We start from the raw sequence: 57,307 nt of genomic DNA, 5'->3' as shown, positions 1-57,307 counted from the left end.
GTGACGCCTTGCGTGCTGACCGTTTGCTGGAGATGTCGCAACTGCCGGTTTCTCCTGCGCCTGAAGCGGCGACGCTGTTCTCCATTGCCAGCGCCAGATTAAAAAGCGGCGATCGGGTTGCAATTGTCGGGCGCAATGGCTGCGGTAAATCCTCGCTGTTAAAACTGATCTGGCAACAATTTCAGTCCCGGCTGGCGTCGGACAAACTGGTTCTGCATCCTCGCGTGACGCTGGGTTACTACGATCAGACGTTGCATCAGCTACGGGATAACGACACCTTGTTTGACGCGCTGGAGCCGTTTGCGCCCCAGCCTGACGTCCGCAAAATGGCGTTGATTAGCGCAGGTTTCCCGTGGATACGCCGTCAGCAGCGGGTCTGTACCTTAAGCGGTGGTGAACGTTCGCGTCTGTTGTTTGTGGGTTTAACCCTTGCCCGTTACAGTCTGCTGATGCTGGACGAGCCAACCAACCATCTGGATATGGAAGGCAAAGAGGCGCTGGCGCAGACGCTGCAAACGTTCAGCGGCGGCCTGCTTTTGGTTAGTCACGATCGTCAGCTTATCAGCCAGAGCTGCAATCGCTTCTGGTTTATCGAGGCGGGTGAACTGAGCGAATGGCATGATCTGGAGGCAGTGAATACCCGTATTCGGGAAACCACGGTGGAAATAGCTTCAGGCAAGCCCCTCGTCCCGGACGCGGTTAATGCAATGCCGGATGAGGATGTCGGGGTGCTGGAAAAACTGCTTGAGCTGGAACAGCGACTCGCCGATGACCTGGCGCGCAAACCGAAGCATCAGAAGCCCCATTTGCAGGCGCAATGGCGTAAGGAGATTGATACGTTAAACGCACTTCTGTCGTCAGATTCGGCATCTTCATGACGCTTTTATAGCAAAAAAAGGCGCTACCTGAGTAGCGCCTTTACTGACAGAAGAGGAAATTAGCTTAACCCTTCTTCACTCTCTTTTTTCGCCTCGACCTTCTCTACTTCACGGTACCAGCGCGGGTGGTGTTTCTTCGCCCAGCGGCGACTCACCTTCCCTTCGATCATCCCTTTAATCGACCCTTTCACCCAGAATGCCATATACATATGGATGAGGATGGCGTGCATCAGAATGATCCCCGCGGCCGCATGAATCAGCAGGCTGTAACGTACCACCTGCATCGGGAAGAAGTGCGCAAAGTACGGGCGCCAGATGATAACGCCGGTCACCAGCAGCACAAAAATCATGCTCATGATTGACCAGAACATCATCTTCTGACCGGCGTTGTATTTCCCCACATCCGCCACTTTATGCTCGTTGCCCTTCAGGACTTCCACGATATTTTTCAGCCACGGAATATCTTTCTTATCCGGGATGTTGTGGTGGACAAAGCGCACAAACATAAACATCAGCGCAATAAAGATCGCCACGCCAAAGAACGGGTGCAGAATACGCCCCATCTGTGGTGTGCCGAACGTCTGCGTCAGCCATTGCAGCGTCGGGAAGAAGAAGGAAATCCCCGACAGGGCGACCAGGAAGAAGCAAATCACCACCGTCCAGTGACAGGCGCGATCGATAAACTTCGTGCGCACAATCATTTTCGACTTACTCATGATGGTCCTCCTCGTCATCGTCCACTTCTTTGTTCGGACCAATACCGATGTAGTGGTAAATCAGCCCGGCGAAGGTCGCGATAAATCCCGCAGCGGCTAGCGGTTTCAGCGCGCCTTTCCACAGATTAATTGACGTGTCGACTTTCGGCTCATTCGGTAAACCGTGATACAGCTCCGGCTGGTTGGCATGATGCAGTACGTACATGACGTGCGTCCCGCCTACCCCCTGCGGATTGTAGACACCCGCATGTTCGTAACCGCGCGCTTTCAGTTTCTCCACGCGCTGCTCGCCCATCTCCAGCATCTCTTTCCTGGTGCCGAAATGAATCGCCCCGGTCGGACAGGTTTTCACACAGGCCGGTTCCTGACCGACGCTGACGCGATCGACGCAAAGTGTACATTTATAAACCCGGTTATCCTCTTTATTGAGGCGCGGAATATTAAAAGGACACCCGGCGATGCAGTAACCGCAGCCGATGCAGTGCTCAGACTGAAAATCGACGATCCCGTTGGCGTACTGAATAATCGCACCGGCGGACGGGCACGCCTTCAGGCAGCCCGGATCCTCACAGTGCATACAGCCATCTTTACGAATCAGCCACTCCAGTTTGCCGTTCTGTTCGGTCTCGCTAAACCGCATCACCGTCCAGGATTTGGCACTGAGATCGGCGGGGTTATCGTACACCCCGACGCAATGGCCCACGTCATCACGAATATCGTTCCACTCAGAGCACGCCACCTGGCAGGCTTTACAGCCTACACAGGAGGACACGTCGATAAGTTTCGAGACTTCCGCTTTGTAATCACGCACCTGTGGAGGCGGCGTGATGGAGTTGGTTGCGGACTGTTTAATGATGTCCTGCGTTTCCAAAGACATATGTTCGCCCCCTTACGCCTTCTCGATGTTAACTAAAAACGCTTTGTATTCCGGCGTTTGCGAGTTGGAGTCACCGACGTTTGGCGTCAGGGTGTTAGCGATATAACCTTTACGCGCAACCCCTTCAAAGCCCCAGTGCAGCGGGATCCCTACGGTTTCAACCTGTTGACCGTTGACGTGGAGCGTACGCAGACGACGAGTCACAACAGCAACAGCACGAATAAAACCTCGCTTGCTGCTCACCGTGACGCGATCGCCATTGGCGATGCCTTTGGCCGCGGCTAACGTTTCGCTAATTTCCACAAACTGCTCCGGCTGTGCGATAGCGTTCAGCAACGCATGCTTGGTCCAGGTGTGGAAGTGCTCGGTCAGACGATAGGTCGTGCCCACATACGGGAACTGATCTTTGTTACCCATCCGCAGGGCATCTTCTTCGTACAGACGGACTACCGGACTGGAGATCACATTCGGATGCAGCGGGTTGGTACCCAGCGGCGTTTCCATTGGCTCGTAGTGTTCCGGGAACGGTCCTTCCGCCAGTTTATCAAGGGCGAACAGACGCCCCAGACCTTCCGGCTGCATAATGAACGGCCCGGTCGCACTACCCGGAGGCGCAGTATTGAAGTCCGGGATATCGTTACCCGTCCATTTCGTCCCGCTCCACTGGATCAGCATTCGTTTCGGATCCCACGGCTTACCATTGATATCCGCAGAGGCGCGGTTATACAGCACGCGTCGGTTCAGCGGCCACGCCCATGCCCAGCCCAGCGTATTCCCGAGGCCCGACGGGTCAGCATTATCGCGGTTAGCCATCTGGTTGCCTTGCTCTGTCCAGCTACCGGTATAGATCCAGCAAGAAGAGGATGTCGTACCGTCATCACGCAGTTGGGCAAAGCTGCTCAGCAGCTGGCCTTTCTTCGCAATCAGGACGCCGCTGGCGTCATAAAGATCTTCCAGCGCAAAGCCGTTATTCTCTTTGGCGACTTCTTCAGATTCAGGATGATCCGGCTGCTTGTAGCTCCAGCGCATTTTGAGCAGTGGTTCTGCGCCTTTCCCGCCTTCCGTGCGATACATCTCACGCAGACGATGGTAGATTCCCGCAAGAATTTCGCCATCGTTACGCGCTTCACCTGGCGCATCCTGGCCTTTCCAGTGCCACTGCAACCAGCGGCCGGAGTTGGCAATCGAGCCATCTTCTTCCGCAAAGCAGGTCGATGGCAGACGGAACACTTCGGTTTGAATGGATGCCGGGTCGACATCATTAGACTCGCCGTGGTTCTGCCAGAAGGTGGACGTTTCGGTAACCAGCGGATCGATAACCACCATATACTTCAGCTTGCTCAGGCTTTGCACCACTTTGTTTTTGTCCGGGAAGGACGCCACCGGGTTAAAGCCCTGACACAGATAGCCGGTAACTTTCCCGCTATCCATCATATTGAAGTATTTAATGACGTCATAAGCCTGGTCCCATTTTGGCAACCAGTCGAAGCCCCAGTCATTCTCTTTCTGCGCATCATCACCATAGAACGACTTCATCAGGCTGACGGCAAACTTCGGATAATTGCTCCAGTAGTTCACCTGATCGGGCAGCAGCGCTTTTGGCGTATTGGTGGTCAGCCACGTCTGCCAGTCGATCTGTTTTTCTGACGGCAGGGTCAGATAACCGGGCAGGCTGGTTGAAAGAAGGCCTAAATCGGTCAAGCCCTGAATGTTGGAGTGTCCGCGCAGGGCGTTAACCCCCCCGCCCGCCATTCCCATGTTGCCGAGCAGCAGCTGGATCATCGCCATCGTGCGGATGTTCTGCGCGCCGACGGTATGCTGCGTCCAGCCCAGCGCATACAGGAAGGTGGTGGTACGATCCGCGGCGCTGGTGGAAGCCAGCACCTCACATACCTTCAGGAAGTCCGCTTTTGGCGTGCCGCAGATATTTTCCACCACATCCGGCGTATAGCGGGAAACGTGCTGTTTCAGCAGGTTCCATACACAGCGCGGATGCGTCAGCGTTTCATCGCGTTTGGCATAACCGTTTTCATCGAACTGATAGTTCCATGAAGATTTATCGTATTGCCGCTTTTTCGCGTCGTAGCCGCTGAACAAGCCGTCATCAAAGGCAAAATCTTCCTGTATCAGCAGGCTTGCGTTGGTATAGTGCTTAACGTATTCAGCGTTGATTTTGTTATTTTCAATCAGATACAGCAGCACGCCGGAAAGGAACGTAATGTCCGTACCGGAACGAATGGGCGCGTAGATATCGGCGACAGACGCTGTACGTGTAAAACGGGGATCAACAACAATCAGCGTGGCGTCATTGTTGTTTTTCGCCTCCATCGCCCAGCGGAATCCCACCGGATGTGCTTCAGCGGCGTTACCGCCCATCACCATCACGACGTTAGCGTTTTTAATATCAACCCAGTGGTTGGTCATCGCACCGCGACCAAATGTTGGAGCAAGACTTGCTACCGTTGGTCCGTGTCAGACGCGCGCCTGGTTGTCTACTGCCAGCATGCCGAGAGAACGCACAAATTTTTGCGTCAGCAGGCCGGTTTCATTACTGGCCGCGGAAGCACAGAGCATCCCCGTGGTAAGCCAGCGGTTTACCGTCACGCCCTGTTCATTCTTTTCAATAAAGTTAGCGTCACGGTCAGCTTTCATCAGTCTGGCAATACGGGTGAAGGCGTCATCCCAGCTAATGCGTTGCCATTTATCGGAACCGGGTGCTCGATATTCCGGATAACGCAGGCGGTTTTCACTGTGAACGTAGTCCAGCAAACCGGCGCCTTTCGGACATAACGCCCCACGACTAACCGGATGATCCGAATCCCCTTCGATATGATAAATCGCCTCTTTGGCGTTTTTCGCTCCATCACCCAGGCTATACATTAATAGCCCACAACCCACGGAACAGTATGTGCAGGTGTTGCGGATCTCTTTCGCGCGTAACAGCTTATAGTTTCGCGATTGAGCCAGGGCCATTTTGGGTGAAAAACCCAGCGCAGCCACTGTTGTTCCAGCCATACCGCCCGCGCAGATTTTAAAGAATTGTCTGCGATTGACGTCCATTGCTTCCCTCTTTTTTCCCAGAGTTATAACTTCGCGACGAAGCTAACAGCAATGTCCATAACTTTTTTGCGTCAAATCAATAATGAAACGCTTACGCTACTAAATAGTCCTTTTTGTCGGCTTTATGTACCACCTTGTGGGTAACTGGCAAAAGTGGCGGCCTGGTATTCCTGGATGAAAAAGTGCTATACATTTCAGCTTGTTTTTTTATAAGGCATGGGAAACGGCAAAAAGAATGACAAAACAGAAAGCAACGCTGGTTGGCCTGATCGCGATTGTGCTGTGGAGCACGATGGTTGGCCTGATTCGCGGCGTCAGCGAAGGACTCGGCCCCGTAGGTGGCGCGGCGGCGATCTATTCATTAAGCGGTCTTCTTCTTATTTTTACTGTCGGATTCCCCAATATCCGGCGTTTACCCCTGGGGTATTCGATTGCCGGGAGTGTGCTATTTGTCAGCTACGAAATTTGCCTTGCGCTGTCGCTGGGCTATGCCGCCACGCGGCATCAGGCCATCGAAGTGGGGATGGTCAACTATTTGTGGCCCAGCCTGACGATCCTTTTTGCCATTCTCTTTAATGGGCAAAAAACCAACTGGATGATTGTCCCTGGGTTGATTCTCGCGCTTACTGGTGTCTGCTGGGTATTGGGAGGTGAGAATGGTCTGAACCCCACTGAGATTATCAACAATGTCACCACAAGTCCGCTGAGCTATTTTTTGGCTTTCCTCGGTGCCTTTATCTGGGCAATCTATTGCACGGTCACCAATAAATATGCCCGCGGATTCAACGGGATTACGGTGTTCGTTTTGCTTACGGCGGCAAGCCTCTGGGTTCACTATTTTCTGACACCGCAACCCGCCATGATTTTCAGTACCCCCGTCACGATTAAGCTCATCTCAGCCGCATTGACATTAGGATTTGCTTATGCGGCCTGGAATGTGGGTATCCTGCATGGCAATGTTACGATCATGGCCGTAGGCTCTTATTTTACACCCGTCCTCTCTTCTGCTCTTGCCGCCGTACTGCTCAGTGCGCCTTTATCCTTTTCGTTCTGGCAAGGCGCTATTATGGTGTGTGCAGGCTCTCTACTTTGCTGGCTGGCAACGCGTCGCACCTGAAGCTATTTTCCGGGCCGTATGCGGCCCGTTTTCCCTCTTTTTTCTTCTGCCTGTTTTGTCATGGACATACTTTAGAAACATCTTACAACGTGAGAATTTTTATTTTATTTATTGCTAACCTTTTGCCATATAGTAATTGCATTGTTTAATTATCGATCGATTTAGTCGTGCTGAGAGAATTTCAATATATTACCAAGGTGTTAAATTTTATGGTCAAATGATAAAAATATGAAAATAAATAGCACGTTACGTTCAGTTGGGAATGTATTTTTGCATATAGTTGCAGTGGAAAACTAAAGAAAAAAGAACCATACATCCGTATATAGTCCCCTGTGTAAATATTTTATTTAAGGATATACCTGGTTGTTATTAATATCACGAGAGCTATTATGTAGATCTGGATCACACATATATAAATATTTTGTAATTTTATGAAACTTATTATTGAATTCGAACTACCGCTTAATCTAAAAATAGCTTGCCATTGATGAGCAGCCTCGTTTAGCAATGGTTTAGGATACACATTAAGAAAATTATAAGGATTATCTAAAATGAAACTTAAATTAGTTGCAGTGGCAGTCACCAGCCTGTTGGCAGCAGGCGTAGCAAACGCGGCAGAAGTATATAACAAAGACGGTAACAAACTGGATCTGTACGGTAAGGTTACCGCTCTGCATTACTTCACTAACGATGAAGGTAATGATGGTGACAAAACTTACGCTCGTCTGGGCTTCAAAGGTGAAACTCAGATCAATGACCAGCTGACCGGTTTCGGCCAGTGGGAATATGAATTCAAAGGTAACCGTACTGAGTCTGACAGTTCTTCCAAGAACAAAACCCGTCTGGCTTTCGCAGGTCTGAAATTTGCTGAGTACGGTTCTCTCGACTATGGCCGTAACTACGGCGTAGCCTACGACGTTGGCGCATGGACCGACGTTCTGCCTGAGTTCGGTGGCGATACCTGGACCCAGACTGACGTGTTCATGACCGCTCGTACCACCGGCGTTGCAACCTACCGTAACACCGACTTCTTCGGTCTGGTTGAAGGCTGGAACTTTGCCGTTCAGTACCAGGGCAAAAATGACAGCGCTAGCCCTACTTTCCCGAAAGGACGTGATGCAGTCGAATCCAACGGTGACGGTTTCGGTCTGTCCACCAGCTACGAGTACGAAGGTTTCGCAGCTAGCGCCGCTTACGCGAAATCTGACCGTACTGATGGTCAGGTCGAGTATGGTAACAATCAGCTGAATGCTTCCGGTAAGAATGCAGAAGTTTGGGCTGCTGGTCTGAAATATGATGCGAACAACATCTACCTGGCAACCACCTACGCTGAAACCCGCAACATGACCGTGTTCGGTAACGATCACATTGCGAATAAAGCGCAGAACTTCGAAGTTGTGGCTCAGTACCAGTTCGACTTCGGTCTGCGTCCGTCCATCGCTTACCTGAAATCCAAAGGTAAAGACATGGGTGCATGGGGCGACCAGGATCTGGTTGAATACGTTGATGTTGGCGCGACCTACTACTTCAACAAAAACATGTCCACCTACGTTGATTACAAAATCAACCTGCTGGACGACAACAAATTTGCTACAGCTGCTGGCCTGACTACCGACAACATCGTTGCGGTTGGCCTGACCTATCAGTTCTAAGTTGTCTTAAGTGTCACAAGAAGCCAGCCCTTTGGGCTGGCTTTTTTTCCAGAGAGGGAACCGGTCATAAGGAGTATGCCGTGCAAACGTTCACAGGACGCTGTCTTTGCGGCCAGAGCCATTTTACCGTTGACATAGAAACCCTCGATGTTTACGCCTGCCACTGCACAATGTGCCAGAAATGGTCAGGTGGCATTGCCATGTATCTGGAATCCAGCGGTCATCCCATGATGGATCCCGACGCTCCCGACCCGGCATTCTTCTCTTCTTCCCCGCGCGGCGAGCGTTATTTTTGCTCCGGTTGCGGTTGTCCGCTGTGGTTTAAACTTACCGATACGCTACGCTATTTCATTCCCTGGACCCTGCTGGAACTGAACGAAGTTGACCGCAGACGTCTTATTCTTGCCGCTGAAATTTACACAGAAACCCAGCCAGCATTCTGGAGACTGACAGGGCAATACGCTCGCCTGAGTGGTAAAGAGGTCGAAGCGATGGATTCCTCTGCCAGTTAACCTTCCGGATTATCCGCGATTTACCTTTGCCAGACTGAACCACATTCCCAGCGCCAGCAGAATAAGCATGCTTCCGGCACTCCCGAGGGCGACGCTGTGCGACCAGGTAAATGCCTGTTTTGCCGCCTCGAGTACGGCTTCCCCAACGGAAGGTGAAAGCGTATTTGCCAGCTGGACGGCCTCCCCCATTGAGGATGAAGCACGCTCAATTTGCTGGCTGTTAAGGCCGTGCGGCAGCGTAATTGAGGCAGAGAAGCTACGGCTCAGCAGCAAACCGAAGACAGCAATACCCAGTCCGGCCCCCAGTTCATAAGCCATCGTTTCAATCGCCCCGGCGGCGGCGGCTTTCTCCGCTGGCGCAGCAGCCATAATGGCGGCGGTGGATGCCAACAGCGCGTTGGCGGCGCTGAATCCCAGCAATGCCATCAATATCCACGCCTGAATCTGCTGGGTGCTGAAGTCGGTCATTGCCAGACCATAAAAACTGAGCGCGCTTAATGCCATGCCGCCCGTAGCCACCAGCCGTAGCCCCAGTCGTGATACCAGCATCCCGGCGATCGGACCGCTGAATCCGCTGGCAAGCATCAACGGCAGCATGAACAGGCCTGCCTGATACGGCGTCAGGCCATGTACAAACTGCAACTCCTGCGCCATCAGCAATTCAAAACCAACCAGCGTGATCATTGCCGTCATAGCCATCACCACACCACTTAAGATGATGCGATGCGTAAACAGGCGCATGTCGATCATGGGTCGCGAGGCGGCAAGCTGAATACGCACAAACTGCGTCAGCAAAAGCACCCCGATCAGCAATGTCAGCACAATAACGCCGGTGGCACTATGCCCTTTCAGTGCGCTTTTGGCACCGTAGATCAGCAGCAGAATGGCGACAATCAGCATAATGGCGTGCCCAAAATTTAACGACTGATCGCGACGGCCGATCTGCCGCGGGACATAGCGTGCGGTCAGAGCCATCACCAGCAGGACAATAGGAACGTTAATTAAGAACACAGATCCCCAGTAAAAATGCTCCAGCAGCATACCGCCAACCAGGGGGCCAAATGCCGCACCGCCTGACCCTACAGCGGCCCAGACGCCAAGCGCCATATTACGGTGATATGTTTCTGAGAACGTCGCCCGGATCCCGGCAAGCGTCGCAGGAACAATCATCGCCGCGCCGATCGCCAGAATCACCCGGGTGGCAATTAACAAACTGGCGCTGTGCGCGAATGCAGCCGCCAGTGAGGCAAGACCAAACAGGCCACCGCCCAGTAATAAAAGCCGTTTAAAGCCAATCCGGTCACCCAGAGCCCCCATTGGCAGCACCATCCCTGCCATTACCAGCGAGTAGATATCAATGATCCACAGCAGCTCATTACCACTGGCGCCCAGCGTCATGCTCAGCGTGGGCGCCGCAACGTGCAGCACCGTAGCATCGATTGCTACAGGGATATAAACCAGAACAATAATCACTAACGTTAACCACTGACGAAACATAAAACACCCTTCAGATACGAAATTGGACACACGTCCAGATTGAGGGATCCTACGGAAATTTGAACGTATGTCCAACTTTTTGTTAAACTCTCCGCACAAACAATGCACGGGGGTCTTATGAGCTATCTGAACAAGGATGAGCGGCGTGAAGTGATTTTGCAGGCCGCAATGCGCGTCGCGCTGGAAGACGGATTTGCCGGTATGACGGTCAGACGAATTGCCTCAGAAGCACAAGTCGCCACCGGGCAGGTTCATCACCATTTTGCCTCCGCCGGAGAGCTAAAGGCGCAGGCTTTCATCGGTCTGATTCGTGCCCTGCTGGATGCTGAGCAGGTTGCCGGGTCTGCCAGCTGGCGCGAGCGTCTTCTCGCGATGTTGGGGAGTGTTGACGGTGGTTTCGAACCCTATATTAAACTCTGGCGCGAAGCGCAGATTCAGGCAGATAAAGATCCGGAAATGAAAAGCGCGTATCTGCTGACTATGCAGATGTGGCACGAAGAAACTACCGCAATTATTGAACAAGGGCGTGCCGCCGGTGAATTTTTGCAAACAGATGACGCCGCCGAAATTGCCTGGCGGCTGATTGCAATGGTCTGCGGTCTGGATGGTATGTATGTGCTCGGTATCCCGGAGATGGCCGACCCCGCTTTTGAACGACACCTGGATCGGATGATTGGTTTTGAGCTTTTTACACCAATTTAAGGATTATCTGCGGGCATCAGGATCAGTTCTCTGTAGCCCCGGGCCTCCTGGGTATCACCGTCCGGACGGGGGATTATTAGCCATCATTCATTACATTTGCACTTACATTTAGTAACATTTGAGCAACCCGTTATTATCCTTTCCCTGCACGCCGCTAGCCCTGATGCCGGATAAGGCGGTAAACACCGCCATCCGGCACGTTGCCCCGCTATTTCCCCGCATCCGGGTGCGTATCAAACGCCGCCATCACCGCCGCCAGCTCCGACACAGTAAAGCCATGCTTAGGATCGTCCACTCCCAGACCAAACCGCTCCTGAAGCAACGCATAGAGTGACGCCACGTCCGGCAAATGGATCTGCGCCACCGCACGCCCCTGTTCGTAGTGGGTAAAATGGAAGTTGGTCAGCGTCAGTTTGCCGCCCTCGGGGAGATGACGACACATCAGCAAATGATGGCGGAAATGCGATTGCGGCCAGTGCGCCGACCAGAAATTCCCCATCACGTAATCGCTCTGATGCTGTACGACCAGATCAAAACGGTACATTGATTGCCAGTGTTCGTGATGGAGAAATTGCAGGATCCAGTCATCCCCCTCCTGCAATAAACGGTATTCGCCATGAGGTGTGGTTTGCGGAATATCAGCCTGTAACCGGATGGGCGCCGTCAGCGTTTGACCGCCAAATCCCACATCGGCAATCCACGGCTCACCTTCCAGTTCCACCAGCAGCAGTCGATGCGTTCGCGGCGGCAGGCTCGGCGGATTCGCCAGCACCACACGTCCTAACAAGCCGCGGACGTTAAAGCCCAGCTGCTGTAAAACACGCTCGAATACGCCATTTTGTTCAAAACAATATCCGCCACGGCGGGCGGTTATCAATTTTTCTTCCAGCGACTGCTCGTCAAGCTGCATTTCCCTCGGCAGCAGAACATCCAGATTCTCGAATGGGATTGTACAGTTATGTTGTAAATGCAGCGCGCGGAGCGTTTCAATATTCACGGCGGCGGCACCCGACCAGTTTATGCGGGCAAAATAAGCGTTCAGACCAGGCATCTAAGACATTCCAGTAGAGAGTATATTGGGTACTTATAACCGATTTTTACGTTTTTACCGTCGATTTTGTGCGGTCGCGGACAGCGACTGGTGACATAATCGCTAATGTGAGTATCACCGTGTCGGATATTGTTATTTACACGATCCTGGCGGTTGTTGCGCTACTATCACCGGGTTATCCCATTTTCTGAATGAGGCACTTTGATGAGTCGATTCCGTCCTGTTGAGTTACGTTACGCCAGCCGTCTGCTGAATCATGGCCCGACGATTCTGATCACCAGTCGTGATGATCACACTGAACGTCGTAATATTATGGCGGCAGCCTGGTCAATGCCGGTGGAGTTTGAGCCGCCACGTATTGCGGTTGTTGTGGATAAAAGCGCCTGGTCGCGGGAACTGATTGAACGCAGCGGCATGTTTGGCATCGTTATTCCAGGCGTCGCTGCCACCAACTGGACGTATGCCGTCGGCAGCGTCTCTGGTCGCGATGAAGATAAGTTCAACTGTTACGGAATTCCCGTGGTAAAGGGACCGGCTCTCGGCTTACCGATGGTCGAAGAAAAATGCCTCGCCTGGATGGAGTGCCGTCTGCTGCCGCCAACCCCGGCGCAAGAAAAATATGACACGCTGTTTGGTGAAGTGGTCTCTGCCGCAGCCGATGAACGCGCATTTATTGACGGGCGCTGGCATTTTGATGACGACCAGCTCAATACCCTGCACCATCTCGGCGCAGGAACGTTTGTCACCAGCGGCAAGCGAGTGGTCGCGGGTTAACCACGCCAGATTTGCAGCGTCAGCCCCCGTCCTCGTGTTCAGATAATCGCATTGTTCTTCAGCACGGTGCGCAACTGCGGAATTTGGCATACCGCATCGGCGATTGCGCTGATATTCGGCGTATTCTCCTGAAACCAGTCGTGACGAGGTCCCCACGTTCGCATGACGCACAGATAACAATCCAGCAGCGTCAACTGCTCGCCAAATGCATACGGTTCTGCACTAAGTTGATCGTTAAGCCAGATATAGAGTGATTTGCGGTATTCAAGACAGTTTTTTTGTAACTGTTCCGGCGCGCCCGGCACCCAGCGTTCGGGATAGTCGGCAAAAGTAAACGTGGGATAGACATTGGCTACCAGCCATATCAGCAGGCGTTGAAAAGTATGCCGTTCAGGACGACCAACGGGCGGCGCGAGATCGGGGCGACGATCGAGGATCATCAGCGCAATCGCCGCCGTTTCCGTCATCACTTCGCCATTTTCCAGCGTCAGCGTTGGCACCTGAGCCAGAGGATTGATTTTCTGGAGCAGATCCCGCTGCGGACCCTCCGTATCAAAACCGTTCACATCCACAAAGCGGTATGGGATCTCTGCCAGCGTAAGCATCACCTCACTGATTGCCGATCCCCAACCTGGAACACCATAGACCTTAATCATGCGGTTTCCCTCAGAGTTGAAACTCTAAGTGTAGAGCAGCATGGGGAAGTATAGCGGAAGACTCATTACCGTTAATTGCCAGTCATCCGTTTCTTCCGCTTGCTTAAGTGGCCTTAGCTGCTCTGCAAGTGTGAATGTGTCGTGTTCCGGCATGTTGATATACGCGTATCCCGGTGGCGAAACTCTGGCCTCATCCTCTTCAATAATCGTTTCGCCTTTATTACGCAAATGATCCTGTGGGGCCTGAATGTAGATGATATTCCAGAGTATGACAGCATTGGGCACCAGCCCCGGCACCCCAGTTAATCTTTATTTCTGAGCCAGGGAAATGATTTAAAACCCTGCTTTTGAAAGCGCTTTAGTATTTATCTTCCGCATGGGGCTATCTTTTCCGAGAATATAATCTAATTTTTCAATACATGAATGATATTCTTTCTTGATTTCGCCTGGAATATATCTGAAGCCACCTTTAATATAGTCGGAGACTATGTTTTTTTTCACTTCAACATCGATGCTTTCTAATTCATTGCGCTTAAATACAAGTCCGAAATCTACGGGTTGCACGCTACCATCCGGAGTTTTCAAAAAGTTGGATGGTTTTGCATCACCCATCAAAAAGCCATTTTTAAACAGGTTGTTAACGCCGATGAGCGTGTCCTGGGTGTCAGGAACCTCGCCGTTGATAAATGGCATTTTAATGCAGTTATCTACTATAGTTGCTGTGTTTTGAAAACCCCCTTCTTTTATATTATATTCATTGCACATATTTGCTTCATGAAAAACTTCATTTAGTGTTGAATTTTTTGTTTTCTTTAAAATAAATTCACCATCTTTGTATACAGTTCCTCTTGAACCTTTACCCAACAATTGTTTCTCTATCTTAGGTTCACAATTGTTTTTTAACAATTCTTTCGCATTGGCTTCCCACGAGGAAATTTTAGACTGAATAAAAGAGTCATTTTTTACAGGTTTAATATTTTTAATGTCTTTGATTAACCTGGATACCTTTTCGTAATTCGCGCCAGTAATGCAAGGGGTATCCCTGAGTATAAAATCAGCCTCTCCATTTTTAAATTTATACTGAGTATTGGCTACGCTCACCAATTTTTCCAAAGATTTACCCGATAATGATTTGTTGTTTGTTTTTTTAACGATGGCACTTTGTAAGTTATCAGAGTGAATATTTATTTTATCTTTAAAAAAGCTAATCATATTAAAATCACCTCATTGCAGGGGTAGTAAATAAGAAGGATGTTATCTCCTGTCCATGCTAATGCTTTTTTCGTAGGTTTCTTTCAAAAAATGGTTATATAAAGTGCGGGCACAACTGCTATCCAAATTGCGAGCTGTATTTTTTATTAAAGCGCAACGGAGTTAACTGAAGTCAGCGTGCTGAAACGGCGAGACATTGACGGGTTTACCGGGTCCGCCCGCAGGAATGCGGGCGGAGGGGCTGGTCTGCATGGACCCAGACCAGCCCCGAAGTACGACGACATAAGGCGAATACACCACGAAGTGCCGGGAGCCTCCCCTGCCCGTTCTACAGTGCGATGCGAATCACATCATCTGGTTGAGTGGCTTCCTGTTCACGCGTGGACTTCTGCTTCACGCTGACGTACAGGGTTTTACCATCGGCAGAAAGCGCCAGACTGTTCGGGAAGGTTGGCGTATCAAACGTTTTGACAACTTTATAGCTTTTCGCGTCAATCACGCTCACTTTGCCCGCCTGACGATGGGTGACATAGACTTCATTGCGCGTCGGGTTAAACAGAACGGCCAGTGACTCTGGCGCGGCGACTTTTGCCAGTACGTTGCCGTTGCGGGTATCCACTACCAGTACCTCTGCCGCTTTAGAATCGGTAATAAAGGCACGGTTGCCGGCCGTGTCCAGACTCAGGTTGAGAAAGAAATGCTCTTTACCATCATCCAGCAGTTTTTTACGGCTCAGGATTTTGTTATCTGCGGTGTCGATGGTAATAAATTCCCCATCAGCGTTGGTAATGTACAGGCGCTTCGCTTTGCTATCGAGAGCCAGGCCGGTGCTCATTTTACCGGTATTCTGGATCGCGGTTTTCAGCGTAATGGTTTCGCCATCCACGACCCAAATCACGCTCTCTTTCCCAATACCGCTGATATAGACGGTGTTCGTTGCGTCATCGGCAACCAGTTCTCGCGGTTGCAGCGGGCGTACCTCGGCAGAACGTTTACGTTCATCCAGCACCAGACGGCCTTTCACCTCACCGCTTTTGGCATCAATAGCCGTGACCGCGCTGTTGACCGTATTGCCAAACCACAGCGTTTGCGTAGCGTTATTGATGGTTGCGCCAAACGGCTTCAGATCGTTGTGGATCGCCTGGGTGACTTCCAGCGTAACCGGATCCAGACGATAAATCACCCCGCCCTTATCCAGCTTGCGACTCTGGGAGGTGGCAAGCCACAACGCGTTCTCCTGCTGGCTGTAAGCCATTTCGTAGGCGCCTTTCCCGACGGCTTTACGCAGCATTTCTTCCGCTGCCTGCGTGCTGAATGAGGAAGCAACAAGCAGTGAACCTAACAGTAAAGAACCACGCAGGCGAGGTGAAAACAGATGACGTAAATGCATGACGACTCCCTTTGGTAAACACATATGTAGCGGATATACATTGCTTTGATGAGTGAATGTCGACTCACTTCATTATTGAGAATGGGAATAGTAATCATTATTTATCGCAATGTGGAGTACTTCCTGCTGTTTTGGCTGCAATCTTCTTAATTTCTCCATTAACACTTAACGCATTGTGCCATTAAAATTTTCATACATTTACAAATCAATTAACATACAGGTTACACACATACCGATACGCCTCTCGCTAACTGGCCTTATTAATGAAGATAATTTCCATTCGATATACCGCTTTTCCCGCTCTGTTACTCCCTCTTGCCGTCTCGCCGCTGGCGCTTGCCGACACCGCGATGGAAGAACAAACGATGATCGTCAGCGCCGCGCCGAAAACGGCCTCTGAGCTGGATACCCCTGCGGCCATCAGCGTGGTCGACGGAGAAGAGATGCGGCTGGCGACGCCACGCATTAACCTTTCAGAATCCCTGACCAGCGTACCAGGACTACAGGTGCAGAACCGGCAAAATTACGCTCAGGATCTGCAACTCTCCATCCGCGGATTTGGTTCCCGCTCGACCTACGGCATTCGTGGTATCCGCCTGTATGTGGACGGCATCCCGGCAACGATGCCGGACGGTCAGGGTCAGACGTCGAATATCGATCTCAACAGCGTTCAGAGTGTGGAAGTCCTGCGCGGGCCGTTCTCTGCGCTGTATGGCAACGCGTCCGGTGGGGTGATGAACGTGACGACCGAAACGGGTCGCCAGCCGCCAACGATTGAAGCGAGCAGCTATTACGGCAGTTTTGGTAGCTGGCGTTACGGCGTGAAGGCCACCGGGGCGCTGGGCGACGGTACCCAGGCTGGCGATGTGGATTACACGGTATCTACCACCCGCTTTACCACTCACGGCTATCGCGAACGCAGTGGTGCACAGAAAAATCTGGCGAATGCAAAGCTCGGCGTGCGCATTGACGATGCCAGTAAACTGACTCTCCTGTTCAACAGTGTGGACATCAAAGCCGACGATCCCGGCGGTCTAAGCGAAGCGGAGTGGAAGGCCAACCCCCAGCAGTCCCCGCGCGCAGAGCAATACAACACACGTAAAACCATCAAACAGACTCAGGCAGGATTACGCTACGAGCGGCAGCTTAGCGCTCAGGATGATCTGAGCGTCATGATGTATGCCGGTGAGCGCGAAACCACACAGTACCAGTCAATCCCAATGGCACCACAGGTTAAACCATCCCACGCCGGAGGCGTAATCACGTTGCAGCGCCATTATCAGGGGGTCGACAGCCGCTGGACACACCGTGGAGAGTTTGTCGTTCCCGTGACCTTCACCACCGGCCTGAATTACGAAAACATGAGCGAAAATCGCAAGGGATACAATAACTATCGTCTCAATGGCGGCGTGCCGGAGTATGGTCAAAAAGGCGCTCTGCGGCGCGACGAGCGCAACCTGATGTGGAATGTCGATCCCTATCTGCAAACCCAGTGGCAGCTCACCGATAAACTCTCGCTGGATGCCGGGGTGCGCTACAGTTCGGTCTGGTTTGATTCCAGCGATCGTTATGTGACGCAAGGCAATGGCGATGACAGCGGTGACGCCAGCTACCACAAATGGCTACCTGCCGGGTCGGTCAAATATGCGTTAACGCAGGCCTGGAACATTTATCTGGCGGCAGGCCGCGGATTTGAAACGCCGACTATCAATGAACTTTCCTACCGTGCCGACGGCAAAAGCGGGATGAACTTCGGCCTGCAGCCCGCCACTAACGACACCGTTGAAATCGGCAGCAAAACACGCATCGGTAACGGCCTGTTGACCGCCGCGCTTTTCCAGACCGATACCGATAATGAAATTGTGGTCGACTCCAGCAGCGGCGGGCGTACGACATACAAAAACGCGGGAAAAACACGGCGTCAGGGAGCGGAGCTGGCGCTGGATCAGCGTTTTGCAGAACACTGGCGGGCTAAAGCCTCGTGGACATGGCTGGATGCAACGTATCGCAGTAACGTGTGTAATGAGCAGAACTGTAACGGTAACCGGATGCCGGGTATTGCGCGGAATATGGGGTTTGCATCGCTGGGCTATGTCCCGGACGAAGGCTGGTATGCCGGGACGGATGTGCGCTATATGGGGGATATCATGGCCGATGATGAAAACAGCGCAAAGGCCCCTTCTTACACCGTGGTGGGACTGAATACCGGCTATAAATTTAACTACAGCAACCTGACGGTTGACCTGTTCGGTCGGGTGGATAACCTGTTCGATAAGGCGTATGTCGGCTCGGTGATTGTTAATGAATCCAATGGCCGGTATTACGAACCCGCGCCGGGGCGCAATTATGGCGTTGGCCTCAATCTGGCCTGGCGTTTTGAATAGCCGCGACAGGAAACAGAATTATGGCGAGATTAATTTCTCGCCATTACTTAAGCATTGCTTAATTTAAATATTGCTGTTTAATTATTGCTAAATGTTTATTCATGATTTTCACTAAACAATCGCGGCTTTCTTCCTTGTTCTTTCTCTCCAGCGCACACAGCAGTGACTCGTAATATTCCAGACTATGTTGATAAACGTTAGGCTGTGATTGTCCATATAAGAAATGTAATCCTGGCCCCATCCGTACGCAGAGTTGTTCGATCATGTCATATAACGTCGGCATGTTGGCATAGTGATAAATTTTAAAACGGAACGTCCGGTTTGCCTGGAGATATTCTTCAATGGTGCCGTTTTCGTGTACCTGTCGATACTCGGTCAGCAACCCGGAGAGTATTTTTACGCGTTCCGCAGTCATCTGCTCTGCTGCTGCCATCACCGCCATCCCTTCCAGTTCGCTACGGATCTGGATGATTTCCGTCAGCGTCTTTTGGGTGATTTCCGGCACCATAAAGGCCTGTGCGGGCGCGATGGTCAACGCGCTGGCAGAAACCAGGCGCAGCAGAGCTTCACGTACCGGGGTAATGCTGATCCCCAACTCCTCGGCGATGTTTTTGGTAATCAGCCTTGCACCAGGCTGCAACATGCCAATACTTAACTTGTGTTTTAAACCATTTTCAACCTTGGAGGTCAGGCTTATATGTTGTGTTTTTTCAGTACCGGGCATTTTATTTACTTCACCTCTTTGCATTGCAATATCACAGTTAAATCGGACGATTAAACTGCTTAAAATTACGCCTGGTGTGAAAAAATAATTAAATAATTTATCCGCGTGATATTTACTTTCATGACAACCCGTGGGCTGCTTCCGCGGTGATATATACTCGTCATACTTCAGGTTGCTGGGCGTTGCCGCATTACTCGGCCTTTGGCCTCGCCCCTTCGGGGCCAGCGCAAGCGCTGTTCAAAACGACGACGCGTTTTGTCCCGCACCCTGAATTATTTAGAGTATAATTAAAGCCGGAATTAGAAATTTTGCACTTTTTTTTATGGCGGCTTTCACCGCCATTTTTTCTTTACGACTCTTCTGTGACACGAATCACAACTTTACCAAAGTTTTTACCCGACAACAGGCCGATGAATGCCTCCGGCGCGTTTTCCAGGCCGTCAGTCACCTGCTCGCGGTAATGGATTTTGCCTTCTTTCACCCAGTCTCCCATCTCCTGCTGAAACTCGTGAATACGGTGTCCGTAGTCCTGACCGATGATAAATCCCTGCAGACGGATACGTTTTTTCAGCAACGTCGCCATCAGCAGCGGGAGCCTGTCCGGTCCGGCCGGTAAAGATGTCGCATTGTAGCCGCTCACCAGACCGCAAAGTGGAATACGGGCCGAGGTATTCAGCAGCGGCAGGACGGCGTCAAACACTTTGCCGCCCACGTTTTCGTAGTAGATATCAATCCCTTGTGGGCAGGCATTTGCCAGCTGTTGCGCGAAGTCTTGTGCATTATGATCGAGGCAGACATCAAAACCCAGCACCTCTGTGGCATGACGGCATTTCTCTGCCCCACCCGCAACGCCAACCACCCTGCACCCTTTTAACTTACCTGTTTGCCCCACCGTTGCGCCAACCGGACCGGTAGCCGCCGCAACGACCAGCGTCTCACCGGCTTTTGGCTGGCCAATATCCAGCAACCCCATATAGGCGGTAAATCCCGGCATTCCCAGCACACCGAGCGCCCAGGAGGGATGTTCGGGATTAGCCCCCAGCTTCACCAGCCCGCTACCGTCAGAGATGTCATAATCCTGCCAGCCGCTGTAGCTCAACACCCATTCTCCTGGTTGATAGTCAGGGTGCCTGGATGTCACCACGCGGCTCACGGTGCCCCCCACCATCACGCCGCCAATCTCTACCGGCGGTGAATAAGATGGCTCATCACTCATTCGCCCACGCATATAGGGATCGAGAGAAAGATAAACGGTACGCAGCAAGACCTGACCTTCTTCCGGGATTGCCACCTCATCGTCTTCAAGACGGAAGTTCTCCGGGACCGGTGCGCCATGCGGGCGGGAAGCCAGCACCCAGCGGCGGTTACGATGTGTCTGTTGACCCATGATGTGCTCCTGTACTTTTGGCATGATCCCCTCAATAGTAGCAGCCTGTGACTGGCTTTTAGCTGGTGACATGATTTAACCGCACAACCAGGTAAACACATGACTGTTCTGTGTCATTAATAAAGCGGCAATCGTTGGGCGGTCCCAGTTCCAGGCAATCGCCCGCTTTCATTTCGTGGCGTGTTTCACCTTCAACAAAAACCAGTTCACCCTGCTGAAGCCAGATAAGCTGGCTGGCCTGCACATACGAGGAGGCAGGCATCGGAATATCACTTCCTGCGGGCAGTTCGATCTGAACCAGATCGATTGGCAGATCGCTACGCGGGGAAACATGGCGACGCAGATAGTGGCTTTGCGGATCGTGCCAGACGGGCTGATCGGCAAACCGCAGCAGTTTGCCCTCCTGCATTTCTGCACGGGCAATCAATGTTGACATGCTGATAGCAAAAGCACCGGAGAGCCTGCCAAGCAGCGTTGCCGTAGGACTGCTTTCTCCACGCTCAATTTTATGGATCATGGCGCGTGACACTCCTGCCCGCCCGGCAAGCTCTGTCAGCGACCAGCCGCGAGATTCTCGTTCAATGCGAATTCTCGCACCGATCCGTTGATTTATGCTGTCTTCAATAGTATTCATATCGTAATACTATAGTGAACAACTCCAGAGGTTCAACATGTCTATTCGCTTTGCCAGTAAAGAAGATTGTGCCGCTATTGCAGAAATCTACAATCATGCTGTTTTGCACACGGCAGCTATCTGGAACGATCAAACCGTCGACACGGATAACCGCATTGCCTGGTACGAGGCGCGTCAGGCGTCAGGGTATCCGGTTCTGGTGAGTGAAGAGAATGGTGTGGTCACCGGCTATGCGTCATTTGGCGACTGGCGTAATTTTGACGGTTTTCGTCATACCGTAGAACATTCGGTCTATGTGCACCCACAGCACCAGGGCAAAGGACTGGGACGCGCCCTGCTCGGCAGGCTGATAAATGAGGCGCGAACCTGCGGTAAACACGTGATGGTGGCCGGGATTGAGTCGCAGAATCTGGCTTCATTACATCTGCATACCACGCTGGGGTTTACCACCACCGCGCAGATGCCGCAGGTGGGCACCAAATTTGGTCGCTGGCTGGATCTGACCTTTATGCAGCTACAGCTTGACGAGCGCACTAATCCGGACGCACGCGGATGAACCAGACCCTCACCCTTGTCTTTCTGATTGCGGCAGGCATTGGCCTGGTGGTGCAAAATACGCTGATGGTCCGCATCACCCAGACGTCATCAACGATTCTCATCGCCATGTTGCTCAACTCGCTGGTGGGGATTGTGCTGTTTGTCAGTATCCTGTGGTTTAAACAGGGAATGGCGGGATTTGGCGAGCTGGTCTCCAGCGTGCGCTGGTGGACGTTGATTCCGGGGCTGTTGGGATCGTTCTTCGTCTTTGCCAGCATTAGCGGCTATCAGCACGTTGGCGCGGCAACCACCATTGCCGTGCTGGTCGCCAGCCAGCTTATTGGTGGACTGGTGCTGGATCTGTTACGCAGTCATGGCGTTCCCCTGCGGGCGCTGGTGGGGCCGGTTTGTGGTGCTGTGCTGCTGGTGGTAGGCGCCTGGCTGGTTGCCAGACGCCAGTTTTAATCAGAGAATCGTGCCGCTTTTGGTGAGCTGTTCACGGCGAGCATCCATTTCTTCCTTATATTGCCGTCCGTGGTGCGCAATCGCCGTACGCACTGACTACTGATGTCTTCCCTCGCCAACGTTGGTGACTGCAGCGCATAGCTGGTGATAAGATTCAATCCGGTTCCGGCAGTAGCGGATATTACGTTCCCGCTGCAGATCCGGAAATACTCTTCAACGTACTGGTGACGTTTGCCAACTTGAAGGTGGCCTGATGCGGCTGCGTACACGTGAAAATATGACCATCGACCGGGCAAAAAAGAAAAAATGGATTTAATGAATATTAGCAAGGAGCGCTTATGTACTACAGCAATGAAGTTATCAGTCATTTACAGGCTAATAAAATTCTTGCGTTAAAACTCGACCACGCATTAATGGGCGTAGGAGAAGCCGTATCAAATCAGGTTGAAACAATAGGCGCAGGTGCAACGCGGGCGCTGTATTATACATCCTGCTTTACTGATGAATATCAGGACGTCTGCCAACAACAAAAGACCGAGGATATCCGATTCGCCAGGGGCGTTTACCATATTTTGAGACGTGAAGACGTTGTATATGAAATGCTCAAAATCTATTTTGAAGAAATATTTCGCCACAAAACATCCGATCAAATAGATCACATAAAGCAAATGTTAATGGCAGTGAATATCCATATTGCCGCCACTTCACTCACAAACTTAGGATTTGCTTTAGCAGCAGCATCATCCGTCGCCTTTGGCATGAATTTAAGTCTTAAAATCAGCTCGTTAGTCGGCAATTGGGCATCGAGAGGAATCGCGTCAGTTGGTATATATGGTGTCGTTCAGAAAGCTGCAAATAGCGCTCATCGTCTTCAATTCACGTACCCCGCTTACTATGCTGCGCTGTATGCTCAAGATCTGGAGATGATGTATTTCCTGGTCGAATCGCTGTTTGAGCGAGCGGAGGCATTTAAAGCACAATGGGCATCAGATGATGGTATTGCAGACATCATCACCAGGATGATTCGGTAAGACATGATGAACTTTGTCGGAAAAATTTTTAAGCGATTGCTCAGGTCATTATTTTCGATGTATGGCCCTGCATTACTAACACTCTTGTTCGCAGTCGTTCTGGTTCAGTTTTTCCCTGATGGACCTGTATGGCCTGTCCCTATCTTTCTCGTATTCATGTTAGTTATTTTTGGTCGCTACGTGAAATGGTAATCTACAGAACGATAGCTAACGTTATTGCAAAAATGATTATATAACCATGATGTTATTTATTAAATGAATATTTTCGTGGTTATTTTGACAATTGTTTTGACTATATAGCCTCCTGTTTTGCATTATCATATTTGCATTGTTGCAAAGATATTTTTCCTAGCCGTCCCATGTGGCCTGTAGGTTTGTTCGCCATATTTATAGTATTTATATTTGCACGTTACGTGAACTAGTAATGTTTTATTGTTACTGCTATTTATCCATGATAAGGACATTGTATGTCCACTCCCGCACATTTATGGCTTGAAGATGAAAACGGCTCTCCGGTTGTAGGTAGTTGCATGATGCCACTGCGTTTAGGTTCCATTGAGTTAAAATCATTCTCCCACGGAGTGACTATTCCGGTAGACCCAAACAGGGGAAAACTTACAGGTACGCGCGTTCACCGACCTGTCACGATAGTGAAAGAATTTGATCGGACAACACCACTCCTGTACCGCGCTGTATGCGAAGGCCGGACCATGAAGAAGGCGACAATCAGGATGTACCGCATTCTGGAATCAGGTATCGAAGCCGAATATTTCAATATCATTCTGGAAAACGTCAAGTTCACAACGGTTGCTCCATACCTGTCTCCTAATGGTATGAGTAGCACTCACCTTGAAACGCTCGAACTGCGTTATGAGGCGATTACCTGGAAGTATACGGAAGGTAATATTATCTATCGTGATTCATGGAACGATCGTTGTTGTGCCTGATAACGAAGGGCGTCATTACTTATCCTGTACTGGTGGTAGGCGCCTGGCTGATTGCCAGACGCCAGTTTTAATCAGAGAATCGTGCCGCTTTTGGTGAGCTGTTCACGGCGAGCATCCATTTCTTCCTTATATTGCCGTCCGTGGTGCGCAATCGCCGTACGCAACCGTTGCTGCTGGGCGTAACGATCTTCGCGACTCAGTCCGGCATCATCGCTCAGGGCGATAAGTAGCTCGTTCATATGGGTGATGACGCTCTCTGCGATAGCTGCGTCCACACGCGCACTGACCTCTTCCAGGTGCGACATAAACTCTCCTTAAACCCGTTAATTCAGTTTTGTTTTTGAAAAATCACTGCCCATCAGACTGACGCTATAGCCACTCACGTTGCTGCGCGTAGCGAAGAACGTTTTGCCGTTTGCCAGCGCTATCCACGGCGCCTGCTGAAAGTAGATCTCCTGTGCCTGTTGGTAGAGCTTCACGCGCGCCTCCGGCTGGCTGGTCACTTTAGCCTTCTGGACCAGGGAATTATACGCTTTATCACACCAGCGTGCGGCATTCGAACCGGTCCTGATGCTGTTGCACCCCAGCAGCACATCGGCAAAGTTATCCGGATCGCCGTTATCCGACATCCAGCCAAACAGCGCGGTGTCATGCTCCCCTTTCCGCATACCGGAAAGATATTCACCCCACTCATAGGAAACAATCTTCGCCTTCACACCGACTTTCGCCCAGTCGCTCTGGATCATTTCGGCGATACGACGCGAGTTCGGGTTGTAGGGACGCTGTACCGGCATCGACCAGAGCGTGACCTCAAAGCCCTTCTCCTGTCCGGCCTGTTTCAGCAGATCTTTCGCTTTTTGCGGATCGTAAGCGTAATCTTTCAGATTCGGATCATAACCCATCATATTCGGCGGAATCGGCGATTTCGCGACGGTAGCCGATCCTAAGAAGACAGCGTTAACAATCGCTTTTTTGTCCGTGGCGTAGTTCAGCGCCTGACGAACCAGCACATTATCAAACGGCTTTTTCTCGGTGTTGAAAGCCAGATACCCCACATTCAGCGCCTCCACCGAATGCAGCGTCAGATCCTTATTCTTTTTTATCTCATCAAACTGTACCGGGGCCGGGGCCGGAATAATCTGGCATTCGTTGGTTTGCAGCTTCGCCAGACGGGTCTGAACGTTGGGCGTTATCGAGAAGATCAGGTGTTTTGTCGGGACTTCACCGTCCCAGTAATGGGGATTAGCCAGATAACGAATTTGTGAATCCTGCTTATACTGTTGCAATACGTAAGGCCCGGTGCCAATCGGCCAGTTATCAACATTCTCCGGCGTGCCGTTCTTCAACATGGCGTCGGCATATTCCGCAGAAAGAATAGAGGCAAAATCCATTCCCCAGTCGGCAAGAAAAGCCGCGTTGGGTTCACTCAACACAAACTGCACGTGGTAATCATCGAGCTTCTTCACTTCTTTAATTAGCTTATCAAGGCCAACATCGTTGAAATATTCATAGCTGCCCTGAGAGACATTGTGATACGGATGGTCAGCGTCTTTCTGGCGCAGCACCGAGAAAATAACGTCATCCGCGTTAAAATCGCGCGTCGGCGTAAAGAATTTATTACTGTTAAACTTCACGCCCTGGCGCAGCGTAAAGGTATACGTTTTGCCGTCCGCTGAGATTGTCCAGTCTGTCGCCAGTGAAGGAACTGGCGTATTTTTTACCGGGTCAAAATTGATTAAGCGGTTGTAAAGTACCTGTGAGCTGGCGACAAACGAAGGGCCGGAACTGGCGATCTGCGGGTTGAACGATTCCGGCGACGCTTCTGAGCAATAGATAATCGTATCATTATTCGCCGCGAACGCGGCGCCTGTGGGTAACACGGCGCTCAGCGCCAGTGCGAGTAATATTTTCCCTGTCGACATAGTTATAAGCCTTTTGGTTTTCTTAGAGCCTGGAGGACCTGGCTCTTATTAAGACGTTCATTTGAGCATAGCCGATGAATTCAGCCTAATAACGAATCTGCATCAGGTTATTCTTATTCGACGTTATTTGCTGAGAAATCCGTCCGCAAACAAAATAAATTTCCGTTAAGTTTTTTTGCCAACGTCAACCGTTTTCCCTGCGCTCAATGGCAGGAAAATTCGCCCCTTTATGCCTCTCTTCTGCCGTTTGTTGGTTTCCTGAACCCGTAAAGTAGATGCGTGAAGAAGTCAAAGGGACAACAACGTGGCAAAAACTCTCTTGCGTAGCGGCAATCTGGATGACTATCAGGCCGTGGGCGGCGGTGGTCAGGCCGTATTTAATTCAGCATTGCAAATTCGTGAAACGCTTCGCCTGCGCAAACAGCAGGCGATGGTCGACTGTCTGGCTATTCCTCAAATCAACGATAGCGGTGATCGGGTTGACTGGTATTCCCCTGTCGACGGCTCTGTTATTGCGTGGAAAGCGGCTGACGAAGAGAGCCGCTTACGGGCTCTGCGCGTGCTTTCCGGAATTCTTGACAGCACCGCAGCATTAAGCCGTAAAAGTCTGCAATCGGGTAAAACCTCGCAGCAACGCTTTGGCTCATTGCTGGAGAAAACCATCCAGTTTCCTGGCGAAAACCACGTATTCCTGGTCGGTGGGTGTCCGGTTATCACCTTCTGGGGCTTTGTTCATCTTAATGAAAGCGTGCGCGATGACGTCCTTGACTGTCTGCGGGTGAGCGAAATGCCTGAACCTGTTGTGACAGAAGCCGAACCTGAACCCGTTGAACCTGCGCGACCGGAAGTCAGCTTTGCTCAGGCTGACGCGCCGTTGCTGGTTGCCAGGAGCGAGCCCGTACACGTAACCGATCCCGATATAATCCCGCCGCCAGCCGCACCGGTCTCTGACGAGATAGCACCGCCGAAAGCCGCGAAAACGCCCCGCCGGATCCCGTTATGGAGTCTGCCTGTTGCGGCCGTCATTATCGCCGCCGTTGCCGCCCCTCTGCTCTGGAAGCAGGACGCGGTGGTCGCTGAAGAGATTTCCGCCGTCTCCCCTGACATCATCGCTAAAGCAGAGATGAAGCCGCTCCCCCAACTTTTCGCCAGTTTGCCTCTGCATCAGGCAGAGGTCTCGCCCGCGGTAAAAAAGGAAAAACCGATCGATGAACCGGTGGTGATTGCCGCAATTGCGAAAGATGCGCTGGTGATGGATGCCGGGCAGATGAAGGCCGGGACCACGCGCTTTTTAAACGGTAACTGGCGGGTGAACGTCGATGTGAAGGATCCGGTGAGTGGCAAAGCCCCCTCACTGCGCTATCAGATCCAGAACAATAAAGGGGCCGCCCGCGTCGTTCATGGCGACAATATCGTTTGCCGCGCCGATGTCTTCTCCGGACTGCATCAGACGGGTGAACTGATGATCAAAAGCCGGGGGAATGCCCGCTGCACCGACGGTTCGCGCTACCCAATGCCTGAAATCACCTGTAAAGCCGGTACGAATGATGTTGCCGTCTGCTCGGCGCGTTATGACGCACATGCTGAGGTCCCGTTGACGATCAAAAAGATAGGTGCCTGATTTTATGTTGGTGAATCTGTGTGATTACAAACAGAGCGTCACGCTCATCGCAAACAGCGGCGTGCAGTTTCTTGATTTCGGACTGACCCCGCAGGAATCCGCGCATCATGGCCGTTTTGTGCGTAAAACCGCGAATGGTCCGCTGTTACGTCTTGATTATGATCTGGCAAACGACCGCTACACGCTACCGGCGCGTCCCGGTGTGCAACCCGAAGTTGTTAAACCGGAGAGCACCCAAAGTTTGCACTCTTCACTGGATGTACTGGACGGCATCTGGCTACCGCTGCCGTTTTTACGTTTTAATCCTCCGCGTACTTTTGTTGAAGGTCCGGATAACTGGGCTCGCGTACAGGTGCGTAAACTGGCAGAGCCAGACCCCGCAGGACACAGCCACCGTATTACTGTTGCCATAGACAGCCAGCTCAGCGAGGGTGTTCCGCCCGCGCTGGCGCCAAATAAGAACGACCTGCTTAACGGTACCCGCTTTGCGTTAGCCTGGCGCGATGATGAGGTGGCCGATTTTCTCGATCAAACGTGGGTCGACGGCTGGCTGCGTGAATCGTTTCTTCATCACGTCACGCAGGTGGAAAACCGTGCAGAACAGGCTATCCATCAGGCGCTGAGAAACTTTGAATATCAGGCGCACTGGCTGAATCTGCTGGCGCTGTTGGGCGAACAGGTCACCGTCCCGGAGGTGAAGCTGGTCACTCACACCCTGAGCACCCCGGCGATTCCGGTTGATCTGATTCTGGACGTCGGCAATACCCATACCTGCGGTGTTCTGATCGAAGATCATGGCGATGCCAACGATGGTCTCCGCCAGACCGCGGAGCTACAGGTACGTTCATTAAGCGAACCGCAGTACCTGAACGAGCCCCTGTTCACCAGTCGTCTGGAGTTTTCCGAAGCGCGGTTTGGAAAACAGCATTTTTCCGTAGAGAGTGGACGAGATGATGCCTTTATCTGGCCATCGATCGTCCGCGTGGGCGACGAGGCGCGCAAGCTGGCGATGCAGCGGACCGGAACCGAAGGTAACAGTGGGATCTCCAGCCCACGCCGTTATTTATGGGACGAAACCCCGGTGCTCCAGGACTGGCGTTTCAGCCAGATGAGCAGCAAAACCCAGCGTGAACCTTTAGCCACCGCCTTCCCGCTGATGAACCTGATGAACGACGACGGACAACCGCTTTACTCGCTTTCCCAGGATGAGCGGCTACCGGTCTTCTCGCCGCAGTACAGTCGCAGCGCCCTGATGACCCACATGCTGTGCGAGATCCTCGCCCAGGCGCTGGGTCAAATCAACAGCGTGGCGACGCGTCTGCGGCTTGGCTTTCCGGCATCGCCCCGCCAGCTACGAACGTTAATCCTGACGCTACCTTCTGCGATGCCAAAACAGGAACGTGAGATCTTCCGTCAGCGGATGTTCGAAGCGATTGCGCTGGTCTGGAAAGCGATGGGCTGGCACCCGCAGGATGAGGACTTTACAACCCGTAAACAGCAGGAAAAGAGCCTTATTCCGGTCCCGGAGATTCAGATGGAGTGGGACGAAGCCAGCTGCGGACAACTGGTGTGGCTGTATAACGAAGCGATTTCCCATTATGGCGGACGGACGGAAACCTTCTTCAATGCCCTGGCGCGCCCGGACCGGCTGCCGGAGCCGGACGAAACGAAGGGGCGGGCGTTGCGCGTCGCCTCCGTCGATATTGGCGGCGGCACCACCGACATGGCGATTGTTCACTATCAGCTGGATGACGGCGTTGGGGCGAATGTGAAAATTACCCCGCATCTGCTGTTCCGGGAAGGTTTTAAGGTCGCCGGGGATGACATGCTGCTGGATGTGATTCAACAGTGTGTGTTACCCGCATTGCAGACCCGTCTTCAGCAGGCGGGGGTCACCGATGCCGCCGCCCTGCTGGCGACGCTGTTTGGCGATTCAGGACGAATCGATACCCAGGCCGTTTTGCGTCAGCAGACGGCACTTCAGCTATTTATGCCGCTGGGGCACGCGATCCTTTCTGCCTGGGAGCAAAGCGATATCAACGATCCTGTTGCCGGACTGCATGCCACCTTCGGCGAACTGCTGCCTCAAACGCCAACACGTAACGTGATGAACTATATCCAGCAGGCGATCGACCATGCGCTGCCGTCCGGTTCACCGACGTTTGATCTGTTCAGCGTACCGCTACAGGTGCAGTTCAGCCAGCTTCAGGACGCGCTGCTGGCCGGGCAGTTTACCCTGACATCTCCGCTGCACGCCATCTGCGAGGCGGTTTCATATTATTGCTGCGACGTTCTGCTGGTTACCGGTCGTCCTGCCTGTCTGCCGGGCGTGCAGGCGCTGATCCGCCACCTGCAGCCGGTGCCGGTAAACCGGATGGTCTGGATGGATAAATACCGTGTGCATGAATGGTATCCGTTCAGCCAGCAGGGGCGGATTGGCAACCCGAAATCCACCGCTGCCGTCGGCGCCATGCTCTGTAGCCTGGCGCTCGATTTGCGTCTGCCGCGTTTTAACTTTAAAGCCGCGGATATTGGTGCCTGGTCTACCGTGCGCTATCTCGGCGTGCTGGATAACACCGTCAATATCCTGCGTGACGAGAATGTCTGGTATCACGACGTGGATCTGGATAAACCCGGCGCAAAACTGGATACCCGTGTGCATTTCCCCCTGCGTGGCAACATCACGCTCGGATTCCGCCAGTTGGCCAACAGCCGCTGGCCTGCCACGCCCCTGTATACGCTCAGCATTAACTCTGCGGAACTGGCAAAAACGATCGCCGGAGACGGGGTTCTGAATGTTCGTCTGCAGCTGCACGGCGGCACGAAAGAGAGCGGACCGGAATCGTTTGTCCTCAGCGACGCCTGGCTGCAGGACGGAACGCCCGTACCCGCCAATGCGCTGACTTTAAAACTGAATACCCTGGCCGACCGCCGTCATAGCGGCAGCCACTACTGGATTGACAGCGGGAGCGTGTACCTGAAATGAGTATGATGTTAAGCAAAACCCAGGACGCCATTGCATGGGTTAATACCACCCGCCAACATGCAGTCCGGCTGGATGATGAAGCGGACGCCCTGCTCACTCAGCTCCACATGGCGGCGGCGACAGAGTCTGCGATTAACGCCGCCTCGCAGCAAGGCAGCTGCATCGGACTGTATGGCCATTCGCAGTCAGCCAAAGCGTATCTGCTGAATGCACTGTGCGGCAGCGACAGTAAACTCAACATCATCACGCCGGGTCGCAGCTTTGACTATTTCAGCCATCTCAATCCCGGACATGCGCCGACAAATATGGCGCTGCGTTTTACCCGTAAACATAGCGAGCCTGACGATGAGTGGCCGCTGCGCCTGCGCCTTATCAGCGAAGCGGAGCTGGTACAGATTTTTATCGCTTATGCCTGCGGGCAGTCCGGGCATCGGGGGGTGGATAAAAGCATTATTGAAGCACGGTTGGCCCAGTGGCAATCCTTGCGCCAGCGCCAGCCCGTTCAGGGGGTCACCGCGTCAGAAGTGGCCGCCATCGCCCGCTTCTGGCGCGCCTGTGTTCCCTCTTCACAGCAGCACATTGACGACGCGCTCTGGCAGCAGTTTGCCACCCTGTTACCTGCGGTCGATCTCTCCACCCGCGCCAGTGCATGGTCCCTGCTATGGGGAGAATTACCGGAACTGACCCGGCAGTGGCAAAAACTGGCGCATTTACTTCAGCAGACGGGACATGCGTCAGAGTTAGCCGCACCGTTGAGCCTGCTGGTCGATCAATTTGGTTTACCCGCAGAGAGCTTTATTACCCAGGAGGCGCTGGCCCAGCTGGACGGGCAAAGCGACGTGGTGGTTCACCCATTGGTCAATCAGCAGTTACACAACGCGATCGGCCTGCCACTGGATTCGCTCGCGCTATTAACCCGCGAACTGGTGCTGACCGTGGAAAATGCGGTACTGGATAATGTTGATGTCCTGGATATTCCTCTCGCGCCGGATGTCCCCCCTTCTCCCCTGTGGCAGGCTAAGCTCGGCTGGATGCTGGAACATTATCGCCAGCAGTGTCAGCCAGACATTCTGATGATTTGCAATGCCACCGCCACGCGAGCCGAAACGCCCGCAGCCGCCAGAAGGTTGCTCGCCTGGATCAACGAGACGCAGCCGCTGCGGGATGCCGCGCTGCCGGGGGTGGTCTGGGCGATCACCCCGCAGGATGCGCGTTTTATCACGCAGCTAAATCTCGACGAAACGGTGCAACAGCTGACCGGGAAACCGGGGCTGCACTGGGGGACGTTACAGGCACTGGATAAACACAGTCTGCAACGGCTGGTTGAGTGGCTGTCGCAGGCAACTTCGCCACTCCAGCATCAGGCGCGTTTGAGCGCGCTACGCGACCGGCATCAGCACCATCTCCGGGCGTTATTTTCATGGCAGTCTGGTGAGACGGTCAGTGCAGAAAATGTGGTTCGCCAGTTACAGGGACAGGCCGCGCGCCACGGCGACCTGCTGGAGGGGTTACTCCCGCCGGCCCGGCATTTTGATGCGTTACTGCGCATTCAGCATCCGCGTGAAGAACAGGTCAACGGCTTGTTCAATGACGCTATCGATCTCTTTTCCGATGAGCGTGACGCGCCGCCACAGATCGAAAATAAAGAGACTGGCTATCTGGTGCATAAAATGTGGCTCAACCATGTGCGTCAATGGTGTCGAAACGACAGCCATGCTCAACGCTTAGGTCTGGAGCCTGACACACTCAGAGCCGTTGTCGATATTTTGATCGTCACCAGCTACCGACTGAATCTGCCGCAGCAGTTACAGCAGATCGCGCAGCGGGAAGATGTTTGCGGCGCGCAGCTGTATGCTGCGGTAGCTAACTTTATTGGCTGGCTGGGCTATGCCGATACTGATGAAGCGGAACGTCCGGCGAGCCGGATCCAGAAAGGTACCGCGATATTTAGCGCGGTAAAACGTCAGCCGATGGCGCGCCTTTCCCGGCTGGGTGAACAACCGGCGCACGCCGCCAGCCGTTATGTTTACGACTGGCTGGTTGCCCTTTATACCCGTGCTAATGAAAACAAGGGATACCGGCATCCTCAGGAAGTCACAGACGCAGATAAGAAGGCGCTGCGCGATCTCCTTGCCGGATAACGTTGAGCGTATCAGGGGCCAGTCTGGATATCGCAAATATTGTGCTATAAGGCTGTTGGTCGCCAGACATAGCACTTCACACCTATGCCCCTGTCAGATATTTCCATCTCGGGCAGTTCACCCCGTGCGGCTATGGAATTGTCCTCTTCAGGTTCAGACTGAAGCACATGGGATTGCGCGAGCATAAAATACAAGGGTAAGCAGTTAGATCAGGAAAGGCACCATAACGTTCTGTCTTCCCGGCAGATTAAGAAACTGAATATCCGTGAAACAGCTGAAGCGACCCGTTACAGCTGTTCTCAAATATGCCGAATCCAGGCTTCGTATAAATCAATCAGCATAAAGCACAGCATTTCCGGCACTATTAGTGTGCTTAAAAACCACCTCATTCCCCAGTGAGGGTTCAAGTGAATGCTTTCCACTTTATGTATTCACAAAAATAATATTTTTACATTTACTTACAACATTTAACTATATTAAATTTTTTTCTTGTTAGATATTTTTAGCGCACAAAATGCAAAACAATCTTGAGAGGAATGCTATGAAAAAAATAAGGGAATTGAATTTTGAGGAGATCGCGTTAGTCAGCGGCGACAACGCAAACAGCAATTACGAAGGGGGAAGTAGTCGCAATAAATCAGGATCCCGTGATTCAACTGGACGAAATGGTTCTAAAAATATTTATAATGGCGTTGACTCTTGTGGTGCAGGTATCCTGGGTGGTTTAGTTGCCGGTTCCCCGACAGCAGGAATCACAGGTGGGGCTATCGCTGGTGGGTGCACCAACGATAGTTTTAGCAATAAATCGGACCGTGGTAGTAAAGATAAATCTAATAATTTCGCCGGGCAATGTCGGTGGTAAATTATCAGAGTTTTAATATTTGATTTTAAAAAAGTTCATTGTAACCATTTCATCAAACTCATAAATAACCTAATTTTTATGAGACTGAATCATGGTTCTTAATGTAACAGTGAGCTTTTAGCTCAAAATTAATTTATTAATAACAACGGATTGGTTTATTATGAAACGTTTTCTTTATTTTTTAGTTTACTTAATCCTCTTCATTATTGGGTTTACGCTGTTAAAGTATGCTAATGTACTTGATTTCAATACGGCAGCAAGAGGCGAAGTTGCGTCAAAATTCATAATTATGATAATTGTGTTACTGGCTATAACCAGATGGGGATGTAAGGCTTATATACGATTAACTGGATATAAAGAGCAGTAGGGATAGAGTTATCCAGATAGCCAACTGAGATATTATGACATTTTACAAAGACAGAAGTTGGTGCAATCAAGGATAAATATTAATTAGCGAAAAAACCACAAGGAAATAGGGGCTTAAATGCCAGTTGATATGAGTATAAAGCCTACATCGGGAAGTATGATTAATCCGGGAGGTGTAAGACAATTAACGTTAGGTGAGATAGCCCTGGCCTGTACTCTGTACGGAAACAGCATCATATATAGCAAGGTGTGGGTACACCGTGAAAGTTATCTACCTTTCAACATGCAGCCTATCTCGATTGCTATGACACCTAACGGTGAAATGTGGTACAGAGAAGGAACATATTCAAATGATTTTTCTCTGGAAAGCAATATTGAAAAGAAACATCGTTTCATGCATGAAATGATGCATGTATGGCAAGCACAGAAAGGGATGTTTGTTAGAACCAGAGGGTTATTTTCACGTTTCGCTGATTATAGTTACAGTTTTGATAAAGCTGATATTCTTCACTACAGCTTAGAACAGCAAGCAAGTTTAGTTAGTGATTATTGGTTACTTCTCACCTATGGATATAGCAGGAATACTTCTTACCTATTTGAAAATAGAGACTACGATCCAAATGAATCCGTGCATGAATTGCTTAGAAAATATAAATCAGTTATGAAAGGTTTTCCCGGATGAAAAGATTAATCATACTCCCCTTTATAACTCTGCTTTCAGGGTGCCCCGGTGGGCCTCCAGCCTCCGAATACAGGGGCGTTTATATGAATGATAGTGTTATCTGCTTTAGTGTGGATAAATCTGATGTACTTAATTATTATTCCATTGATTCTAGTAAAGGTGGTTACACTGCAATAGATTCAAAAGATAACCTACATCTGTCTTACCCTGATACATGTATCAAATTAAAATTAGAAAATGGATATAAATATAATATTCATTATGGATTGAACGGAAAGAAATATTCTGATTATTTCTTTATTGATAAAGAAGGTAAATTATAAAATGTCATTACCAGCTTATTTATTTTTATACGATGAAAACGGAATGCAAGTACCGGGAGAATCTTTAGCATTAGGGCGCTTAGGTGCTATTGAGGTGATGAATAGTAGTTATGGGGTAAGACAACCTGTTGACGGGTGTACAGGGAGTATGACGGGTGCAAGAGTCCATGATCCTGTGATCATTCACAAGCAGATAGACAAACTAAGCCCTTACTTAGCTGTCGCTGTATGTGAGAGTAAAAGACTGCAAAAAGCCATTATTAAATACTATGAAACCAAGTCAGCAGGAATAGAGGAAGAAGTTTATAGCATCACTCTTGAGGGGGTTGTTATTTCCTCAGTAGATTTTACACATGTTTATTATCCCGGTAGCACTACACCTAATATGAATGAGGTTGTAGGTCTTCGGTTCCGTAGTATTGAATGGAAGTATGTTAGAGGTAATATTTCATATGATGATGCCTGGATGAAACCAGCGAAAAAAGAGGAACAAAAAATATCATAGAATAGAGGGGATTTTTAAATTTTAAAAAATTTAGTTAGTGGAGTACCGATTAAGAGTAGAGAGAGTGCAAAAAGAGAAACGGGGGTGGGTGCCCTGTGCCCTGTGTGATCGGGGAACGGGGAGAACATCGCCTGTCTGGCCCTGTAGGGCTGGTCATGCCTATGGCATGTATTACCCTAGCCTGTCACCCCGCCCTAACCACTCTATACAGTGTACACCGTCATGGAGTATCGGCGGTCACTTTGTGGAAAAGCGACCAGTCACCTTGATGTTGAGAGTGAAATCCAGATAAGCCAGACGCTACGTCAACTGGGGCTTCCTGTCCTGCTGATAGCCCATCGTCCGGAAACTATAGCATCTGCGGACCGGGTTCTGTATCTGGCAGACGGCTGCTTTACGGAGCTGAAGCACCAGCGCTGATGGCGAACCAGTTTGTGATCTTACTGATGAAAGACCGGTCAAAAATTAACCTTAGCGTACAATGATTTTCGATATCCAGACTGCCCCCTGTCAGCGCCTGAGGATTGAAAGCTAAACATCAAAACAAAGAAAATAACAGCGCCACCGGGAAACTCATCGGCCAGGTGGCACCAATAAGGAAGGCGCTCAGGAAACGGATGCGTTTTTCGTCGTGTGAAATAAACCAGGTGATAAGAAAGGCAATCGCTGCCATTACTGCGTAAAAAACCAACATTTTTTGATACAAAGACATCGTGGGCATCCGGCCAGAGAAATAAAACGCGCGCAATATGCTCCTTTTTTTGACTTGCATCAAGTTTTATTCCCTTCCCGGGTAAAAATTCACAATGCCATCATCACTCTTACCATGTTCAGAATCTGGACTATTGCGGACCTTGCAAACCCGTACTATACACATAGGGGCAACGATGAAAGGTGGCGATATGAATGTTTCCAGCAAAACAGTAGTCATGATCAACGTCTTTGCTGCTGTGGGCCTTTTTGCTCTTATCTCATTGAGATTTGGTTGGTTTGCTTGATGTTTTTATTTGCTTGCGGCGCATCCTGGCAGAGAGAAGCTCTTCTCTCTGCCATTGATTCACGATCTTGCCACTTCGTACCTGAACGGTAAATGATCCTTAATGTTTAACCATTACGTGGCGGACAACGGTGTAATCTTCCAGCCCATAAAGTGACAGATCCTTGCCGTAGCCCGAAAGTTTCTGCCCACCGTGCGGCATTTCACTCACCAGCATAAAATGGGTATTCACCCATGTGCAGCCGTATTGCAAACGTGCGCTAAGGCGATGCGCCCGCCCCACGTCCTGGGTCCAGACTGAAGACGCCAGCCCATATTGCGAATCATTGGCCCAGGCAAGCACCTGTTCTTCATCCTCAAACGCGGTAACGCTGACCACCGGACCAAAAACCTCCCGCTGAACGATCGCATCTTCCTGTTTCGCACCCGCCAGCAGGGTCGGCGCAAAATAGTAGCCCGCGCAGTCGAGTTTATGTCCCCCGGTAACCACTCTGATATGTTCCAGCGCTTTGGCTTCCTCAACGGCTTTGCTCACCCGTTCAAGGTGCGCCAGCGAGCTGAGTGGTCCCAGTTCGGTCGTTTCATCCTCCGGTGCGCCCGCTTTCAGGCTGGCGACAGCCTTTCCCAGCTTATCGACCAGCGCGTCATAGATCCCTTTTTGCACGTAGAGACGACAGGCGGCGGTACAGTCCTGTCCGGCATTATAGAAACCAAAGGTGCGAACCCCGTCCACCACCGCGTCCAGGTCGGCATCGTCAAAGACAATCACCGGTGCTTTGCCGCCCAGTTCCATGTGGGTGCGTTTAATCGACGGCGCGGTATGGCTGATAATGTGTTCACCGGTGGCAATCGAACCGGTTAACGACACCATCCGTACCTTTTGGTGTCCGGTCAGCGGGTCACCCACCGTTTTTCCCCGACCAAACAGCACGTTGAGTACCCCTGCCGGGAAGATATCTTTCGCCAGTTCAGCCAGCTTCAGCGCCGTGAGCGGCGTAATCTCGGAAGGCTTGATGACCACGCAGTTACCGGCAGCCAGCGCCGGAGCGAGTTTCCACGCCGCCATCATTAGCGGATAGTTCCACGGCGCGACAGAAGCCACCACCCCAACCGGATCGCGCCGAATCATGGAGGTATGCCCCTCAAGGTACTCTCCCGCCGCCTGCCCGTTCAGACAGCGCGCAGCCCCCGCGAAAAAGCGGAATACATCGACAACGGCCGGGAGCTCGTCATTCAGCACGCAGTGCAGCGGTTTACCGCAGTTGCGGGATTCCAGCCGGGCAAAAACCCCGGCGTTATCTTCAATTGCATTCGCCAGCTTGAGTAATCGCTCAGCGCGCGCTTTTGGTGTGGTTTGCCCCCATGCAGCAAAAGCCTGGTCAGCGGCGCGTACGGCGGCATCCACCTGCTCCGGCGATGCTTCGGCAATTTCCAGCAAAATTTCGCCGGTCGCTGGATTGTAGACGGGCTGCTTTTCACCTTCGCCATCTACCAGTTCACCGTTAATGAGTAGTTGATGTTGCATAACCAGTTCCCCTGTCATTGTTTATTTACCGTTACCGGCGACGTTGTCTCGCCTGCACGCGTTAACCGCCAGGTCCCTAAAATTGGCAGGGTTTCACCAGCGTCGCCAGCCGCGCCACCCCGTGAGTCACCGGCGTCCTGGTGGGTTGAGTAACCACTGCGGGACGCTTGCCGAAAAGAGATGTCCTTTTCTAAAAATAGACGGCGCGTCGTTTTGCACCTTAGCGGGAAAGGAAATTTAACAATCTTGTGACATAACGCGCATTACAGCGTAAAACACGATAAACAGAGTAGAATTATGGCGTAAAGACAAGGGGTTAGGGAATATAGCGGCCCTGTGACAATGAATTTGCAGGTTATTTCATGAGTTCCCGAATAAGCTTACCCAGCTGTTTAACCGCCTGCTCTTCTTTTTCGCCCCAACTCCAGGCGGTGTTAAAGCGAAAGAACCGTTTCCAGGTGTCCGAGGTCGAGAACATTTTCCCCGGCGCGATGCTGATATGGTTAGCCAGCGCCAGTCGGGTCAGCTCACCGGCATCGAGCGATTCCGGTAATTCCAGCCAGAGAAAATAGCCGCTGTTGTTATGATGAATTTTTACTTCCGCCGGTAAATGACGCAGTAATGTTTGCCAGGCCTGCTGCTTGCGCTCCGCCAGCTGACGCCGTAAGCGGCGCAGATGGGCGTCATAACGGCGAGTGGAGAGATAGTCGACCAGCGCCAGCTGCATTGGCGAACTGGTCGAAAGCGTACTCATCAACTGCAACTGCTGTATCTTCTTTGCATACCGCCCCGCCGCCACCCAGCCGATGCGAAAACCGGGTACCAGACATTTAGAAAAAGAGGAGCAGTGCAACACGTTATCGCCGTTGTCCCAGGCTTTGGCCGGCAACGGTTTTTCACGCCCGAAATAAAGCTCACTGTAGACATCATCTTCAATCAACATGACGTTGTACTGCTCAAGCAGCGCGACCAGCTGCGCCTTTTTCTGCGGGCTTAGGGTAAATCCGAGCGGGTTCTGGCTGTTGGTCATCAACCAACAGGCTTTTACCGGATACTCCTGTAACGCCTGTTCCAGCGCCGCAAGATCGATCCCCTCATTGACATCCGTCGCCACCGACAGCGCCTTCAGCCGCAGCCGCTCCAGCGCCTGTAATGCCCCGTAGAAACAGGGGTTTTCGACAATGACCCAGTCGCCGGGTTCCGTCACCGCCTGCAGGCTGAGGTTGAGCGCTTCCAGCGCTCCGGCGGTGATCACGATGTCATCAGGAGAAACCGTCATCCCCTGCTGGGCATAACGTCGCGCAATGGCGTGCCGCAGCTCAGCATTGCCCGGCGGCAGGTTTTCGATCACGCTCATTGCCGTGGCGGTTTTGCTGACCTGAGCCAGCGAGCGGTTTAGGTGTTGCAGGGGGAACAGGCGCGGATCGGGAAAGGCTGAGGCAAATGGCATGACTGAAACGTCACGACTGGCCTGTAGCATCTCAAAAATATAGGTATTGATATCCACCGCTTCATCACGCATCACCTGGGCAGGCGGGACGGTTAACTGACGGACAGGGCGCGGTGCGACGTAATAACCGGACTGCGGACGGGCGATAATCCGCCCCTGACTTTCCAGCAACTGGTAGGCGTGGCCGACGGTCATAAAGCTCAATCCGCTGCTGGCCACCTGTTCACGCAAAGAAGGCAGTCGATCGCCTGGCTGCCAGACGCCGGAAGCGATCTGCTCGCAAATTTGTTCGGCCAGACGCTGATATTTCTTCATAGATCCTCTTCCTGGAAGCCATTGCAGATGATTCACGCAGTGTATATCAGTGAGAAAAATAAACAACTTTCTGAAAACTGTTATGGTTAAATAAGCCGATTCTGTTTCTGCCACTGCATACCGCACAAGACTAAAATTGCGCTGAATCAATTTTCTTTGCGGAGCTATGCATGTCTGGTCTTGATGCGTTTCACCTTGCGCGGATACAGTTCGCGTTTACGGTCTCCTTTCATATTATTTTTCCCGCAATCACCATCGGTCTGGCCAGCTATCTGGCGGTGCTGGAAGGCCTTTGGCTAAAAACCAAAAATCCGATCTGGCGTTCGCTTTACCATTTCTGGTCGAAAATTTTCGCCGTTAACTTTGGGATGGGCGTCGTTTCAGGACTGGTGATGGCTTATCAGTTTGGCACCAACTGGAGCGGATTTTCTGAGTTCGCTGGCAGCATTACCGGCCCATTATTGACTTACGAAGTGCTGACGGCATTTTTCCTCGAAGCGGGATTCCTGGGGGTAATGCTGTTTGGCTGGAACAAAGTCGGCCCCGGTCTGCATTTTTTCGCCACCTGCATGGTGGCTTTGGGCACCATTATCTCGACCTTCTGGATCCTTGCGTCTAACAGCTGGATGCAGACGCCGCAGGGCTATGAAATTGTGAACGGCCAGGTCGTGCCCGTGGACTGGCTGGCGGTGATTTTCAATCCCTCATTCCCGTACCGTTTGCTGCATATGTCTGTGGCGGCTTTTCTGAGCAGCGCATTGTTTGTGGGGGCTTCGGCGGCATGGCATCTTCTGCGTGGCAACAACACCCCTGCCATTCGCGCCATGTTCTCAATGGCGCTATGGATGACGCTGATTGTCGCTCCGGTCCAGGCGTTAATTGGTGACATGCACGGTCTGAATACGCTCAAATACCAGCCTGCAAAAATCGCCGCTATTGAAGGTCACTGGGAAAACCCGCCGGGTGAGCCGACGCCTCTGCTGCTGTTTGGCTGGCCGGATATGGAGCAGGAGCGTACCCGCTACGGGCTGGCGATCCCCGCGCTGGGTAGCCTTATTCTGACGCACAGCCTGGATAAACAGGTGCCCGCGCTGAAGGAGTTCGCCAAAGAAGACCGTCCCAACGCCACGATGGTGTTCTGGTCGTTTCGTATTATGGCTGGACTGGGCATGCTGATGATCCTGCTTGGCGCCTGTGCACTGTGGCTGCGTTACCGGCAGCGGCTGTATAGCTCACGTCCGTTTTTGCGCTTTGCTCTGTGGATGGGGCCATCGGGACTAATCGCGATCCTGGCCGGGTGGATAACCACCGAAGTGGGTCGCCAGCCCTGGGTGGTTTACGGTCTGCAACGGACGGCTGACGCTGTATCCGCACATGGCGATCTGCATATGAGTATTTCGCTCCTGGCGTTCTTTGTGGTCTATAGCGCCGTGTTTGGTGTCGGCTATAGCTATATGATTCGCCTGATCCGCAAAGGCCCGGAGGAAGATGGCTCCGCAACGCCGCCAATGGGCACCCCTGCACGACCACTTTCCGCCGCGGTTCTTGATTCTCAATATGAGGCACATCGCTAATGGGTATTGATTTATCGGTGATCTGGTTTGTCATCATCATCTTCGCCACGCTGATGTACATCGTGATGGACGGTTTTGATTTGGGGATTGGCATTCTGTTCCCCGCGACCCGCGATGCTGAGGACCGGGATGTCATGGTTAACAGCGTGGCTCCGGTCTGGGATGGTAACGAGACCTGGCTGGTACTGGGCGGTGCGGGGCTGTTTGGCGCGTTTCCGCTAGCGTATGCGGTGATTGTCGACGCGCTGACCATCCCACTCACGCTCATGCTGATCGGCCTGATTTTTCGCGGCGTCGCTTTTGAATTTCGCTTCAAAGCCACGCCCGCGCATCGCCCGTTCTGGGATAAAGCGTTTATATGCGGCTCGCTTCTCGCCACATTGACTCAGGGAGTGGTAGTGGGTGCCGTGATTAACGGTTTTTCGGTAACCGGACGTCGCTACAGCGGCGGTCCGTTTGACTGGCTCACCCCTTTCACGCTCTTCTGCGGTGTGGGACTGGTGGTGGCCTACGCGCTGCTGGGGGCCAGCTGGCTGGTGATGAAAAGTGAAAATCCACTCCAGGATAAAATGCGGACGGTCGCCAAAAAACTCCTGTTAGCGCTGCTGTTGGTGATTGTCATTATCAGCATTTGGACCCCGCTGACGCACAGCGACATCGCCGGACGCTGGTTTACGCTGCCCAACCTGTGGTTTCTGCTGCCGGTTCCCGCGCTGGTGGCGCTGATTAGCCTGTGGCTCTGGCGTACGCTTCAGCAGCCACAGAGCCATACGCTGCCGTTTGTGCTCACTCTGGGGCTGATCTTCCTCGGCTTTAGTGGATTGGGCATCAGCATCTGGCCGCACATTATTCCGCCTTCCATCACCCTATGGCAGGCCGCAGCACCGCCCCAAAGCCAGGGCTTTATGCTGGTCGGCGCCCTGCTCATCATTCCGCTAATCCTGGTGTACACCTTCTGGAGTTACTACGTATTTCGCGGCAAAGTTCAACATGGCGAGGGGTATCACTGATGCAGCAATCTGTCTGGAAACGCCTGATGTGGCTGGTTATTCTCTGGGGCGGTAGCGTGCTGGCGCTGGCGGCGGTCGGGATGTTCTTTCGCGTGCTGATGACCGCGGCGGGGTTTAAATCGCATTAAGTTTGTGCCGGGTGATCCTTACGCTTACCCGGCACTGACAAACCCTTTGCGCTATTTTTACTTGTTGAATAATAACAAGACGAAACCGTTGGCATCATAGCCGCAAAACGTAATCCAATGGTGGCATGATGTTTACAAAAGCGTTATCAGTGATTTTACTCACCTGCGCATTATTTTCCGGTCAGCTCATGGCCGGACACAAAGGGCATACGTATTTGTGGGTTAAGAATGTGGATCACCAGTTGCGCCATGAAGCCGATAGCGATGAGCTGCGTGCCGTGGCAGAGGAGTCTGCGGAAGGTTTGCGTGAACACCATCACTGGCAAAAATCACGCAAACCCGACACCCATTTTCGCTGAGTCTTAGCGCTTATGTTTTGGCAACGTTTTCATTAGCGCTTCCGGGCTGACGGAAGCCACCACGCTGCCCGGCGGGGGCATCTTCAGGATATGGTTTTTGATTTTGCCAATGACATGCATTTCACACGAACGACAGTCAAACTTCAGCGTTAAGACATCGTCGCCATTGATCAGCTGCATCGGCGTCGCCTTCCAGCTCCTGATATTCCCTTTCGCCTGTTTCGGGCAAAGGTTAAAAGCAAAACGCAGGCAGTGCCGGGTGATCATCACCGGAACTTCGCCCTTTTCTTCGTGTGCTTCATACGCCGCATCAATCAGCTCTACGCCATAGCGCTGATAGAACTCACGCGCTTTATGATTATAGACATTGGCCAGGAAGCTAAGATGCGTTTGCGGGTAGACCGGGGCGGGTTCAGAAACCGGCTTGCGGCTGCCGCGCTGATAGCTTGCCAGACGCGCCGCATCCAGCATCTCCACGGCTTCCCGACGGAACTGATTGAGCAAACTGTTCGGCACAAACAGCGCGCCGGGGAGGTTAACCTGCACATCGCGGGCGTAGTAAATGGTCTGTCCCAGCTTCGCCAGCCCCTCCTGCAGATTGTTGCGTGCTTTTTCAGCGTTGTTCGCCACATCAAACTGCCCGTCCAGCGTGTGGGTAATACTGACCCCCTCTTCGCTGGTCAGCGTAAGAATGAGTTGCTCCTGCCAGCCCCCCAGCGCTATCTCCACCGCCACTCGTCGCTCGCTGGAGGTTTTGGTTAATGCCTGCTGCCAGTTATGATCCAGATTACGGTTCAGCGGATGATGCGGGCGCACTTTATGCAGATCGATCAGCATCTCATTAGGCCAGACGCGGTAGCGATTTTGTCCCGTTTTCTCGACAGTATTGGCGCGAAAACCCACGATGTCGCGTTTGATCAGCACGTTCAGCCCATCGCCATTCGCCAGGGGTTCGTTGACGTCAACATCCAGGTAATCTTTCCCGACGTTCAGGACCTCGCCAACCGGTAAGCCAATAAACTTTGGTGAGTCAAACGCGCCAATGTCGCCTTTACGCGCGTTCACGAAGTAGTCGGTGCTGCCGCGATGGAACGTTTTATCCGTAGACGGAATAAAGAAATGCTCCGTGCGCCCGGAAGAGGCGCGCGCAAGATCGGTACGATCTTCAATAATGGCGTCCAGCATCTGGCGATAATGCGCAGTGATGTTCTTCACATAGCTCATGTCTTTGTAGCGCCCTTCAATCTTGAAGGAACGCACGCCCGCGTCAATCAGCGCCCCCAGATTGGCCGTCTGGTCGTTATCCTTCATCGAAAGCAGATGCTTTTCATAAGATACTACACGCCCCTGATCGTCTTTCAGGGTATAGGGTAACCGGCAAGCCTGAGAGCAGTCCCCCCGGTTGGCGCTGCGCCCGGTCTGGGCGTGAGAGATATAGCACTGCCCCGAATAGGCCACGCATAGCGCACCATGAACAAAGAATTCGAGGGTCGCGTCAGTGGCCTGATGAATGGCATTGATCTGCTCAAGGTTCAGCTCGCGCGCCAGCACAATCTGACTAAACCCCACATCTGCGAGGAACTTTGCCTTCCCGACGCTGCGGATATCGCACTGCGTGCTGGCGTGCAGCTCAACGGGGGGAATATCCAGCTGAAGAATCCCCATGTCCTGGACGATTAACGCATCAACACCGCTCTGATACAGATCGGTAATTAACCGTTGTGCCGGCTCCAGCTCATCATCATGAAGAATGGTGTTCAGGGTGACAAAAATCTTCGCGCCATAGCGATGGGCGAATGGCACCAGTTCGGCGATCTCTGGCAGGCTGTTGCTGGCGTTATGACGTGCGCCAAATCCCGGCCCTCCGATATAGACGGCATCGGCACCGTGTAAGATGGCTTCGCGAGCGATGGCGGTGTCACGTGCCGGACTTAACAGTTCAAGGCGATGAGGTGGCTGGCGCATACAGTTGTTCTTATCCAGTAGCAGCAAAATGGCGGATATTGTAGTCAGAAGCGCGACGTTACGAAATAGTTTTCCCGCTTAACTACGCGGGTAATGAATTAACGAATGAAAGTGCGCCGTTTGTGCGCTGCTGTTCCGATAGGCATGGGGTTTATCTCCGGCGAAGCGCACGCCTTCTCCGGCGGCTATCGTCCGCCATTGCCCGTCGATGCACATCTCCAGTTGACCGCTGATGGTCACAACATGCTCAATCACCCCCGCTTCATGCGGCGTCGATTCGCTTAGCGCGCCGGGGGCCAGCAAAATGGAGAAGTGATCAAAGCACAGCTGGGGATCCCAAGGAAAAATCGGGGTTACCACCATTGCCTGCTGTTGCGGATCGAAGGTGGGCGGACTCCCGGCTTCCGGCTGTGAAATAAACGTTGAAAACGGTACGTTCAGACCCGTAGCAATCTTCCACAGTGTCGCCACCGTTGGGCTGGATTCGTTACGCTCGATCTGCCCTAGCATAGCCTTTGAGACGCCGGTCGCCTCCGCCAGGCGGGACAGGCTCCATTGACGCTGCTGGCGCAGCGTTTTAAGCGTCTCCGCCAGGTAGTGAGTGAGATTATCCATTTCATTCCTCCTTAAAACAGCAGCTTACCACTTGTACGTTATAACGCACAAATGCTACATTGAACGACCGTTATAACGCACAGAGGCCATGATGCGCTCCTTTTCATTTCCTTTACCCACCTTGCTGTCAGGGTTTGTGGCGGTGCTGGCTGGTTATGCCAGTTCAGCCGCCATCATCTGGCAGGCTGCGGTGACCGCAGGCGCGACAACCGCGCAGATCGCCGGATGGATGACTGCTCTCGGGATCGCAATGGGCGTCAGTACGCTGGCGCTCACGCTCTGGTACCGCGCCCCGGTCTTAACCGCCTGGTCCACGCCTGGCGCGGCATTGCTGGTCACTGGCCTGCAGGGACTCACTCTCCCGCAAGCCATTGGGGTGTTCATCATCGCCAATGCCCTGATTGTACTTTGCGGTATTACCGGTCTGTTTGCCCGTCTGATGCAGGTCATCGCGCACTCGCTGGCGGCAGCCATGCTGGCCGGGATCCTCCTGCGTTTTGGTTTGCAGGCATTCAATGATCTCAACGGAGAATTTGCTCTGTGCGGAAGTATGCTGGCTGCGTGGTTATTGTTTATTTACTGGCCCAGGAAGCTTAAGGTTTTCTGCTTGATGAGGAAGTGCGGCAACATTGACATTTGCTACCGCATAATCCACAAATTAATCAACAATTCGTTCCAGTCCCACAGTTGTAATACGATAATTCTGCTGCTTGCCCTTTTCGGCTAACTGTACCTCTCGCATGTCGTTGGTGATGATTAAACGATTGTCCGGCTCTTCGTGATACAAGCGGATCACCTCGCCACCATAACCGGATAGCGGCAACTCGACCGAACGCATCTGCTGCGTCTGGTTGCCGATCACCTCATCGTGATACAGAATATTACCATCCGCATCTTCATATTCGAGGGAAGCGTAAACGCCGGGGAAATAATCGTGCGCAATTCCGGCTTCTATTTTAACCGTCAGTGTTTTTACCACCAGGTTTAGGGTACCTGTCAGGAACTGACGATCGCTGATCCCTCTGAAGGCCAAAGTGAACTCATTGCCAGCGTAGTCGCTCGGAGGGGTATTAACCGCAGGAATGCAGTCCTTATAGCTTGCGAGTAGTTGCTCACGCTGTGGGCTACTGAAGGTATTGATCGCCAAGTAAATGTCGTCTTTGAAAGGCGTGAAAAATGCATAATAGGCCTGAGGATAGCCACGCAAACTCACCACCGCACTCTGTAGCCGCGCCAACAATGCCTGTTCAGGATCGCCCTGCAAGGCAACATTTTTCAACCCGCTATTATCAATCGTCAATACGTTGGTTTTGTTTTTGTTGTCAATTATGCCTGGATAGGCCGGGTTCACTCGTACGCGATCCGGTTCCTCATGATAGATCTCAATCTGGTCGCCCTCACTGAATGCCAGTTCATCATGGCTCAGACTCGCATCAGTACCATGAATATCCTTACTGAAAATCAGGTTTCCTTGCGGATCTCGCACGATAATCCTGGCGTAGGTCACTCCCGGGAAGTACGCATGCGGCGTAGTGGTGGTGACGTCAATCACCAGTTTTCCCTGAGCGCAATCAACCAGCAGCGTGGCGAAAATCTTATCTCCCAGCCCCAGCAGATTGATTTCCTGCGAGACGATTGGGGAAGAGACTTTTTTGACAAAGAGTATCTCCGCCACATTATCCCCCTGCTTCACAACCAAATAGCCCGACATAGGCTGGTACTTGTGGTCTTTACCGGTAGGTAAACGCAGACTGTACACACCAATCGGCAGTTCACTCAACTCCATAGTCGGGATATTGATGCGCGTTTTATATGCATAGCGCCTCCCCTCCATCAGAATTAGATCTTCACCGTAGATTTGCGCAAAGTCATCAATGTTAAAACACAGGCTGACGTTGCCTTTCAGGCCGCAGGCTTTCAACTGAGTTGCGTCAACTAACCGGAGGGAGGAGTCCAGCTTCAGCTGGTTTCTCACTGCCTCAAGTTGCGGTTCATCGACCAATTTATACAACGGGTACACAGCCCTGGCATCACTGAGCACGTTACGATTACACTGCGTTTGAGTCACATACCCGCCGGTTAGTTGGATGAACGGCGTAACGTCCACCTGCTCTCCGGCTGCCGCAAAACTTTCAGACAACATATCCAGCAGAGCATGGTCGGAAGGAACAAAGCCCGACGTATTACAGCTTTTACGGTACTGCTGATTAAAATACGTGAAGGCGTTTTTACCCGCCTTATCCACCATCAAGACGGCAAAGTACAGCATTGAACGCTGGTCCCACTGGTTAAGCGGTGTAGCCGTGGCGATTAGGTCGATGATGTTATTCTCGACTTTTTCCATATTGCCGTAGTCATATAACCAGCCTTCTTCGTATTTGCGATCCCCCAGCAGCACATCCTGGTAGCAGGCGGCGTAAATGTTGTTCCACATCTCTCCAGTGGATAAATATTTATCCTCCGTAAAGTACCCTTGATAGCCGTGGGCTATTTCATGCAGGCTTCCCCAATTGCTGTCTTCCGGCGTCAGCCAGAAGCTGCTGATCGAGCTGCTGGTTTCCGCTGTCCACCAGACACCATAATAAGCAGCGCCAGCGCCATTTTTATCAGCCTTTATAAAGTAGCGGTTTTTAATATTACGATCTGAATCGCGCTCAGGCTCAAATGAAATACCTGCCAACGCATTATAAAAGGTAAATATTCCTTCATAATAGGCGATCAGTCCATCAATATTTTTGGCCTCCCCAAGCGCCTTTAGCTCTTTTTTACTGATTTTTGGTACTAACAGATTCGCGTATTCAGATTCAATAAAACCAAATTCTGCGTCTTGGGTATCCCAACGACTGAAAAACGCCACTTCGTTCTCACCTTTGCGGTATACAGGCAAGGTTTTCGCCGTGTCTGGATATTCAAACTCCACCACGGGCATGCCATCCACGTATGGTGTATCGATAAACGGAACCGATGCAGCGTTGAGGCTGGCCTCAACCCAGGTGCTGCCGATAAGGTATTCTGCTTCTGTTTTGCAATCGTCATTTAGCAGGCGCATTGTGAGTATTTCATTGAACGCTGCATTGGTCTGGCGAATTCTAACCGCTTGTCCGGCAGCGAGAATAATACCGAGATGTTGGCGGTCATGGTTGATACCTTTGCTCATTCCGGCAGCATCTAACCATACTGGTCTTGATAAAATATTAATCGATTTAGATTTGGTAATGTTTGACATTTTATATTCCTCAGGATTACGTTATTATCGTTAATAACCTTTAATAAATTAACTCATTGTCCTCCACCTCTTGGCTATCTGATGGTGGTTGCTGAGACGCCACACAACAAATAGTAAGTTGATTATGATTTATTGTTTTCATTGATTATGAGCTTTCACGCCCGTATCTTTGAGCGCCCTGATCTTAATATCGGGGACTGCCGGCTGATACCCGAGCGTAACCAAAAAATCACAAAAAAATGTATCCTGAATCAAATGTCGTACAATTAGTGTTTTTTGTAACAAAAAATCGATTTAATAGGCATGCAAACGGCGCTGTTTTTACGTGTCCAATAATTTATAACATTTCGGAATGCTATAAAGTGGTTAACAAATAACTATCAGGTCGGGAGGCCGATATACCCGTAGGTTTTCTGACTACTGAGAAGACTGAAAGCTATGACAGGTTCACCGGTGAGCCGGATGAACGTCAGCTGGGCCTCCCCGGGTAACCTGGAAGGTGAAACGTAGACAGCGAAGTATCCGGGCCGAAACCGAATGGTGAACGTGATCCCCCGAAATGGAAGCGATTGTGGAAGCCAACAAAGGGTTCAGCTGGCAGCAGGTTTCCGGAGGCCACACTGACGATATGCCAAAGGAAATCAACCACCGGGGGTACAGGCGTCAGCGAGTTTACAGAGATAAGTGACGGAACACTGGAGAACCGGCGGGGCTACTCACCTCATACCCGGAGATGTATGTTACACGGTATTAAGGCTACCCCGCCGCGCGTAACTGCGATGGCGTCTTACCCGTTACCTGTTTAAAACGGTTGCTGAAGTGGCTTGGGGAGCTGAAGCCGCAGGCCAGCGCAATATCGGTCAGGGAACGCTGAGAATAGCATACCAGCTGCTGCGCCAGCGCCATCCGTCGCTGCATCACATACTGATGCGGCGCCATTTTCATTGACTGGCGAAACATTCTGGCAAAGTGGAACTCGCTAAGCGCCGCTTCACTCGCCAGATCGCCCAGCGTCAGTGAATCGGCCAGATGCGACTCAATATAGGCCAGTACGTTGCGTAGCGTCACGGGTGCCAGGCCCCCCGTTACCGTCGGCAACCGCCACTGTACGTTACAGTAATTTTGAATCAGATGGGTCAGCAACAACGACGAGGCGGCGCTGAGCGTAAGATGGTTCGCTGGTTGCTGCCAGTCATTACCCAGCAAAAACTGCCGGTAGACCGCCGTGATACCCGGATCGTTGCCGAAAGTTTTTTCATCAAGCGTGAAGCCATACGGGCTTTTATCCCACACCTGTTCCCCCACCTCGCGCAAATGCGTATCGGTACAATAGAGGTGTACGAAGGAAAGATTGTCGCGGATGTCCCAGGTGGATTCGCTCTCTTTGGGCATCAGGCAGAAGCGGTCTGGCCCCCCTCCATTTTTCCAGCCGCCGGGCGTTTTATGGTAGCTCTCATAACCGTCCGCCACGTACAGACTCAGGGTATGGTGGTCACAGTATTGGGTAATGTTATCCCGGGTGTTGGACCATGCCGCCAGTTGGATCCCCGAATGTAACGCAACTGATTCATGCAGCACGGCATTATGTTGGCGTAATTTTTCAAAGGCATCGTAAGGCTGAGACATACCATCACATCGTGAAAAGTTGGGCAGGACCTCAGTCTATCTCAGCCAACCTTCGTTACCAGTCCCATAACGCAAAAAAGCGCAAGATTTTGCAAGTGACGCGCAAGCTCATGAAAGCCGCCCTTTTCGCTTCCTGTCATCGTTATTGTCCGGATGAGAAGAAAAGAGAGAATTATGAACGTGCTACTGTACGGCCTGGTCGTGGTTATTTGGGGAACAACGTGGATTGCTATCTATCTGCAACAGGGACCGGTTTCTGCCCCCGTGTCCATTTTCTGGCGCTTCGCCGTTGCCACCGCATTAATGATGCTGATGATGAGCATGCGGGGAAAACTGCGTAAGCTTTCCGGTCGCGACCACCTGTTTTGTATCATGCAGGGCTGCTGCGTTTTCTGTTTTAATTTCTGGTGTTTTTATACCGCCGCTGCATGGATCAACACCGGACTGGAGTCGGTCATTTTCTCGATGGCGGTATTATTCAATGCGGTCAATAGCTTCATCTTTTTTGGACAAAAGCCCCCGGCGCGTTTCTATTACGCTGCGGCGTTAGGCGTGACGGGCATCATTACGCTGTTCTGGCAGGATCTGGTTAACAGTGGATTCAGCCATTCGCTGTTGCTCGGGATCGGCCTCAGCGCCCTCGGCACCTTTGGATTCTCCTTAGGTAACATGATAAGCCTGCGCCACCAGAAAAAGGGGCTGGAGATAATGACCACCAATAGCTGGGCCATGCTGTACGGCACGCTGCTTATCGCCGTCATCGCCCTGTTGCGCGGCGATAGCTTCGCCCCCCAGTGGACCTTCAGCTATCTCGGCGCGCTGTTATATCTGGCCGTATTTGGTTCAGTGATCGCTTTCGGCGCTTATTTCACTCTGGTGGGGCGTATTGGACCCAGCAATGCCGCTTACAGCACGCTGCTTTTTCCGCTGGTTGCCCTGTCGATCTCCACCGTTTATGAGGGATATGTGTGGGAAGTGAATGCCGTTATTGGGCTGATACTAATTCTGGCAGGAAATCTGGTGATGTTTGCCCGCCCGCAAGCGTTCTTGCGTCGACGAATAGCGTAAAGAGAAGCGCCATCCCTGGGGGATGGCGCTGTAACGTTATTTTTTATTCACCTCAAACATGGTGGCATCTGTCCCCATGTCATCGATAACCTGTTTCAACGCCTCAAACGTCATTGGCGTGTTTTCGTTGCTCAGGTCTTTACCTTCTCCCTGACGTACAACTTTAATGACAGGCTTATGCGTAGCCGCATCAATCAGCTCGCCTTCAAAGTAGAGGTGTGTGTCCATAGTACGATGGCCTGTGGCCATTTGCGTTCCTGCGACGACCAACGCCACCGGAACCACTTCATAGAACTGAAGACCTTCTTTGCTGGTATCCACACCGGTGATCGCGCCACGGAAGATCAGGCTGCGCGGACCTGGGGTGGTGACCAGAGGTTTACGCTGACTGACAGACGTTTTCATCTTGTCATTGGTGTACGCCAGCAGTCTATCCAGAACCTTCTCGCCCACCTGGGTGGTGGGTTTGGGTACCGGATAATAAGTAATCGGATTCCAGACAATGTTATCGTAATTAGCTTCATTAAAATCTGGAGAAACCCAACGCAGCACGGGTTTACCTGTTGCTGATGTTGTTTCTTGTAAACCTGAGTAATCCTTTAAAAAACCTGAATATTTCTCCGGCTGGGTAATTTTAGATGCACAACCGGATAACGCCAGCAAGCCTGAAAGCACTGCAACTTTAAAAAAAGTATGAGTACGCATGAAACGATCCCTTTAATTTTTGCAGATATGCAAATGAAATAGTAGCAAAGGGAAATCAGTTCCGTCGTCCTAAAAATGGTAACAAACGCACAATTTACTCTCTGCGCGCGAAACGGTAAAAATAGTCGTGCGCAGAGGGACTTACAGTCGACGAATGTCAGCCTGTTTTACGCGCCAAAAGCGTCGCAAAACGCAGCTTGATACGGTTGCCGTTTTCGTCAGTACGGTGCAGCTCGCCAACATCTTCGTTGTACTTCAGCCGCTCCCAGCCGTCGTAATAGCGACGTAACTCCCCTTCTTTAAACGCAAACGGGAAGCCAACGGTACACGGAAAATCGTCTGTATCCATCGCGGCGACAATCAGGTTATACCCGCCCGGCCTGGTACAGCGCTGCATATTCGCGATAAGCCCTGGAATGGTCTTCGCTTCAAGGAACATCATCACAACGGTCGAGAGGATAAAATCATATTCGCCCTCAAAACGTAGTGCATTGAGATCCACTACCTTCGCCTGCAGATTTTCCAGCCCTTCTGCGGCCTTGATCCGCTCGACGTTGGCGATGCTCATTGGGTTTTTGTCCCACGCGGTCACCTGATAGCCGTTCGCCGCCAGGTAGAAGCTGTTACGGCCATTTCCGCATCCCAGATCCAGCGTTTTACCCGGCTTCACTACCTTCACGGCTTCAAGCACATCCGAATGGGTACGGGTTAAATCGTATTTCTCAGTAAAGTAGTTTTCATCGCGAAGGGTCATGTGTTGTCCTCAGATTTCAGTAATGCGGCACGTTCGGTACAGATAAGCAGTTTTCCCTGAATCAGCAATGCGAACGTGCGGATCAGCAAGAGTGCGATAATGAAGTTAGTAAAGATGAATAACGGAATTGCCAGCGTATGAAAAAAACCGGATTCGCTGGCATGACCCAGATGTAATCCTGTGGTCGCCAATGCCGACACGCCAAATGAGAAACTCCAGAAAGAGGCGTTGAACGGTTGTGAGAGATACCACGGCATCAGGCGCAGCATAAACAGCAGCTGCAGCAACCCGTAGCCGAACAGCATTTTTGCCAGCGTATCCCCTTCGCCGCCATTGACGCTCAGCCAGGCGCTACAGGCCACCAGCGCCGGAGCCAGCTGAATACCAAGTGAGGTGCGCAGCACGGTGGGCAACTCACCGCAGCTGCGTAGCCGCTGAAGTATCACCGGCTCCAGGCTCAGCCAGGAAAACACGCCAGCGCCCAGAAACACCAGACCGGCATCGGTGTAGCCCAGCGCGCCGCAGGCCATCGCACTGATAAAGTTATTGGCGACCGTTGGCAAATACAGCCCTGGCGTGGTTGCCTCTTCAGGATGCGAGCCGCGCCACAATCCCGCCGTTTGCCAGGCAGCGTAAGTCAGTTGGATCACCACGCCGACGCTGAATAATCCCACCGCTAATGGGCGGTACCAGGGAACAAAGCCAATAGCCACCAGCATGGTGGTGGCCGGAAACAGGCTGACAAAACTGCTCATCACCGGATGACGAATCTCAGCGATGACGCTGTGGGGGAATCGTACCAGCCGGGTGAGAAAAGCCAGCGTCAGCAATCCCCAGAGGATCATGGCAAAAACCACCAGCCCATCGCCAATCCAGTGAGTTACCTGCCATATCTGGCTGGCATAACGCCAGGCGAAACCCATCCCGATGGTTCCCAGCACCATGCCAAAATAACCGGCAGGCAGATTTAGCACCCGTTTGTTCTGTGCGTTTTTACTCATTTTGTTTAATTTATAAAGTATATTTTAAATGCATTTTATGGAATTTCCGATCGTTTAGCCAGCAACACAAAATTGGTTACGGTTATATATACTCTAACGAGTTGGGCTGCGGGACAAAACGGCGTAGTCGTTTCGATCAGCGCTCGCCCCGCAGCCTGAAGTGTGACGAGTATAAACACGTAAACGGAAAGCCCCCATGACCAAATATCGGCTGAGTGAAGAACAGCGATCCTTCAGTTATCAGGATAAGGGTAACAAAAAGAGCGTATTACTACGCCAGATTATCGCCCTCTCCGCGTTTAATGATGTCAACGCCGGTGAGGCTGGCGGCTGGGTTGATAGTGAAAGCGCACTGGCCCAGGACGGGCACTGCTGGATTTACGATGTGAATACGCTCGTTTTTGCCGGGGCCAAAATATCGGGAAATGCGCGAATCACCGGCATCTGCGTCATTCAGGGTAACGTTGAAATTAGCGATAACGCCTGGATTGGCGATTCGGAGATTGGTCACGGCGCCAGAATAAGTGACAACGTCACCATAGAAAATTCTCGTGTACACGGCGAGTGTCACCTTTTTGGCAATGCCCGCATCCTTGAAGAGTCAGACATCATCGCGGCCAAAGGATTAACGCAGGAAAGCGATCTTCCGTTGCAGATTTATGACCGTGCAACCGTCACTCGCTCACGCATTGTGCATCAGGCGCAGATTTACGGAGATGCGGTTGTCCGTCAGGCGTTTATTGAGCATCGCGCGGAGGTTTTCGACTTCGCCTGGCTGGAAGGCAATGAAGAGAATAACGTCTGGCTGTGCGACTGTGCAAAAGTGTACGGCCACGCGCGGGTCATTGCCGGGCGCGAAGTGGATGCGATCCCGACTCTGCATTACCGTTCACAAGTGGCTGAATATGCTACCGTTGAAGGCAACTGTGTGCTGAAACAGCATGTTCTGGTTGGCGGTAATGCGCAAGTGCGCGGCGGTCCGGTCTTGCTTGACGATCACATCCTGATTCAGGGAAATGCCCGCATACTCGGCGCGGTGATTATCGAAAATCATATCGAAGTGACCGACCATGCCGTGATTGAAGCGGCTGAGGGGGACACCATCCAGCTGCGCGGGCCAAAAGTGATCAACGGCAAGGCGTATATTATCCGGACGCCGTTGATTGGCTCACTCTGACGCCGGTTCGACGATCCGTGCGTACAGATTCACATCGTCATAGCTATCGTTCAGGAATTCGGCCTGTTTCATACGGCCTTCCAGAACGAACCCGTTACGCAGTGCCACCTGATTACTCGCCAGATTATCGACCCGACATTTGATCACAAACCGCCGCATTTCGCCCTGTTGCGCAAAGTGATGAATCAATGCCTGTAACGCACGGGACATGATCCCCTGCCCCTGATGCGCCTCATCCAGCCAGTAGCCGACATAGGCCGCTTTGTTCAGTGGCTCAATCTGATTGAACGACAGCACCCCCACCAACGCATCGCGCATAAATATCAGGAACATTTTGGCATAGCCACGCTGATGCAGCATCATGTTGCCCTGTACGTTTTTACGCGTGTCATCTTCAGAGGTAATGGACTGCGGCCAGTTCAGCGACTGCTGCAACCACGCTTGATTTTTGAGTACGAGTTGATGCAATGCCCCGACGTGACTTTCATTCACCGCCCGCAGTTGCAGCGTTTCATTAATCTCAATTATTTCACTCATGATTTCCGCTCTCCCCCTCCGCAACTTTCATAAATTTTGAGCGCTTTTATTCCATTCTCATCACATTATTTTTTATTTGTCCTGCTCTGCGCATTTCTACGTGAGGCTGCTCACAATTACCCGACCATTCTGCGCCTATAAAACGCTCAATGAGTGATTGTTTTACGTTTAACGGAGATAGCTATGTCATTTTCTGTGCAGGAAACGCTGTTCTCGCTTTTACAACACAATGCGCTTTCAGGACATGAAAACGCAGTCGCTGAAGTCATGCTGCGAGAATTTGGCCGTCAGGCAAAAGAGGTCTGGCGCGATCGGTTAGGAAATGTCGTCGCCCGCTACGGCAGCGATCGTCCCGATGCGTTGCGACTGATGATTTTCGCGCACATGGACGAAGTTGGTTTTATGGTGCGCAAAATTGAACCGTCAGGATTTTTGCGCTTCGAGCGCGTGGGCGGCCCTGCGCAGATCACCATGTCCGGTTCCGTCGTCACGCTCGCCGGCGACAAAGGTCCGGTTATGGGGTGTATCGGCATTAAGGCCTACCACTTTGCCAAAGGCGATGAGCGCACGCAGCCACCGCCCATCGATAAAATGTGGATTGATATCGGCGCCAAAGACAAAGACGACGCCATACGGATGGGCATTCAGACAGGGACGCCGGTCACGCTGTACAACCCACCGCAGCTGCTGGCTAACGATCTTGTCTGTAGCAAAGCGCTTGATGACCGCCTGGGCTGTACCGCGTTGCTTGGCGTGGCGGATGCCATTGGCGCTGCCCCGCTGGATATCGCTGTTTATCTGGTCGCTTCCGTGCAGGAAGAGTTCAACATTCGCGGTATTGTTCCCGTATTGCGTCGTGTAAAACCCGATCTGGCGATAGGTATTGATATCACGCCGTCATGTGACACCCCGGATCTACAGGACTATTCAGAGGTCCGGATCAACCAGGGCGTGGGGATCACCTGCCTGAACTACCATGGGCGGGGAACGCTGGCGGGATTAATCACGCCGCCACGCCTGATAAGGATGCTGGAACAGACGGCCCGTGAACATAACATTCCGGTACAGCGCGAAGTCGCTCCCGGCGTGATAACCGAAACGGGTTATATTCAGGTTGAGCTGGATGGCATTCCCTGCGCCAGCCTCTCTATTCCCTGTCGCTATACCCATTCCCCTGCGGAGGTCGCCAGCCTGCGTGACCTGACTGACTGCATCCGCTTACTGACCGCCCTTGCTGGTATGCCAGCAGAGCATTTTCCCGTTGAGCCTGATTCAGGCACTACACAAGAGGCACATCCATTATGAAAAAGATCCTTGTGGCATGCGGTACCGGCATGTCGACATCAACCATGATTGCACACAAATTGCAGGAATTTCTGACCGAACAAGGCATTGCGGCCACCACCGCCCAGTGCTGTCTGAATGAGATCCCGCTTAATTGTAACGGCATGGACCTTATTGTGACCTCCATGCGCACCAACAGCGATTACGGTATCCCTACGCTTAATGGCGCCGCCCTGCTGACAGGGATCAACGACGACGCATTAAAACAAGAAATCAAGGCTCTGTTAACCCAATAATAAGGAGGCATTATGTTTGATTACATCCTGTCTCTCGGCGGCACCGTTTTCGTCCCTATCATCATGATCCTGATTGGCCTTATC

53 protein-coding genes and 4 pseudogenes (2 of these 57 only partly in view) are annotated in these 57,307 nt (G+C 51.9%); 31 read left to right on the top strand and 26 right to left on the bottom strand.

Annotated features, from left to right (window positions below):
* Positions 1-878: the 3' portion of an ABC-F family ATP-binding cassette domain-containing protein gene (locus tag C3432_RS23755; RefSeq protein WP_103779535.1), read on the top strand. The gene continues 859 nt to the left of window position 1, outside the view; the window shows 878 of its 1,737 coding nt (coding positions 860-1,737); its start codon lies off the left edge, out of view; its stop codon occupies positions 876-878.
* Positions 879-937: 59 nt separating this feature from the next.
* Here the strand turns inward: C3432_RS23755 and fdnI are convergent, their stop codons facing one another.
* The 3 genes from fdnI to fdnG are packed head-to-tail and all read right to left on the bottom strand — an operon-like array spanning position 938 to position 5,531.
* Positions 938-1,594, bottom strand: coding sequence for a formate dehydrogenase-N subunit gamma (gene fdnI, locus C3432_RS23750; RefSeq protein ID WP_103779533.1), 657 nt, complete (start codon positions 1,592-1,594; stop codon positions 938-940).
* Entirely contained in the window at positions 1,587-2,471 is an 885-nt protein-coding gene (fdxH, locus tag C3432_RS23745; RefSeq protein WP_103779531.1) for a formate dehydrogenase subunit beta, read from the bottom strand. The genes fdnI and fdxH overlap by 8 nt, the downstream gene beginning before the upstream one ends.
* 12 nt (positions 2,472-2,483) lie before the next feature.
* Positions 2,484-5,531, bottom strand: coding sequence for a formate dehydrogenase-N subunit alpha (gene fdnG, locus C3432_RS23740; protein ID WP_103829369.1), 3,048 nt, complete (start codon positions 5,529-5,531; stop codon positions 2,484-2,486).
* Between the two features lie 235 nt (positions 5,532-5,766).
* On the opposite strand from fdnG, the gene yddG reads away from it, so the two are divergent.
* The 3 genes from yddG to C3432_RS23720 all read left to right on the top strand — a co-directional run bounded on the left by yddG (position 5,767) and on the right by C3432_RS23720 (position 8,812).
* The gene (gene yddG, locus C3432_RS23730) at positions 5,767-6,648 is read left to right on the top strand and encodes an aromatic amino acid efflux DMT transporter YddG (protein ID WP_103779525.1); all 882 of its coding nucleotides are present in this window, start codon (positions 5,767-5,769) and stop codon (positions 6,646-6,648) included.
* A gap of 551 nt (positions 6,649-7,199) precedes the next feature.
* Positions 7,200-8,300 carry a porin OmpC gene (gene ompC, locus C3432_RS23725; protein WP_103779523.1) on the top strand — a complete coding sequence of 367 codons (1,101 nt, stop codon included), beginning with the start codon at positions 7,200-7,202 and terminating at the stop codon, positions 8,298-8,300.
* Between the two features lie 80 nt (positions 8,301-8,380).
* Entirely contained in the window at positions 8,381-8,812 is a 432-nt protein-coding gene (locus C3432_RS23720) for a GFA family protein (protein ID WP_103779521.1), read from the top strand.
* Positions 8,813-8,821: 9 nt separating this feature from the next.
* Here the strand turns inward: C3432_RS23720 and C3432_RS23715 are convergent, their stop codons facing one another.
* Complete coding sequence (locus C3432_RS23715; protein WP_103779519.1) at positions 8,822-10,309, bottom strand: MFS transporter; 1,488 nt, start codon at positions 10,307-10,309, stop codon at positions 8,822-8,824.
* A 117-nt stretch (positions 10,310-10,426) separates the two neighbouring features.
* Here C3432_RS23715 and C3432_RS23710 point away from each other — a divergent pair, with 117 nt between their 5' ends.
* Positions 10,427-11,011, top strand: a complete 585-nt coding sequence (locus C3432_RS23710) for a TetR family transcriptional regulator (RefSeq protein ID WP_103779517.1) — start codon at positions 10,427-10,429, stop codon at positions 11,009-11,011.
* Between the two features lie 208 nt (positions 11,012-11,219).
* Here C3432_RS23710 and nhoA read toward each other — a convergent pair whose 3' ends face one another.
* Entirely contained in the window at positions 11,220-12,062 is an 843-nt protein-coding gene (nhoA, locus tag C3432_RS23705; RefSeq protein ID WP_103779515.1) for an N-hydroxyarylamine O-acetyltransferase, read from the bottom strand.
* A 204-nt stretch (positions 12,063-12,266) separates the two neighbouring features.
* Here nhoA and C3432_RS23700 point away from each other — a divergent pair, with 204 nt between their 5' ends.
* Positions 12,267-12,836, top strand: coding sequence for a flavin reductase family protein (locus C3432_RS23700; RefSeq protein ID WP_103779513.1), 570 nt, complete (start codon positions 12,267-12,269; stop codon positions 12,834-12,836).
* A 38-nt stretch (positions 12,837-12,874) separates the two neighbouring features.
* Here the strand turns inward: C3432_RS23700 and C3432_RS23695 are convergent, their stop codons facing one another.
* From C3432_RS23695 to yncE, 4 genes are all read right to left on the bottom strand, one after another.
* A complete protein-coding gene (locus tag C3432_RS23695; RefSeq protein ID WP_103779511.1) occupies positions 12,875-13,492 on the bottom strand; it encodes a glutathione S-transferase family protein in 618 nt (205 codons plus the stop codon).
* Positions 13,493-13,516: 24 nt separating this feature from the next.
* Complete coding sequence (locus tag C3432_RS23690; RefSeq protein WP_181012973.1) at positions 13,517-13,777, bottom strand: Tn3 family transposase; 261 nt, start codon at positions 13,775-13,777, stop codon at positions 13,517-13,519.
* 48 nt (positions 13,778-13,825) lie between these two features.
* Positions 13,826-14,704: a hypothetical protein gene (locus C3432_RS23685; protein WP_103779507.1), complete on the bottom strand. Its 879-nt coding sequence runs from the start codon at positions 14,702-14,704 to the stop codon at positions 13,826-13,828.
* A gap of 328 nt (positions 14,705-15,032) precedes the next feature.
* On the bottom strand, positions 15,033-16,094 hold the full coding sequence (gene yncE / locus C3432_RS23680; RefSeq protein WP_103779505.1) for a 7-bladed beta-propeller protein YncE: 1,062 nt from the start codon (positions 16,092-16,094) through the stop codon (positions 15,033-15,035).
* Positions 16,095-16,357: 263 nt separating this feature from the next.
* On the opposite strand from yncE, the gene pqqU reads away from it, so the two are divergent.
* Entirely contained in the window at positions 16,358-18,478 is a 2,121-nt protein-coding gene (gene pqqU / locus C3432_RS23675; protein ID WP_103779503.1) for a TonB-dependent receptor PqqU, read from the top strand.
* 58 nt (positions 18,479-18,536) lie between these two features.
* Here pqqU and C3432_RS23670 read toward each other — a convergent pair whose 3' ends face one another.
* From C3432_RS23670 to C3432_RS23660, 3 genes are all read right to left on the bottom strand, one after another.
* Positions 18,537-19,202, bottom strand: coding sequence for a GntR family transcriptional regulator (locus C3432_RS23670; protein WP_103779501.1), 666 nt, complete (start codon positions 19,200-19,202; stop codon positions 18,537-18,539).
* A gap of 349 nt (positions 19,203-19,551) precedes the next feature.
* Positions 19,552-20,589 (bottom strand): NADP-dependent oxidoreductase, encoded by a 1,038-nt coding sequence (locus tag C3432_RS23665; protein WP_103779499.1) that lies wholly within the window; start codon positions 20,587-20,589, stop codon positions 19,552-19,554.
* A 58-nt stretch (positions 20,590-20,647) separates the two neighbouring features.
* Positions 20,648-21,223: a helix-turn-helix domain-containing protein gene (locus C3432_RS23660; RefSeq protein WP_103779497.1), complete on the bottom strand. Its 576-nt coding sequence runs from the start codon at positions 21,221-21,223 to the stop codon at positions 20,648-20,650.
* A gap of 37 nt (positions 21,224-21,260) precedes the next feature.
* On the opposite strand from C3432_RS23660, the gene C3432_RS23655 reads away from it, so the two are divergent.
* Together C3432_RS23655 and C3432_RS23650 are read left to right on the top strand one after the other, a co-directional pair.
* Complete coding sequence (locus C3432_RS23655; RefSeq protein WP_103779495.1) at positions 21,261-21,779, top strand: GNAT family N-acetyltransferase; 519 nt, start codon at positions 21,261-21,263, stop codon at positions 21,777-21,779.
* The gene (locus C3432_RS23650) at positions 21,776-22,225 is read left to right on the top strand and encodes a DMT family transporter (protein WP_103779493.1); all 450 of its coding nucleotides are present in this window, start codon (positions 21,776-21,778) and stop codon (positions 22,223-22,225) included. Before C3432_RS23655 ends, C3432_RS23650 begins: the two co-directional genes overlap by 4 nt.
* Here C3432_RS23650 and C3432_RS23645 read toward each other — a convergent pair.
* Positions 22,226-22,318, bottom strand: a pseudogene (locus tag C3432_RS23645) (DUF2526 family protein); the annotation flags it as partial. It lies immediately after the preceding gene.
* Between the two features lie 245 nt (positions 22,319-22,563).
* Here C3432_RS23645 and C3432_RS23640 point away from each other — a divergent pair.
* Both C3432_RS23640 and C3432_RS23630 read left to right on the top strand, forming a co-directional pair.
* Positions 22,564-23,256: a hypothetical protein gene (locus tag C3432_RS23640; protein WP_103779491.1), complete on the top strand. Its 693-nt coding sequence runs from the start codon at positions 22,564-22,566 to the stop codon at positions 23,254-23,256.
* A gap of 467 nt (positions 23,257-23,723) precedes the next feature.
* Entirely contained in the window at positions 23,724-24,203 is a 480-nt protein-coding gene (locus C3432_RS23630) for an Hcp family type VI secretion system effector (RefSeq protein WP_103779487.1), read from the top strand.
* A gap of 71 nt (positions 24,204-24,274) precedes the next feature.
* Here the strand turns inward: C3432_RS23630 and C3432_RS23625 are convergent, their stop codons facing one another.
* Positions 24,275-24,508: a YdcY family protein gene (locus C3432_RS23625; protein WP_103779485.1), complete on the bottom strand. Its 234-nt coding sequence runs from the start codon at positions 24,506-24,508 to the stop codon at positions 24,275-24,277.
* Positions 24,509-24,526: 18 nt separating this feature from the next.
* Positions 24,527-26,125 carry an ABC transporter substrate-binding protein gene (locus tag C3432_RS23620; RefSeq protein ID WP_103779483.1) on the bottom strand — a complete coding sequence of 533 codons (1,599 nt, stop codon included), beginning with the start codon at positions 26,123-26,125 and terminating at the stop codon, positions 24,527-24,529.
* Between the two features lie 304 nt (positions 26,126-26,429).
* On the opposite strand from C3432_RS23620, the gene C3432_RS23615 reads away from it, so the two are divergent.
* From C3432_RS23615 to C3432_RS23575, 9 genes and pseudogenes are all read left to right on the top strand, one after another.
* Positions 26,430-27,746, top strand: a complete 1,317-nt coding sequence (locus C3432_RS23615) for an SrfA family protein (protein WP_103779481.1) — start codon at positions 26,430-26,432, stop codon at positions 27,744-27,746.
* A gap of 4 nt (positions 27,747-27,750) precedes the next feature.
* Positions 27,751-30,732 carry a virulence factor SrfB gene (locus C3432_RS23610; RefSeq protein ID WP_103779479.1) on the top strand — a complete coding sequence of 994 codons (2,982 nt, stop codon included), beginning with the start codon at positions 27,751-27,753 and terminating at the stop codon, positions 30,730-30,732.
* Positions 30,729-32,873, top strand: coding sequence for a virulence factor SrfC family protein (locus C3432_RS23605; protein ID WP_103779477.1), 2,145 nt, complete (start codon positions 30,729-30,731; stop codon positions 32,871-32,873). Before C3432_RS23610 ends, C3432_RS23605 begins: the two co-directional genes overlap by 4 nt.
* A gap of 186 nt (positions 32,874-33,059) precedes the next feature.
* A pseudogene (locus C3432_RS28150) lies at positions 33,060-33,272 on the top strand (hypothetical protein); the annotation flags it as partial.
* Between the two features lie 142 nt (positions 33,273-33,414).
* The gene (locus C3432_RS27555; RefSeq protein ID WP_146050880.1) at positions 33,415-33,735 is read left to right on the top strand and encodes a hypothetical protein; all 321 of its coding nucleotides are present in this window, start codon (positions 33,415-33,417) and stop codon (positions 33,733-33,735) included.
* Positions 33,736-34,219: 484 nt separating this feature from the next.
* A complete protein-coding gene (locus C3432_RS23590) occupies positions 34,220-34,783 on the top strand; it encodes a type IV secretion protein Rhs (RefSeq protein WP_103779473.1) in 564 nt (187 codons plus the stop codon).
* Complete coding sequence (locus C3432_RS23585) at positions 34,780-35,106, top strand: putative T6SS immunity periplasmic lipoprotein (protein WP_103779471.1); 327 nt, start codon at positions 34,780-34,782, stop codon at positions 35,104-35,106. The genes C3432_RS23590 and C3432_RS23585 overlap by 4 nt, the downstream gene beginning before the upstream one ends.
* A 1-nt stretch (position 35,107) precedes the next feature.
* Positions 35,108-35,611, top strand: a complete 504-nt coding sequence (locus C3432_RS23580) for an Hcp family type VI secretion system effector (protein ID WP_103779469.1) — start codon at positions 35,108-35,110, stop codon at positions 35,609-35,611.
* A 240-nt stretch (positions 35,612-35,851) separates the two neighbouring features.
* Positions 35,852-36,031 (top strand): annotated as a pseudogene (locus C3432_RS23575) (hypothetical protein); the annotation flags it as partial.
* 118 nt (positions 36,032-36,149) lie between these two features.
* Here C3432_RS23575 and C3432_RS23570 read toward each other — a convergent pair.
* Positions 36,150-36,323: a GhoT/OrtT family toxin gene (locus C3432_RS23570; protein ID WP_146050881.1), complete on the bottom strand. Its 174-nt coding sequence runs from the start codon at positions 36,321-36,323 to the stop codon at positions 36,150-36,152.
* Positions 36,324-36,513: 190 nt separating this feature from the next.
* Between C3432_RS23570 and yncL the strand changes: the two genes are divergently transcribed.
* Positions 36,514-36,609 carry a stress response membrane protein YncL gene (gene yncL, locus C3432_RS23565; RefSeq protein ID WP_103779463.1) on the top strand — a complete coding sequence of 32 codons (96 nt, stop codon included), beginning with the start codon at positions 36,514-36,516 and terminating at the stop codon, positions 36,607-36,609.
* Between the two features lie 99 nt (positions 36,610-36,708).
* On the opposite strand, the gene patD is transcribed toward yncL, so the two are convergent.
* Together patD and C3432_RS23555 are read right to left on the bottom strand one after the other, a co-directional pair.
* Complete coding sequence (gene patD, locus C3432_RS23560; protein WP_103779461.1) at positions 36,709-38,133, bottom strand: aminobutyraldehyde dehydrogenase; 1,425 nt, start codon at positions 38,131-38,133, stop codon at positions 36,709-36,711.
* Between the two features lie 355 nt (positions 38,134-38,488).
* A complete protein-coding gene (locus tag C3432_RS23555) occupies positions 38,489-39,898 on the bottom strand; it encodes an aminotransferase-like domain-containing protein (protein WP_103779459.1) in 1,410 nt (469 codons plus the stop codon).
* A 170-nt stretch (positions 39,899-40,068) separates the two neighbouring features.
* Here C3432_RS23555 and C3432_RS23550 point away from each other — a divergent pair, with 170 nt between their 5' ends.
* From C3432_RS23550 to C3432_RS23535, 4 genes are all read left to right on the top strand, one after another.
* Positions 40,069-41,472, top strand: coding sequence for a cytochrome ubiquinol oxidase subunit I (locus tag C3432_RS23550; protein WP_103779457.1), 1,404 nt, complete (start codon positions 40,069-40,071; stop codon positions 41,470-41,472).
* On the top strand, positions 41,472-42,482 hold the full coding sequence (cydB, locus tag C3432_RS23545; RefSeq protein ID WP_103779455.1) for a cytochrome d ubiquinol oxidase subunit II: 1,011 nt from the start codon (positions 41,472-41,474) through the stop codon (positions 42,480-42,482). Before C3432_RS23550 ends, cydB begins: the two co-directional genes overlap by 1 nt.
* Positions 42,482-42,610 (top strand): DUF2474 domain-containing protein, encoded by a 129-nt coding sequence (locus C3432_RS23540; protein WP_103779453.1) that lies wholly within the window; start codon positions 42,482-42,484, stop codon positions 42,608-42,610. The genes cydB and C3432_RS23540 overlap by 1 nt, the downstream gene beginning before the upstream one ends.
* Before the next feature lie 128 nt (positions 42,611-42,738).
* The gene (locus C3432_RS23535) at positions 42,739-42,969 is read left to right on the top strand and encodes a DUF2554 family protein (RefSeq protein ID WP_103779451.1); all 231 of its coding nucleotides are present in this window, start codon (positions 42,739-42,741) and stop codon (positions 42,967-42,969) included.
* 3 nt (positions 42,970-42,972) lie between these two features.
* On the opposite strand, the gene C3432_RS23530 is transcribed toward C3432_RS23535, so the two are convergent.
* Positions 42,973-44,934: a peptidase U32 family protein gene (locus C3432_RS23530; protein WP_103779449.1), complete on the bottom strand. Its 1,962-nt coding sequence runs from the start codon at positions 44,932-44,934 to the stop codon at positions 42,973-42,975.
* 78 nt (positions 44,935-45,012) lie between these two features.
* Positions 45,013-45,549 carry a helix-turn-helix domain-containing protein gene (locus C3432_RS23525; protein ID WP_103779447.1) on the bottom strand — a complete coding sequence of 179 codons (537 nt, stop codon included), beginning with the start codon at positions 45,547-45,549 and terminating at the stop codon, positions 45,013-45,015.
* Positions 45,550-45,640: 91 nt separating this feature from the next.
* On the opposite strand from C3432_RS23525, the pseudogene C3432_RS23520 reads away from it, so the two are divergent.
* Positions 45,641-46,138 (top strand): annotated as a pseudogene (locus C3432_RS23520) (benzoate/H(+) symporter BenE family transporter); the annotation flags it as partial.
* A 69-nt stretch (positions 46,139-46,207) separates the two neighbouring features.
* Here the strand turns inward: C3432_RS23520 and C3432_RS23515 are convergent.
* Both C3432_RS23515 and C3432_RS23505 read right to left on the bottom strand, forming a co-directional pair.
* Complete coding sequence (locus tag C3432_RS23515) at positions 46,208-48,775, bottom strand: putative mucin/carbohydrate-binding domain-containing protein (protein WP_103779445.1); 2,568 nt, start codon at positions 48,773-48,775, stop codon at positions 46,208-46,210.
* A gap of 756 nt (positions 48,776-49,531) precedes the next feature.
* Entirely contained in the window at positions 49,532-50,401 is an 870-nt protein-coding gene (locus C3432_RS23505; protein ID WP_103779443.1) for an AraC family transcriptional regulator, read from the bottom strand.
* Positions 50,402-50,575: 174 nt separating this feature from the next.
* Between C3432_RS23505 and C3432_RS23500 the strand changes: the two genes are divergently transcribed.
* Complete coding sequence (locus C3432_RS23500; protein ID WP_103779441.1) at positions 50,576-51,469, top strand: DMT family transporter; 894 nt, start codon at positions 50,576-50,578, stop codon at positions 51,467-51,469.
* 36 nt (positions 51,470-51,505) lie between these two features.
* Here C3432_RS23500 and C3432_RS23495 read toward each other — a convergent pair whose 3' ends face one another.
* The 3 genes from C3432_RS23495 to tehA form a co-directional block, all read right to left on the bottom strand.
* Positions 51,506-52,174: a DUF3313 domain-containing protein gene (locus tag C3432_RS23495; protein ID WP_103779439.1), complete on the bottom strand. Its 669-nt coding sequence runs from the start codon at positions 52,172-52,174 to the stop codon at positions 51,506-51,508.
* Between the two features lie 157 nt (positions 52,175-52,331).
* The gene (tehB, locus tag C3432_RS23490) at positions 52,332-52,928 is read right to left on the bottom strand and encodes a tellurite resistance methyltransferase TehB (RefSeq protein ID WP_103779437.1); all 597 of its coding nucleotides are present in this window, start codon (positions 52,926-52,928) and stop codon (positions 52,332-52,334) included.
* On the bottom strand, positions 52,925-53,929 hold the full coding sequence (gene tehA, locus C3432_RS23485; RefSeq protein ID WP_103779435.1) for a dicarboxylate transporter/tellurite-resistance protein TehA: 1,005 nt from the start codon (positions 53,927-53,929) through the stop codon (positions 52,925-52,927). The genes tehB and tehA overlap by 4 nt, the downstream gene beginning before the upstream one ends.
* A gap of 196 nt (positions 53,930-54,125) precedes the next feature.
* Here tehA and ydcK point away from each other — a divergent pair, with 196 nt between their 5' ends.
* Entirely contained in the window at positions 54,126-55,106 is a 981-nt protein-coding gene (gene ydcK / locus C3432_RS23480; RefSeq protein WP_103779433.1) for a YdcK family protein, read from the top strand.
* Here ydcK and rimL read toward each other — a convergent pair.
* Positions 55,098-55,643, bottom strand: coding sequence for a 50S ribosomal protein L7/L12-serine acetyltransferase (rimL, locus tag C3432_RS23475; protein WP_103779431.1), 546 nt, complete (start codon positions 55,641-55,643; stop codon positions 55,098-55,100). The genes ydcK and rimL overlap by 9 nt on opposite strands.
* 183 nt (positions 55,644-55,826) lie before the next feature.
* On the opposite strand from rimL, the gene C3432_RS23470 reads away from it, so the two are divergent.
* The 3 genes in view from C3432_RS23470 to sgcC are tightly spaced (at most 12 nt apart) and all read left to right on the top strand, a layout consistent with a single transcriptional unit that may run on beyond the window.
* Positions 55,827-56,948 carry a M42 family metallopeptidase gene (locus C3432_RS23470; protein ID WP_103779429.1) on the top strand — a complete coding sequence of 374 codons (1,122 nt, stop codon included), beginning with the start codon at positions 55,827-55,829 and terminating at the stop codon, positions 56,946-56,948.
* Positions 56,945-57,223 (top strand): PTS sugar transporter subunit IIB SgcB, encoded by a 279-nt coding sequence (sgcB, locus tag C3432_RS23465; protein ID WP_103779427.1) that lies wholly within the window; start codon positions 56,945-56,947, stop codon positions 57,221-57,223. Before C3432_RS23470 ends, sgcB begins: the two co-directional genes overlap by 4 nt.
* A 12-nt stretch (positions 57,224-57,235) precedes the next feature.
* Positions 57,236-57,307: the beginning of a PTS sugar transporter subunit IIC SgcC gene (gene sgcC, locus C3432_RS23460; protein WP_103779425.1), read on the top strand. The gene runs 1,242 nt beyond the window's last position; 72 of the gene's 1,314 nt are visible here — the first part of the coding sequence; its start codon is at positions 57,236-57,238; its stop codon lies off the right edge, out of view.

Origin of the sequence: Citrobacter amalonaticus (assembly GCF_002918555.1) — a bacterium.
Classification (GTDB): Bacteria; Pseudomonadota; Gammaproteobacteria; order Enterobacterales; family Enterobacteriaceae; genus Citrobacter_C; species Citrobacter_C amalonaticus_A.
The sequence above is the reverse complement of the archived record's forward strand: the minus strand, read 5'-3'. Positions and strand labels throughout refer to the sequence as shown.

What these genes read in the sequence shown, in the direction of transcription:
- pqqU (WP_103779503.1), top strand. Translation starts at nt 16,358, where the DNA reads ATGAAGATAATTTCCATTCGATATACCGCTTTTCCCGCTCTGTTACTC.
- C3432_RS23505 (WP_103779443.1), bottom strand. Translation starts at nt 50,401, where the DNA reads ATGTCTCAGCCTTACGATGCCTTTGAAAAATTACGCCAACATAATGCC.
- C3432_RS23570 (WP_146050881.1), bottom strand. Translation starts at nt 36,323, where the DNA reads ATGTCTTTGTATCAAAAAATGTTGGTTTTTTACGCAGTAATGGCAGCG.
- C3432_RS23495 (WP_103779439.1), bottom strand. Translation starts at nt 52,174, where the DNA reads ATGCGTACTCATACTTTTTTTAAAGTTGCAGTGCTTTCAGGCTTGCTG.
- C3432_RS27555 (WP_146050880.1), top strand. Translation starts at nt 33,415, where the DNA reads ATGAAAAAAATAAGGGAATTGAATTTTGAGGAGATCGCGTTAGTCAGC.
- C3432_RS23670 (WP_103779501.1), bottom strand. Translation starts at nt 19,202, where the DNA reads ATGCCCGGTACTGAAAAAACACAACATATAAGCCTGACCTCCAAGGTT.
- C3432_RS23555 (WP_103779459.1), bottom strand. Translation starts at nt 39,898, where the DNA reads ATGAAGAAATATCAGCGTCTGGCCGAACAAATTTGCGAGCAGATCGCT.
- cydB (WP_103779455.1), top strand. Translation starts at nt 41,472, where the DNA reads ATGGGTATTGATTTATCGGTGATCTGGTTTGTCATCATCATCTTCGCC.
- C3432_RS23515 (WP_103779445.1), bottom strand. Translation starts at nt 48,775, where the DNA reads ATGTCAAACATTACCAAATCTAAATCGATTAATATTTTATCAAGACCA.
- C3432_RS23535 (WP_103779451.1), top strand. Translation starts at nt 42,739, where the DNA reads ATGTTTACAAAAGCGTTATCAGTGATTTTACTCACCTGCGCATTATTT.
- C3432_RS23630 (WP_103779487.1), top strand. Translation starts at nt 23,724, where the DNA reads ATGTCCACTCCCGCACATTTATGGCTTGAAGATGAAAACGGCTCTCCG.
- sgcB (WP_103779427.1), top strand. Translation starts at nt 56,945, where the DNA reads ATGAAAAAGATCCTTGTGGCATGCGGTACCGGCATGTCGACATCAACC.
- tehB (WP_103779437.1), bottom strand. Translation starts at nt 52,928, where the DNA reads ATGACCCTTCGCGATGAAAACTACTTTACTGAGAAATACGATTTAACC.
- C3432_RS23665 (WP_103779499.1), bottom strand. Translation starts at nt 20,589, where the DNA reads ATGGGTCAACAGACACATCGTAACCGCCGCTGGGTGCTGGCTTCCCGC.
- C3432_RS23685 (WP_103779507.1), bottom strand. Translation starts at nt 14,704, where the DNA reads ATGATTAGCTTTTTTAAAGATAAAATAAATATTCACTCTGATAACTTA.
- fdxH (WP_103779531.1), bottom strand. Translation starts at nt 2,471, where the DNA reads ATGTCTTTGGAAACGCAGGACATCATTAAACAGTCCGCAACCAACTCC.
- C3432_RS23610 (WP_103779479.1), top strand. Translation starts at nt 27,751, where the DNA reads ATGTTGGTGAATCTGTGTGATTACAAACAGAGCGTCACGCTCATCGCA.
- tehA (WP_103779435.1), bottom strand. Translation starts at nt 53,929, where the DNA reads ATGAGTAAAAACGCACAGAACAAACGGGTGCTAAATCTGCCTGCCGGT.
- C3432_RS23540 (WP_103779453.1), top strand. Translation starts at nt 42,482, where the DNA reads ATGCAGCAATCTGTCTGGAAACGCCTGATGTGGCTGGTTATTCTCTGG.
- C3432_RS23660 (WP_103779497.1), bottom strand. Translation starts at nt 21,223, where the DNA reads ATGAATACTATTGAAGACAGCATAAATCAACGGATCGGTGCGAGAATT.
- ydcK (WP_103779433.1), top strand. Translation starts at nt 54,126, where the DNA reads ATGACCAAATATCGGCTGAGTGAAGAACAGCGATCCTTCAGTTATCAG.
- yncE (WP_103779505.1), bottom strand. Translation starts at nt 16,094, where the DNA reads ATGCATTTACGTCATCTGTTTTCACCTCGCCTGCGTGGTTCTTTACTG.
- C3432_RS23700 (WP_103779513.1), top strand. Translation starts at nt 12,267, where the DNA reads ATGAGTCGATTCCGTCCTGTTGAGTTACGTTACGCCAGCCGTCTGCTG.
- fdnI (WP_103779533.1), bottom strand. Translation starts at nt 1,594, where the DNA reads ATGAGTAAGTCGAAAATGATTGTGCGCACGAAGTTTATCGATCGCGCC.
- C3432_RS23650 (WP_103779493.1), top strand. Translation starts at nt 21,776, where the DNA reads ATGAACCAGACCCTCACCCTTGTCTTTCTGATTGCGGCAGGCATTGGC.
- nhoA (WP_103779515.1), bottom strand. Translation starts at nt 12,062, where the DNA reads ATGCCTGGTCTGAACGCTTATTTTGCCCGCATAAACTGGTCGGGTGCC.
- C3432_RS23715 (WP_103779519.1), bottom strand. Translation starts at nt 10,309, where the DNA reads ATGTTTCGTCAGTGGTTAACGTTAGTGATTATTGTTCTGGTTTATATC.
- C3432_RS23655 (WP_103779495.1), top strand. Translation starts at nt 21,261, where the DNA reads ATGTCTATTCGCTTTGCCAGTAAAGAAGATTGTGCCGCTATTGCAGAA.
- C3432_RS23695 (WP_103779511.1), bottom strand. Translation starts at nt 13,492, where the DNA reads ATGATTAAGGTCTATGGTGTTCCAGGTTGGGGATCGGCAATCAGTGAG.
- C3432_RS23620 (WP_103779483.1), bottom strand. Translation starts at nt 26,125, where the DNA reads ATGTCGACAGGGAAAATATTACTCGCACTGGCGCTGAGCGCCGTGTTA.
- C3432_RS23710 (WP_103779517.1), top strand. Translation starts at nt 10,427, where the DNA reads ATGAGCTATCTGAACAAGGATGAGCGGCGTGAAGTGATTTTGCAGGCC.
- C3432_RS23625 (WP_103779485.1), bottom strand. Translation starts at nt 24,508, where the DNA reads ATGTCGCACCTGGAAGAGGTCAGTGCGCGTGTGGACGCAGCTATCGCA.
- C3432_RS23500 (WP_103779441.1), top strand. Translation starts at nt 50,576, where the DNA reads ATGAACGTGCTACTGTACGGCCTGGTCGTGGTTATTTGGGGAACAACG.
- patD (WP_103779461.1), bottom strand. Translation starts at nt 38,133, where the DNA reads ATGCAACATCAACTACTCATTAACGGTGAACTGGTAGATGGCGAAGGT.
- yddG (WP_103779525.1), top strand. Translation starts at nt 5,767, where the DNA reads ATGACAAAACAGAAAGCAACGCTGGTTGGCCTGATCGCGATTGTGCTG.
- C3432_RS23605 (WP_103779477.1), top strand. Translation starts at nt 30,729, where the DNA reads ATGAGTATGATGTTAAGCAAAACCCAGGACGCCATTGCATGGGTTAAT.
- C3432_RS23580 (WP_103779469.1), top strand. Translation starts at nt 35,108, where the DNA reads ATGTCATTACCAGCTTATTTATTTTTATACGATGAAAACGGAATGCAA.
- C3432_RS23470 (WP_103779429.1), top strand. Translation starts at nt 55,827, where the DNA reads ATGTCATTTTCTGTGCAGGAAACGCTGTTCTCGCTTTTACAACACAAT.
- rimL (WP_103779431.1), bottom strand. Translation starts at nt 55,643, where the DNA reads ATGAGTGAAATAATTGAGATTAATGAAACGCTGCAACTGCGGGCGGTG.
- C3432_RS23640 (WP_103779491.1), top strand. Translation starts at nt 22,564, where the DNA reads ATGTACTACAGCAATGAAGTTATCAGTCATTTACAGGCTAATAAAATT.
- C3432_RS23525 (WP_103779447.1), bottom strand. Translation starts at nt 45,549, where the DNA reads ATGGATAATCTCACTCACTACCTGGCGGAGACGCTTAAAACGCTGCGC.
- yncL (WP_103779463.1), top strand. Translation starts at nt 36,514, where the DNA reads ATGAATGTTTCCAGCAAAACAGTAGTCATGATCAACGTCTTTGCTGCT.
- C3432_RS23585 (WP_103779471.1), top strand. Translation starts at nt 34,780, where the DNA reads ATGAAAAGATTAATCATACTCCCCTTTATAACTCTGCTTTCAGGGTGC.
- C3432_RS23590 (WP_103779473.1), top strand. Translation starts at nt 34,220, where the DNA reads ATGCCAGTTGATATGAGTATAAAGCCTACATCGGGAAGTATGATTAAT.
- C3432_RS23550 (WP_103779457.1), top strand. Translation starts at nt 40,069, where the DNA reads ATGTCTGGTCTTGATGCGTTTCACCTTGCGCGGATACAGTTCGCGTTT.
- ompC (WP_103779523.1), top strand. Translation starts at nt 7,200, where the DNA reads ATGAAACTTAAATTAGTTGCAGTGGCAGTCACCAGCCTGTTGGCAGCA.
- C3432_RS23530 (WP_103779449.1), bottom strand. Translation starts at nt 44,934, where the DNA reads ATGCGCCAGCCACCTCATCGCCTTGAACTGTTAAGTCCGGCACGTGAC.